The sequence below is a fragment of the Desulfovibrio sp. ZJ746 genome, assembly GCF_011039155.1.
In the GTDB taxonomy this organism is placed as follows: Bacteria; Desulfobacterota; Desulfovibrionia; order Desulfovibrionales; family Desulfovibrionaceae; genus Desulfovibrio.
The window spans coordinates 1-57671 of sequence record NZ_JAAKEK010000005.1 but is presented as its reverse complement, the minus strand read 5'-3'; the positions used below and the strand labels follow the sequence as shown (position 1 = coordinate 57671).

At 64.0% G+C, this 57671-nt stretch carries 47 protein-coding genes, 2 tRNA genes and 2 pseudogenes (1 of these 51 running past the window's edge); 32 read left to right on the top strand and 19 right to left on the bottom strand.

Translation table 11 applies throughout. The features are described 5' to 3' along the window. The 6 genes from G7Y54_RS08775 to glmU form a co-directional block, all read right to left on the bottom strand. Positions 1-720: the start of an AAA family ATPase gene (locus G7Y54_RS08775; protein ID WP_165078938.1), read on the bottom strand. The gene continues 3276 nt to the left of window position 1, outside the view; 720 of the gene's 3996 nt are visible here — the first part of the coding sequence; it begins with the start codon at positions 718-720; the stop codon falls past the left edge of the window. After that, entirely contained in the window at positions 720-1997 is a 1278-nt protein-coding gene (locus G7Y54_RS08770) for a DNA repair exonuclease (RefSeq protein ID WP_165078937.1), read from the bottom strand. Before G7Y54_RS08770 ends, G7Y54_RS08775 begins: the two co-directional genes overlap by 1 nt. A gap of 185 nt (positions 1998-2182) precedes the next feature. Further along, complete coding sequence (locus tag G7Y54_RS08765; protein WP_165078936.1) at positions 2183-2773, bottom strand: hypothetical protein; 591 nt, start codon at positions 2771-2773, stop codon at positions 2183-2185. 20 nt (positions 2774-2793) lie between these two features. Then, complete coding sequence (locus tag G7Y54_RS08760; RefSeq protein ID WP_241159432.1) at positions 2794-3216, bottom strand: PaaI family thioesterase; 423 nt, start codon at positions 3214-3216, stop codon at positions 2794-2796. Positions 3217-3306: 90 nt separating this feature from the next. Then, positions 3307-4236, bottom strand: coding sequence for a Tim44-like domain-containing protein (locus G7Y54_RS08755; RefSeq protein ID WP_165078935.1), 930 nt, complete (start codon positions 4234-4236; stop codon positions 3307-3309). Positions 4237-4382: 146 nt separating this feature from the next. Then, positions 4383-5750 (bottom strand): bifunctional UDP-N-acetylglucosamine diphosphorylase/glucosamine-1-phosphate N-acetyltransferase GlmU, encoded by a 1368-nt coding sequence (glmU, locus tag G7Y54_RS08750; protein WP_165078934.1) that lies wholly within the window; start codon positions 5748-5750, stop codon positions 4383-4385. Positions 5751-6061: 311 nt separating this feature from the next. On the opposite strand from glmU, the gene groES reads away from it, so the two are divergent. The 3 genes from groES (at position 6062) to G7Y54_RS08735 (ending at position 9063) form a co-directional block, all read left to right on the top strand. Further along, positions 6062-6349 (top strand): co-chaperone GroES, encoded by a 288-nt coding sequence (gene groES, locus G7Y54_RS08745; protein ID WP_165078933.1) that lies wholly within the window; start codon positions 6062-6064, stop codon positions 6347-6349. Positions 6350-6427: 78 nt separating this feature from the next. Continuing rightward, positions 6428-8074 (top strand): chaperonin GroEL, encoded by a 1647-nt coding sequence (gene groL / locus G7Y54_RS08740; protein WP_165078932.1) that lies wholly within the window; start codon positions 6428-6430, stop codon positions 8072-8074. 134 nt (positions 8075-8208) lie between these two features. Then, positions 8209-9063, top strand: a complete 855-nt coding sequence (locus G7Y54_RS08735) for an alpha/beta hydrolase family protein (RefSeq protein ID WP_165078931.1) — start codon at positions 8209-8211, stop codon at positions 9061-9063. An 87-nt stretch (positions 9064-9150) separates the two neighbouring features. Here the strand turns inward: G7Y54_RS08735 and G7Y54_RS08730 are convergent, their stop codons facing one another. Both G7Y54_RS08730 and G7Y54_RS08725 read right to left on the bottom strand, forming a co-directional pair. Continuing rightward, positions 9151-10038, bottom strand: a complete 888-nt coding sequence (locus tag G7Y54_RS08730) for a DnaJ domain-containing protein (protein ID WP_165078930.1) — start codon at positions 10036-10038, stop codon at positions 9151-9153. Positions 10039-10071: 33 nt separating this feature from the next. Beyond that, the gene (locus G7Y54_RS08725) at positions 10072-10524 is read right to left on the bottom strand and encodes a YkgJ family cysteine cluster protein (RefSeq protein ID WP_165078929.1); all 453 of its coding nucleotides are present in this window, start codon (positions 10522-10524) and stop codon (positions 10072-10074) included. Positions 10525-10734: 210 nt separating this feature from the next. On the opposite strand from G7Y54_RS08725, the gene G7Y54_RS08720 reads away from it, so the two are divergent. Then, positions 10735-11871 carry a tellurite resistance/C4-dicarboxylate transporter family protein gene (locus G7Y54_RS08720; protein ID WP_165078928.1) on the top strand — a complete coding sequence of 379 codons (1137 nt, stop codon included), beginning with the start codon at positions 10735-10737 and terminating at the stop codon, positions 11869-11871. Positions 11872-11875: 4 nt separating this feature from the next. Here G7Y54_RS08720 and G7Y54_RS08715 read toward each other — a convergent pair whose 3' ends face one another. Continuing rightward, on the bottom strand, positions 11876-14068 hold the full coding sequence (locus tag G7Y54_RS08715) for a glutamine synthetase III (RefSeq protein ID WP_165078927.1): 2193 nt from the start codon (positions 14066-14068) through the stop codon (positions 11876-11878). 18 nt (positions 14069-14086) lie between these two features. After that, positions 14087-14509 carry a peptidylprolyl isomerase gene (locus tag G7Y54_RS08710; RefSeq protein ID WP_165078926.1) on the bottom strand — a complete coding sequence of 141 codons (423 nt, stop codon included), beginning with the start codon at positions 14507-14509 and terminating at the stop codon, positions 14087-14089. Positions 14510-14716: 207 nt separating this feature from the next. On the opposite strand from G7Y54_RS08710, the gene G7Y54_RS08705 reads away from it, so the two are divergent. From G7Y54_RS08705 to G7Y54_RS08615, 19 genes and pseudogenes are all read left to right on the top strand, one after another. Then, the gene (locus tag G7Y54_RS08705; RefSeq protein WP_241159431.1) at positions 14717-17152 is read left to right on the top strand and encodes a tetratricopeptide repeat protein; all 2436 of its coding nucleotides are present in this window, start codon (positions 14717-14719) and stop codon (positions 17150-17152) included. A 196-nt stretch (positions 17153-17348) separates the two neighbouring features. After that, positions 17349-17819 carry a division/cell wall cluster transcriptional repressor MraZ gene (locus G7Y54_RS08700; RefSeq protein WP_165078925.1) on the top strand — a complete coding sequence of 157 codons (471 nt, stop codon included), beginning with the start codon at positions 17349-17351 and terminating at the stop codon, positions 17817-17819. 17 nt (positions 17820-17836) lie between these two features. Continuing rightward, positions 17837-18826 (top strand): 16S rRNA (cytosine(1402)-N(4))-methyltransferase RsmH, encoded by a 990-nt coding sequence (gene rsmH / locus G7Y54_RS08695; protein WP_241159430.1) that lies wholly within the window; start codon positions 17837-17839, stop codon positions 18824-18826. After that, the gene (locus G7Y54_RS08690; RefSeq protein ID WP_206214938.1) at positions 18823-19131 is read left to right on the top strand and encodes a hypothetical protein; all 309 of its coding nucleotides are present in this window, start codon (positions 18823-18825) and stop codon (positions 19129-19131) included. Before rsmH ends, G7Y54_RS08690 begins: the two co-directional genes overlap by 4 nt. 90 nt (positions 19132-19221) lie before the next feature. Next, positions 19222-21393, top strand: a complete 2172-nt coding sequence (locus G7Y54_RS08685) for a penicillin-binding protein (RefSeq protein ID WP_165078923.1) — start codon at positions 19222-19224, stop codon at positions 21391-21393. 2 nt (positions 21394-21395) lie between these two features. Beyond that, positions 21396-22856, top strand: a complete 1461-nt coding sequence (locus G7Y54_RS08680; protein ID WP_165079075.1) for a UDP-N-acetylmuramoyl-L-alanyl-D-glutamate--2,6-diaminopimelate ligase — start codon at positions 21396-21398, stop codon at positions 22854-22856. After that, positions 22853-24274 carry a UDP-N-acetylmuramoyl-tripeptide--D-alanyl-D-alanine ligase gene (gene murF / locus G7Y54_RS08675; protein WP_206214937.1) on the top strand — a complete coding sequence of 474 codons (1422 nt, stop codon included), beginning with the start codon at positions 22853-22855 and terminating at the stop codon, positions 24272-24274. The genes G7Y54_RS08680 and murF overlap by 4 nt, the downstream gene beginning before the upstream one ends. Beyond that, positions 24264-25340 carry a phospho-N-acetylmuramoyl-pentapeptide-transferase gene (gene mraY / locus G7Y54_RS08670; protein ID WP_165078922.1) on the top strand — a complete coding sequence of 359 codons (1077 nt, stop codon included), beginning with the start codon at positions 24264-24266 and terminating at the stop codon, positions 25338-25340. Before murF ends, mraY begins: the two co-directional genes overlap by 11 nt. A gap of 9 nt (positions 25341-25349) precedes the next feature. Continuing rightward, positions 25350-26669, top strand: coding sequence for a UDP-N-acetylmuramoyl-L-alanine--D-glutamate ligase (murD, locus tag G7Y54_RS08665; protein ID WP_165078921.1), 1320 nt, complete (start codon positions 25350-25352; stop codon positions 26667-26669). Next, a complete protein-coding gene (ftsW, locus tag G7Y54_RS08660; protein ID WP_165078920.1) occupies positions 26666-27859 on the top strand; it encodes a putative lipid II flippase FtsW in 1194 nt (397 codons plus the stop codon). Before murD ends, ftsW begins: the two co-directional genes overlap by 4 nt. After that, positions 27841-28917 carry an undecaprenyldiphospho-muramoylpentapeptide beta-N-acetylglucosaminyltransferase gene (gene murG, locus G7Y54_RS08655; protein ID WP_165078919.1) on the top strand — a complete coding sequence of 359 codons (1077 nt, stop codon included), beginning with the start codon at positions 27841-27843 and terminating at the stop codon, positions 28915-28917. Before ftsW ends, murG begins: the two co-directional genes overlap by 19 nt. 44 nt (positions 28918-28961) lie before the next feature. After that, positions 28962-30335, top strand: coding sequence for a UDP-N-acetylmuramate--L-alanine ligase (gene murC, locus G7Y54_RS08650; protein WP_165078918.1), 1374 nt, complete (start codon positions 28962-28964; stop codon positions 30333-30335). Further along, on the top strand, positions 30328-31230 hold the full coding sequence (gene murB, locus G7Y54_RS08645) for a UDP-N-acetylmuramate dehydrogenase (protein ID WP_165078917.1): 903 nt from the start codon (positions 30328-30330) through the stop codon (positions 31228-31230). Before murC ends, murB begins: the two co-directional genes overlap by 8 nt. Next, a complete protein-coding gene (locus tag G7Y54_RS08640; RefSeq protein WP_165078916.1) occupies positions 31215-32165 on the top strand; it encodes an FtsQ-type POTRA domain-containing protein in 951 nt (316 codons plus the stop codon). The genes murB and G7Y54_RS08640 overlap by 16 nt, the downstream gene beginning before the upstream one ends. Before the next feature lie 10 nt (positions 32166-32175). Beyond that, positions 32176-33414: a cell division protein FtsA gene (gene ftsA / locus G7Y54_RS08635; protein ID WP_165078915.1), complete on the top strand. Its 1239-nt coding sequence runs from the start codon at positions 32176-32178 to the stop codon at positions 33412-33414. Between the two features lie 63 nt (positions 33415-33477). Then, positions 33478-34803, top strand: coding sequence for a cell division protein FtsZ (gene ftsZ / locus G7Y54_RS08630; RefSeq protein WP_165078914.1), 1326 nt, complete (start codon positions 33478-33480; stop codon positions 34801-34803). Between the two features lie 150 nt (positions 34804-34953). After that, positions 34954-35157 carry a dual CXXC motif small (seleno)protein gene (locus G7Y54_RS08625; protein ID WP_165078913.1) on the top strand — a complete coding sequence of 68 codons (204 nt, stop codon included), beginning with the start codon at positions 34954-34956 and terminating at the stop codon, positions 35155-35157. 172 nt (positions 35158-35329) lie between these two features. Further along, positions 35330-35899, top strand: a pseudogene (locus G7Y54_RS08620) (flagellin); the annotation flags it as partial. Between the two features lie 435 nt (positions 35900-36334). Next, positions 36335-36637: pseudogene (locus G7Y54_RS08615) on the top strand (flagellin); the annotation flags it as partial. Between the two features lie 18 nt (positions 36638-36655). On the opposite strand, the gene fusA reads toward G7Y54_RS08615, so the two are convergent. From fusA to G7Y54_RS08585, 6 genes are all read right to left on the bottom strand, one after another. Continuing rightward, positions 36656-38776: an elongation factor G gene (fusA, locus tag G7Y54_RS08610; protein ID WP_165078912.1), complete on the bottom strand. Its 2121-nt coding sequence runs from the start codon at positions 38774-38776 to the stop codon at positions 36656-36658. 27 nt (positions 38777-38803) lie between these two features. Then, on the bottom strand, positions 38804-39685 hold the full coding sequence (locus G7Y54_RS08605) for a hypothetical protein (RefSeq protein ID WP_165078911.1): 882 nt from the start codon (positions 39683-39685) through the stop codon (positions 38804-38806). Then, positions 39685-41100, bottom strand: a complete 1416-nt coding sequence (gene argH / locus G7Y54_RS08600) for an argininosuccinate lyase (RefSeq protein WP_165078910.1) — start codon at positions 41098-41100, stop codon at positions 39685-39687. Before argH ends, G7Y54_RS08605 begins: the two co-directional genes overlap by 1 nt. 8 nt (positions 41101-41108) lie before the next feature. Further along, a complete protein-coding gene (locus G7Y54_RS08595) occupies positions 41109-42314 on the bottom strand; it encodes an argininosuccinate synthase (RefSeq protein ID WP_165078909.1) in 1206 nt (401 codons plus the stop codon). A gap of 343 nt (positions 42315-42657) precedes the next feature. Then, complete coding sequence (locus G7Y54_RS08590) at positions 42658-44106, bottom strand: hypothetical protein (protein WP_165078908.1); 1449 nt, start codon at positions 44104-44106, stop codon at positions 42658-42660. 117 nt (positions 44107-44223) lie between these two features. After that, positions 44224-44796 carry a hypothetical protein gene (locus G7Y54_RS08585; protein ID WP_165078907.1) on the bottom strand — a complete coding sequence of 191 codons (573 nt, stop codon included), beginning with the start codon at positions 44794-44796 and terminating at the stop codon, positions 44224-44226. Positions 44797-45284: 488 nt separating this feature from the next. Between G7Y54_RS08585 and G7Y54_RS08580 the strand changes: the two genes are divergently transcribed. The 4 genes from G7Y54_RS08580 (at position 45285) to G7Y54_RS08565 (ending at position 52017) form a co-directional block, all read left to right on the top strand. After that, positions 45285-47375 (top strand): class I SAM-dependent DNA methyltransferase, encoded by a 2091-nt coding sequence (locus tag G7Y54_RS08580; protein WP_165078906.1) that lies wholly within the window; start codon positions 45285-45287, stop codon positions 47373-47375. 11 nt (positions 47376-47386) lie between these two features. Further along, positions 47387-48691, top strand: a complete 1305-nt coding sequence (locus G7Y54_RS08575) for a restriction endonuclease subunit S (RefSeq protein ID WP_165078905.1) — start codon at positions 47387-47389, stop codon at positions 48689-48691. Then, positions 48688-51657, top strand: a complete 2970-nt coding sequence (locus G7Y54_RS08570; RefSeq protein ID WP_206214936.1) for a DEAD/DEAH box helicase family protein — start codon at positions 48688-48690, stop codon at positions 51655-51657. Before G7Y54_RS08575 ends, G7Y54_RS08570 begins: the two co-directional genes overlap by 4 nt. Positions 51658-51849: 192 nt before the next feature. Beyond that, the gene (locus tag G7Y54_RS08565; RefSeq protein WP_165078904.1) at positions 51850-52017 is read left to right on the top strand and encodes a hypothetical protein; all 168 of its coding nucleotides are present in this window, start codon (positions 51850-51852) and stop codon (positions 52015-52017) included. Between the two features lie 396 nt (positions 52018-52413). Here the strand turns inward: G7Y54_RS08565 and G7Y54_RS08560 are convergent. Beyond that, a tRNA-Ser gene (locus tag G7Y54_RS08560) sits at positions 52414-52508 on the bottom strand. 148 nt (positions 52509-52656) lie between these two features. On the opposite strand from G7Y54_RS08560, the gene G7Y54_RS08555 reads away from it, so the two are divergent. The 4 genes from G7Y54_RS08555 (at position 52657) to G7Y54_RS12650 (ending at position 54642) form a co-directional block, all read left to right on the top strand. Further along, complete coding sequence (locus tag G7Y54_RS08555) at positions 52657-53094, top strand: hypothetical protein (protein ID WP_206214935.1); 438 nt, start codon at positions 52657-52659, stop codon at positions 53092-53094. A gap of 14 nt (positions 53095-53108) precedes the next feature. Further along, positions 53109-53194, top strand: a tRNA-Leu gene (locus tag G7Y54_RS08550). Positions 53195-53516: 322 nt separating this feature from the next. Beyond that, entirely contained in the window at positions 53517-54026 is a 510-nt protein-coding gene (locus tag G7Y54_RS12655) for an integrase arm-type DNA-binding domain-containing protein (protein ID WP_241159429.1), read from the top strand. A gap of 91 nt (positions 54027-54117) precedes the next feature. Further along, entirely contained in the window at positions 54118-54642 is a 525-nt protein-coding gene (locus G7Y54_RS12650) for a site-specific integrase (protein WP_241159428.1), read from the top strand. Between the two features lie 553 nt (positions 54643-55195). Here G7Y54_RS12650 and G7Y54_RS08540 read toward each other — a convergent pair. Then, positions 55196-55408: a hypothetical protein gene (locus G7Y54_RS08540; RefSeq protein ID WP_165078903.1), complete on the bottom strand. Its 213-nt coding sequence runs from the start codon at positions 55406-55408 to the stop codon at positions 55196-55198. Between the two features lie 350 nt (positions 55409-55758). Next, entirely contained in the window at positions 55759-56058 is a 300-nt protein-coding gene (locus tag G7Y54_RS12645) for a hypothetical protein (protein WP_241159845.1), read from the bottom strand. Between the two features lie 398 nt (positions 56059-56456). On the opposite strand from G7Y54_RS12645, the gene G7Y54_RS08530 reads away from it, so the two are divergent. Further along, complete coding sequence (locus tag G7Y54_RS08530; RefSeq protein ID WP_165078901.1) at positions 56457-57482, top strand: DNA-primase RepB domain-containing protein; 1026 nt, start codon at positions 56457-56459, stop codon at positions 57480-57482. Positions 57483-57671 lie beyond the last annotated feature (189 nt).

Genomic DNA, 57671 nt, shown 5'->3' with positions numbered 1-57671 from the left:
TTCGAGGTCTGCCTTGCGGGCGCGCAGGGCGGCGAGCTCCGCCTTCTTCTTGGCGAAATCCTCGGCAAGGGCGTCAAAACCGGCGCATTCGGCGGTCACATCCTCGATGCGGGCGCGCAGCGCCTCCAGCTGGCCGAGGGCCGCGTTGAGCGCGGGCTTGCTGCCACCGCGCCGGAAGATCTCCTCCTCCTGCTTTTCCAGCAGCTTCAGCGCCTCGCCCGGAGCGCGCAGCCCGGGCCCGAAGCTCGCCCCATAGAGCGCATTGCGCACGCCCTCGCCGTCAAGGCTCTCGAAATTCTCGAGCTCGCCCAGGCTGAATCCAAACACCGAGCGGTAGACCTCGCGGTCCACCCCAAAGAGCAGTTGGCGGAGCACATCCGGGGAAAGCGGGGCGCCGTCGGGGAGGTTCAGGGTCACGGTGCCCCCCGAGGGCCCGGGGCGGCGGGTGAGGTGGATGGTCTCGGCGGCGCCGTCCGCCCCCGGGCAGCGCAAAGTCAGGCTCCCACCAGCGAGGCCTCCGCTAACGGGCGCGAAACTGCGCCGCGCTTCGCTGGCGCGGGGATTGGGATAGCCCGTGAGCATGGTGCGCAGAAATTCGAGGCAGGTGGACTTGCCCGCCTCGTTGCGCCCGAGAAAGATGCTAAGGCCCGGCGCAAGGCCCTCCACCTCCACGCCGGAGAGGGCGCCGAAGCCGTCGATGTGGAAGGATTCGATATACATCAGCGTTCCTCCAGCAGGTCGAGGCAAAGGCGTTCGGCCTCGTCGAGGAGCGCGCCGAGCTGTTCCTCGTCCGGGGGCGTGAGCGCCTTCCTGAGGCGGCTGTGCGCGAAGAGCGGTTCGAGGGCCGGGCCGGCCAGCGCATGCAGGGCCTCGGGGCTTTCGCGCATCTCGCGGGCGAGGCGCGCGGTCTCGCCCAAAAGGTCCTCGCGGCGCAGCAGCTCCTCGCGCTCGGCGAGCGAGCGCGTTTCCACCCTGAGGTCCTTGAGCCAGGTGCCCGGCGTGTCCCCGGCGAGATGCTGGAGGCGCTCCGCAAGGTCGTCCGCTGTGGCCGCCTTGCGCAGCAGGGCATCCAGAGGGGTGCGCCCGGCCAGCGTCACGCGGGCGATGACCGCCTCGCAGGTGGGGGGCGCGTCCTCGCCAAGGCGCGTCAGGGCGTCGGTGAGCCGGCGTTCCACCTCGTCGAGGTGATCCACGTTTTCAAGATCGAGCGCCAGCTTCTCCCACTGCACGGGGCCGAGCGCGCGGAATTCCGCCTGGCAGCGCCAGCCGCCCGCATGGGGCGCCGCCGTGACGATCAGGCAGCCGCGCGGCCCCGTCTCGTTGATGTGCAGGCCCTGCGTGTTGCCCGGATAGGCGATGAAGGGCTGCTCCGAAAGGATGCAGCGCTCATGCACATGCCCGAGGGCCCAGGCGTCGAGGCCCGTGGCCACGAGGTCTTCGAGCGTGCAGGGCGCGTAGCGCTCCGCCGCCTGCCCCTGCACGGCGCAGTGGAGCACGCCGAGCTGGAAGCAGTCCTGCCCGGCGTCGCGCCGGAAGAGGCGGGCGAGGTTGCGGCCCTCCTTGGGGCGGCCATGACTGACGCCATGGATCAGGGCGAGCGGCGCGCCATCGCGCAGGAGGGGATGGGTCTCGGGCTCGGCACCGAAGATCACCACATTGTCGGGCCACTCCACGGACATGAGCCTGGAGGAGAGCGGGTCATGGTTGCCGTGGGCGATGAAGACAGGGATGCCCAGGCGCGAGAGGCGCAGGCAGCCGTCGCGCAGGGCGAGCTGCGCCTTCACGCTGTGGTCTTCTTGGTTGTAGATGTCGCCGGAAAGGACGAGGAAGTCCGGCTTTTCCCGCTCGCAGCAACTGATGAGCCGCTCGAGGGCGATGAAGGTGGCCTCGTGAAGCAGCCGGGCGAGGCGCCCGCCCTGCGCCGTATTCTGGGCGAGGCCGCGGAAGGGCGTGTCAAGATGCAGATCTGCCGCGTGGATGTAGCGGATTTCGTCCATGCTGCGCCTCACTGCGCGAATGAAGAGACAGAAAAAGAAATTCTAGACTTTTTCTAGGCGGCTGGCAAGGCGCGGGGAGCGGCCCCCGGACGGCAAGGCCGGGACGCTGAAGCGGGAGGTGCGAGAGGCAAGGAAGGCGCGGAGGGAAGCGGAGCGAAGGCCAGAAAGGCACCGCGCCCGAAAAATCAGCGGCCGGCCTGGGCGCGCAGGCGCAGGCACTCCTCCGCGATGCGCCGAAGCTCGGCATCGTCGGGCTTTTCGGTGAGGCCCTTCTTCACATGGCCGAGCGCGCGCACATATTCCCCGGCGTCGAGCAGGGCACGGGCGACCATGCCATAGGCAGCAAATTCGTTCTTGTAGTGCTTGAAGGCCTCGATGAAGCATTCTTCCGCCTCATGGACCTTGTGCTCGGCGAGAAAGGCCTTGCCGTCGCTGATGCAGCGATCGAGCTGGAGCTTGCGCTGGAGGGTGGCTTCGTAGTCCTCCTCTTCCTCCTGCCCCATGACCTGCTTGTAAAACTTGTTGAAGAAGGCGAGCAGTTCGCGTTCTTTGCCGGGCTGGTAGGCAACGGGCTGGGAGTATTCCTTCTTGTAGGCGGGGTCGGCGCAAATGTCGGCGATGGCCGTGCGGTAATCGCCGCGCAGGTCCGTCGGGGCGGTCTGGCCGCCGAGCTCCAGCAGGGCCGTGGTGAGCAGGAAAACGGCGCGCGGATATTCGCGCCTTTGCACACAGGTCCGGACGCGGCCCAGGTCTTCGCGGATCTTGCGGGTGTTCATGGCAGGCTCGCTTGGTGGGCTCAGGCGGGGAGTGGCATGTCGGTCACGAAGCCGGTGGACACGGCGCGCGCAACGAGGGCCCCCTCGGCATCGAGAATGCGCACGTCATAGCTCACCACATGGTGCCCGGCCCGCACGAGGCGCGCCTCGCCCACGAGCGGGCCCACCCGGCCGGGATTCAGGAACTCGATGCTCGAGGTCAGGCTGACCACGCCCGTGGTGCGCCCGGCATTGGCTGCCGCGCCGAAGGCCACGTCGGCGAGGGCGAAGATGGCCCCGCCGTGGGCCACGCCCATGCCGTTCTTGTGGTGTTCCGAAATGGGCATGATGATCCGGGCAAATTCCGGCGTGGCCACCTCCACCTGCATTTGCAGATGGCGCACGAGCTTGTCGTGCCTGGCCACATAGTTGTCCATGTTCCGCAGCGTGTCGGCGGGCTCCATGCCATGCTCCTCGAGGGTTTTGCGCCAAAACCGCAGCCCGGGGGCCACGCTCAGGGGCTGCGGCAGATGTGCCGGAAAATCGCGGTGGGATCACTCCACCTGCTGGATGCCGTCGAGCTTCCAGGTGCCGCCCACGCCTTCGCGCAGGAAGTGCCAGACCTCGCGCGCGGAGGAGGGGGCGTCCTGATCGGGGCGTTCGCGCAGGAGCACGTCGAAGAACACCTGGGCGCGCTGGTCGTCGCCCTCGGCTTCGGCGCCGAGCAACTGGGCGTTCACCAGCATGATCTCGGTCTTGCCCGGGTTCGGGTCGGCCGCCATCTGCTCCCGCAGGGCTTCCATGACGGCCGGGGTGGCAAACTGGGCGATGTCGTCGAGGTCGCGGCGGTCCCAGGCCTGCTGCATGCGCGTATATGCCACCTTGGCGCCGCGCAGGAATTCTTCGGTATCAAAGCCCGCGGGCACGTCCACCGCCGGTTCCGCCGCCGGGGGCTGGCTGCCCTGGCCGGTGAGGTTGCGCAGGGCGTCCCACCCGGAGGCCTGGGTGTTGCTGCGCGCGAAGGGCTGGTTCGGGCTGTCGTTGGTGAGATCCTGGCGGCCGGCGCCGAAAATGCCGCCCGCCGGGGCCGGCTCCTGCGACTGGCGGTTGCGGAAGCGCGCAAAGAGCTTGAGGCCCACATAGATGAGCAGGCCGATGAGGAGGATATCGATGATGCCGCCACCGCCCCCGAGCCCGTTGCCCGAAAGCAGGGAGCCGAGCAGGGTGCCGGCGAGGAGACCGCCGAAGAGGCCGCCCATGCCGCCGAACATGCCGGGGCGCTGCGCTGTGGCCTGCGCGTTGCGGGCGTTGGCCGCCGGGGCCTGCTGGCGCATGGCCGGCCGCTGCGCGGGTGTGCTCATGTAGGGCCGGCTGCCGAACGAGCGGCCGCCGCCCATGCGGGCGGCCTCGGCGGAATCGGGCAGGGCGAGCGCGAAAGCGGCAAGGAGGATGACAAGGGCTGCGAAAAGGGCGCTGATCTTCATGGCAACTCCGGTTGCGGCTGGAGCCCGGCAGGGGCTGTTCTGCGTCACTTCAGGTATTTATAGGGATTTTGGAGAAAAAGGCAAGATATGGCCGGGAAGCGGCCCCCGAGTCTCCGCGTCCGCCCCCGAGTCTCCGCGCCGGCCCCTCAGCCGCGGCGCGGCAGGTTTTTCTGCCGGCCGCGCGCGATGCCCATCTCCCCGGCGGGCACATCCCTGGTGATGACCGAGCCCGCGCCCACGAGCGCGCCGTCGCCCACCTCCACGGGCGCCACGAGCGCCGTATTGCTGCCGATGAAGGCATGCGCGCCGATGACCGTGCGGTGCTTGTGCACGCCGTCATAATTGCAGGTGATGGTGCCCGCGCCGATATTGGCGGCCGCGCCGATTTCCGCGTCGCCGAGGTAGCTTAGGTGGTTGGCCTTGGCGCCGTGGCCGAGGCGGGCGTTTTTGAGCTCCACGAAGTTGCCCACATGGGAGCCGGGCTCGAGCACCGCGCCGGGCCGGAGGCGCGCGAAAGGTCCCACCACCGTGTTTTCGCCCGCTTCGGCGCGCTCGAGATGCGAGAAGGAGCGGATGCGCGCACCAGAGCGGACCACGCTGTCCCCAAGGATGCAGTGGGACTCGATGCGCGCGCCGGGCTCCACGCGCGAATGGCCATAAATCTCGCAGGGGCCCGTGAGCTCGGCGCCGGGCGCGACCTCGGCGAAAGGTCCCACGCGCACGAGCTCCGGCGCGTGCAGGGTGACGCCGCTTTCAAGCAGCTTCGCCACGATGCGGGCGCGCAACAGGTCTTCCATGCGGGCGAGCTCGGCCGGGGAATTGACGCCGAGCAGGCTTTCGTCCGCGCCGCAGTTGACGCCGCGCACGGAAAGGCCCTCCTCGATGCCCAGGGCCACGAGGTCGGTGATATAGTATTCCCCGCTCTTGTTCTTGTTGTTGATGCGCGGCAGGAGCCGCGCCACCGCCTCCACATCCAGAAGATACAGGCCGGCGTTGACCTCGCCCGTGTCCTCGCCGTGGAGGGCCGGGTCAAAATCCTTGGCTTCCACGATGGCGGCCACGTCGCCCCCGCTGCGCACCACGCGGCCATACGCCCCGGCGTCGTCCAGCGAGAGCGAGGCGAAGGCGATGGCCGCGCCCCCGGCCGCGGCGAGGAAGCGGGCCACGATGTCAGGGGTGAGCAGCGGCACATCGCCGTTCACCACGAGCACATGCGTCGCGCCGTGCTCCTGAAGGGTGGGGAGGGCCGTGGCGAGCGCGTGACCGGTGCCGAGCTGCTGCGCCTGCGTGATTGTCGCCAGGCCGGGAAAGGCGGTTTCCACCTCCGCCGCGCCATGGCCCACCACGGCCCAAATGCCGCCGGCGTCGTCCGGCTCCCCAAAAAGCGGGCGCAGGGCGGCGAGCACATAGGCGAGCATGGGTTCGGCCAGAAGCTCCTGGAGCACCTTGGGGCGCGGCGAGCGCATGCGGGTGCCTTTGCCGGCGGCGAGGATGAGGGCGGCGGGCTTTGCCATGGGGCCTCCTTTGCTGTTTTATCGCCGCATCCATAGCCCCAAGGGCGGCAAACGGCAAGCGCAGCAGGGCGGCCGCGCCATCCGTCGGGCATCCCCCGGGAGCGGCGCCACAAGGCGGCGGGGGGAGAAGAAAAATGAAAAATTTTTGCGCATACCCCTTTTCAAGCGCGAAGCATGACTTATCTCTTGCCCGTGCGGAGCTCACTCGTGGCTCCGTAGCGGCCCGCAACGCGCAATCAGCGGCGCGTCCGTGGCAACGGCCGCCGTTTCGCCCCCCATGGGCCATAACACCCTTTCCTGGAGGATATGCAATGAAGCTCAAACCCCTCAATGACCGTGTCCTGGTCAAGCGTCTTGAATCCGAGGAAAAGACCGCCGGCGGTCTGTACATTCCCGATACCGCCAAGGAAAAGCCCTCCAAGGGGCAGGTCGTGGCCGTGGGCCCGGGCAAGATGGATGAGAATGGCAAGCGCATCCCCATGGCCGTCAAGCCGGGCGACGAAGTGCTCTTCAACAAGTATGCGGGCACCGAAGTCAAGCTGGACAACGTGGATCATCTCGTCATGCGTGAGGAAGACATCCTCGCCATCATCGACTAAGCGGCCGGTCCGCCCGCACGGGGCGCCGGATATAGACTGTTTATCCCACCAGTTCGCATATAATCAGGAGGAGCATCTATGTCTGCCAAGGAAATCCTTTTTGATGTCAAAGCCCGTGAAAAACTCGCCCGCGGCGTGGACAAGCTCGCCAACGCCGTGAAAGTGACCTTGGGCCCCAAGGGCCGCAACGTCGTGCTGGAAAAGTCCTTCGGCGCGCCGGTCATCACCAAGGACGGCGTGACGGTCGCCAAGGAGATCGAGCTTGACGACAAGTTCGAGAACATGGGCGCCCAGCTCGTGAAGGAAGTGGCCTCCAAGACCTCCGACGCCGCCGGCGACGGCACCACCACCGCCACCATCCTCGCCCAGGCCATCTACCATGAGGGCATCAAGCTCGTGGCCGCCGGCCGCAATCCCATGGCCGTGAAGCGCGGCATCGACAAGGGCGTGGACGCCCTCATCGCCGAGCTCGCCAACCTGGCCAAGCCCACCCGCGACCAGAAGGAAATCGCCCAGATCGGCACCATCTCCGCCAATTCCGACGCCACCATCGGCAACATCATCGCCGAGGCCATGTCCAAGGTGGGCAAGGAAGGCGTCATCACGGTCGAAGAGGCCAAGGGCCTTGAGACCACCATGGATGTCGTGGAAGGCATGCGCTTCGACCGCGGCTACCTCTCGCCCTATTTCGTGACCAACGCGGAAAAGATGATCTGCGAGATGGACAATCCTTACATCCTGCTCACCGAGAAGAAGATCTCCAGCATGAAGGACATGCTGCCCGTGCTTGAGCAGGTCGCCAAGGTGAACCGCCCGCTGCTCATCATCGCCGAGGATGTGGAAGGCGAAGCCCTCGCCACGCTCGTGGTCAACAAGCTGCGCGGCGCCCTGCAGGTGGTGGCCGTCAAGGCCCCGGGCTTCGGCGACCGCCGCAAGGCCATGCTGCAGGACATCGCCGTGCTCACCGGCGGCACCGTTGCCTCCGACGACACGGGCACCAAGCTCGAGAGCATGACCCTGAACGAGCTCGGCACGGCCAAGCGCATCGTGGTGGACAAGGACAACACCACTATCGTCGACGGCGCCGGCAAGCCCGATGCCATCAAGGCCCGCGTGAAGCAGATCCGCGCCCAGATCGAGGAGACCACTTCCGATTACGACCGCGAGAAGCTCCAGGAGCGCCTGGCCAAGCTCGTGGGCGGCGTCGCCGTGGTCCATGTGGGCGCGGCCACCGAAGTGGAAATGAAGGAAAAGAAGGATCGCGTGGAGGACGCCCTCAACGCCACCCGCGCGGCCGTCGAGGAAGGCATCGTTCCTGGCGGCGGCACGGCCCTGATCCGCGTTTCCAAGGTGCTCAACGACATCAAGCCCGCCGATGACGACGAGCTCGCCGGCGTGAGCATCGTGCGCCGCGCCATCGAGGAGCCCCTGCGCCAGATCGCCCACAATGCCGGCTTTGAAGGCTCCATCGTGGTCGAGAAGGTGCGCGCCGGCAAGGACGGCTTCGGCTTCAACGCCGCCACCGGCGAATATGAAGACCTCATCAAGGCCGGCGTCATCGACCCGAAAAAGGTGACGCGCACGGCCCTGCAGAATGCCGCTTCCGTGGCCTCGCTGCTCCTCACCACGGAGTGCGCCATCGTCGAGAAGCCCGAGCCCAAGAAGGACATGCCCGGCATGCCCGGCGGCATGGGTGGCATGGGCGGCATGGACGGCATGTACTAGACCGAATGCCCGCGCCCCAAGGGGTGTGAAAGCTGAACAAAAAATGGCCCTCCGGCATTGCCGGGGGGCCTTTGTGTTGCGGCGCGACATGGGATATCCAGCGGGAATGCCGTCAGCAACGGAGGCTGGGAACAGTGGGAAAACTCCTCGAAAGACGCAAGGCCGTGAGCCATTTTGAAAAGCTGCCGGGGAGCGGCTCCATCGAGCATTGCACCATGAGCAGCGACATACTGGGAGAAAACAAGGAGTTTTCGGTCTACCTGCCTTCAGGATATGAGGAGGGCGCGGGGCGATATCCCGTGCTCTACCTCCTGCATCCGGCCGGGGGCACGCATGAGACGTGGATACGGCAGGGGCAGTTGCCGCAGGTGGCCGACAACGCCATCCGCTCCGGCATGGCGTTGCCCATGATCATCGTGCTGCCGGATGGCAGCGGTGTGGAAGAGTCCCACATGGGCAGGCGCCTGGGCTTTTTCTCCGTGCCCGGCTGGGACTACGAAGCCTTTTTCCGCACCGAGCTCATTCCGCTGCTGGACTCGGCCTACCGCACGCGCACGGAGAGATGCTCCCGCGCCATCGTGGGCGCCTCCATGGGCGGGGAGGCCGCCATCGCCTACGCGCAGAAACATCCCGGCCTCTTTGGGGCCGCCTGCGCGCTGAGCGGCCTGCTGGGCCACCCGGAGCAGAGCCGGATGGCGCACACCGACAAGGACTACGCCGCGTCGCTCCTTGCCAACGATCCCCTCGCCTTTGTGAAAAACGCAAGCCCCGAAGCCGTGGAACAATTGAAAACCGTCCGCTGGTACGCGGACTGCGGCGACAGCGACTTCTTTTATGAAGGCAATGTGGAGTTCTTCCTCGCCATGAAGAGCCGGGGCGTCCCGCTGGCCTACAGGATGCGCAGCGGCGCCCACAACTGGCATTACTGGGTCACGGGCCTCTCGCCCGTCCTCCAGTTTTTGTCCGTGGGCTTTGCCGCCGGGGCGTGAGGGCGTTTTTCGGGGGCGTGTGCCGGCAGGGCCGGGCCACGACGGCAAGCCCTGCCTCACCCGCGTCAGGAGGGGCGGCGTGCGCCGCTATTCGTTGTAGATGGTGAGGTAGAGATCGCCCTGCCACGGGCCCACGCGCTTGCCGAGGCCCTTGAGGCGCACGGGCTTGCCCGGCGTGAAATCCTGCGGCAGGGTCACTTCCACCGTGTGCAGCTCGTCCGAAAGGCCACGCCGTATCTGGAGGCGGATGCGCCGCCCCGGGGCAAGATGCGCGGCCGGCAGGCGCAGGGTCTGCTCCTCGTCGATCTGGCGCCGGAGCCAGTCCTTGACGACGCCGGTGACGCCCTTGTTGAGGTCGCGGTTCCAGTTGGGCGTGCCCCAGGCGATATTGCCTTGGTGCAGCTTGGTGTTCTGCCTGGGCGGGGCTTCCTTTCGCGGCGGCGGCTCACGCCGTGGCTGCCGCGCCCGGGCCTGCCTCGCCCCCTCGTCCGGCGAGGGCCTTGGGCCGGTCTGCTGGCGGTTGAGCTCGCTGTAGATGTCTTCAAATACGCGCCGCGCAAAGGGGTCGTTGAGCAGGTCGCGGAGCACGTCCTGCTCGGCATAGGCCTTTTGCGCCCGCTCGCCCTCGCGGTTGTGGGCCGCCTGTTCGGCTCCGCCCTTCGGCTCTTCTGAGCCGGCTTCGGCCCTGCCTTGGGCGCCGTCGCCCTCTGTGGCGCCGCCTGCCGCCTTTTTCTGCGCTTCCGCTGCGCGCCTCGCGTCCTCCTCAGGCTTGAGCAGGGCCGTGAGCGCCACATAGGCCTCGTTGAGCAGCTGGAACTGCCGCCCGGCCTCGGGATTGCCCGGGTTGAGGTCCGGGTGCAGCTCAAAGGCGCGGCGCCTGTAGGCGCGCTTGACAGCCTGAAGGTCAGCGCCTTTTTCCAGGCGCAGGACCTCGTAGCATTCCTTGAGAGAGAGCTGGCGGGACGGTCGGCGCATGGCGTTCAGGGTTGTGGCTCGTGCCGGAAAAGGTCAGGGAAGCACGAGGGCATTCGCCTCGCGGGCCGGGTCGCTGGCGAGGAGGCCGTGCTCCTTGAGATAGGCGCGCCCGGCGCGGGCGAAGTCGGCGTGGGCCGCTTCCGGGTCGATGCCGGGGCAAAATTCCTTGGCCATGGCGAGGCTCGCCGGGTCTTCGATATTGCCGCGAAAAAAGGGCCACGCGCGGCAGATGGAGGGCTTGCCCTCATGCACGGCGCAGCCTTTGCCCTCGATAAAGAAGATGCAGCGGCCGTCCTCGCCGTTGCGGATCTTGAGCTTGCCGCCGGAATGCTCGCCGTAGCGCTCCGCCACCGCTTCGGCGGCGAGCCCGAGAAAGGCCGCGAGCCGCGCAAGGTCGGCCGGGCTCACGACGATGCCGCCGCGCCCCTCGCAGCAGTGGCCGCACTGGCGGCAGTGGAAGAGGGAATCGGCGTCGGGCTCCGGCATGGCATACCTCACGGAAAGTGCGGGGCCGGACATGCGGCCGGCACGCCCGCGGTTCGGGCGAGTCTAGCCGCCTCTGGCAAAACATACAAGCCCGCAAAAGGCGCCTCCCCGAAATTGACCCTTTGCCCCGCGGTTTGTACCATTGCCGGAGGCTTCCAGCAGACCGGGTCAAAGTGTGCCCCGGCAGGCCCGCAGTTTTCCGGAGGCGGCATGAACAGCGTCGGCAGCCGGTTCTTCGCGCTGGTGAAAGGCATGGCGCCCGCCAACTTTGCCATGGTCATGTCCACGGGCATCCTTTCCCTGGCCCTCTTGCGGCTGGGCTGCCCTTCGGGCGCGCGCCTCCTCCACGGCGTCAACGCGTGCCTGTACGTGGCCCTGTGGGCCCTGCTCCTCCTCAGGCTCCTCCGCTCCCCGGGCGCCGTCGCCGCGGACTTCACGAGCCACCTCAGGGGCCCGGGCTTTCTCACCATCGTGGCGGCGACGGCCATTTTCGGCACGCAATCCGTCGTGCTCGCGCGCGACCCCGCGGCAGGCGCGCGGCTCTTCTGCCTCGGGGCTCTCTGCTGGGCCATCATCCTTTGGGGGGTGTTTTCCGCCATCTTCACGCGCGCGGCCAAGCCCCCGCTCGCCTGTGGCGTCAACGGCACATGGCTTCTGGCCACGGTGAGCACCGAGTCCCTCGTCATTCTCGGCGCGGCCCTCGGCGCCCCGCAAGGCTGGGACGCGGATAGCGTGTATTTTTGCCTCTGCGCGCTGTTCCTCGTCGGGGTCATCCTCTATATCTTTGTCATCGTGGGCATTTTTCTCCGCTTCTGCTTCACGGACATGACCGCCGGGGATTCCGAGCCCACCTACTGGATCAACGCCAGCGCCGCCGCCTCCACGGCCCTCGCCGGCACGGCGCTCATGGGGCGCGCGGGCGCGGCCCCGTTGCTGGCGCTGTTGCAGCCCTACATCTCGGGCATCACGCTGCTCGCGTGGGCCACCGCCTCGTGGTGGGTGCCCATGCTCGCGCTCCTGGGCCTCTGGCGCCACTGTGTCAAGGGCTATCCTTACGCGTACACCCCCACCTACTGGAGCATGGTCTTCCCGCTCGGCATGTATACGGTGTGCACCGCTGCGGTTTCCGACGCCTATGGCGTGCCGGCGCTCATGGCCGTGCCCAGGGGCTTCATTTTTCTGGCGCTCGGGGCCTGGTGCCTCACGCTGGCGGGGCTCATTCTTTCGCGCGGGCGCATCCTGCTCATGGGGCCGGCGCCGGCCCCGCAAGGGGTGTGCAGCGTGGAAAAGGCCCCGCCGCCCGCGCACGATGCGGACAACGGGGCCGTAAAGCCGGGGATGCGCTGACGCCCTATTTGCCGAACAAAATCTCCTGGTAGTTGGGCAGCGCCCAAAGGTCGTCGGCGACCATGGTCTCCAGCGCGTCCGCGTGTTCGCGCACTTCCAGCATGAGCGGAAGCACATCGTTGCAGTAGTGCTCCGCCGCGTCAAGGCCTTCGCCCCGTTCGCCGCAGGCGGCGAGCGCGGTCTCGAGCTTGGCCGTGGCGTCCTCAAGCCGGCGCAGGCTCGTGGTCACGTGCTCAAGGGTCGTGGTGCGGCAGTCCATGCCGAGGTCGCGCAAGCGGCCGGCCGTTGCCGCGAGCTCGCCCTGGTAGCGCATGCCCGCGGGGAAGATGATGGTCCGCGCCATGCGGATGACGAGGTTGGCCTCGGTGCGCACGGTCTTGCAGTACTGCTCGAGATAGATTTCCTGCCGGGCGCGCAGCTCGTCGCGCCGAAGCACCGCCGCCTTTTCATAGATCCTGACCACCTCCGGGTTCGTCAGCTCCGGCAGGGCCTCGGGCGTGGTGCGCAAATCGGGCAGCCCCCGGCGCCGGGCCTCCTGGTGCCAGACATCGGAATAGCCGTCGCCGTTGAAGATGACCGCGCTGTGCTCCTCCATTACATGGGTGATGAAGGACTCCACGGCGGCGTTGAAATCCGCGCCGGCGGCGGTCTCCCGCTCCAGCCAGTCGGCCGCGAAACCGAGGGAATCGGCCATCATCACGTTGAGCGCCGTGATGGAGCCCGCCGCGGACTGCCCGGAGCCCACCGCGCGGAACTCGAAGCGGTTGCCGGTGAAGGCCACCGGGCTCGTGCGGTTGCGGTCGCCCGGGTCGGTGGGGAGGGGGGGCAGGGTGTCCACGCCCACGTTCATGATGCGCCGCTGCCGGCCGTTGGCCGCGTCCTCGGCGCGCCCGGCGCGGAAGGCCTCGAAGACCTCGGTGAGCTGGTCGCCAAGGAAGATGGACATGATGGCCGGCGGCGCCTCGTGCGCGCCCAGACGGTGGTCATTGCTGGCGCTCGCCACCGTGGCCCGCAAAAGGCCCCCGAACTTGTGCACCGCGCGGATCATGGCCGCGCAGAACACGAGGAACTTGGCGTTGGCGTGCGGCGTTTCGCCGGGGTCAAAGAGGCTGCCGAGCTCGCTGTTGCCGAGCGAATAGTTGACATGCTTGCCCGAGCCGTTGACCCCGCTGAAGGGCTTTTCGTGGAGCAGGCACTTGAGCCCGTAGCGCTTGGCCACGTTGCGCAGGGTGGACATGATGATGTGGTTGTGGTCCACGGCGAGATTGCTCGGCTCATAGAGCGGAGCGATCTCGTACTGGCTGGGCGCCGCCTCGTTGTGGCGGGTGCGCACGGGCACGCCGAGCTTGTAGAGCTCGCGCTCCACCTCCATCATGCAGGAGAGCACGCGCTGCGGGATGACCCCGAAGTACTGGTCGCTGAATTCCTGGCCCTTGGCGGGCCTTGCGCCGAAGAGCGAGCGCCCGGCGATCTGGATGTCCGGCCGGGCGAAGTTGAAATTGTGGTCGATGAAGAAATATTCCTGCTCCAGCCCGGCATAGGAGAGGATGGGCAGGTCCGTCTCGATGCCGAAGAGCGCGAGGAGGCGCTGCGCCTCGCGGTTGACCGCCTGGTTGGAGCGCAAGAGCGGCGTCTTCTTGTCCAGCGCCACACCTGTCCACGAGAGGAACATGGTGGGGATGCACAAAAAGGTGCCGTTGGGGTTTTCCATGATATAGGCCGGGCTCGTCACGTCCCAGGCCGTGTAGCCGCGCGCCTCGAAAGTGGAGCGCAGGCCCCCCGAGGGGAAGGAGGAGGCGTCCGGCTCGCCGCGGATGAGCATGGAGCCGGAAAACTCGGCGATGACGCCCCCCGTGCCGTCGGGCATGAGGAAGCTGTCGTGCTTTTCGGCGGTCTGCCCGGTGAGCGGGTAGAAGATGTGCGTGAAGTGGGTGGCGCCCTTCTCGATGGCCCAGTCCTTCATGACCGCGGCCACGGTGTCCGCGATGGAGGGGTCCATGCGCTCGCCGAAGGCGATGGTTTTGTGCAGCGAGCGGTAGACCTCCTTGGGCAGGCGCTCGCGCATGACGCGGTCGTTGAACACGTTGCAGCCGAAGATGTCCGTGGGGCGCGTGTCCGCGAAGTTCAGCGGCGCCACGTCCGGCTTGTAGGTGGTGATGGCCTGGATGGCGCTGTGGCGCCCGGTATTGCTGCTCATGGGCTTTCCGTCTTTGCGCTATTTCTTGTCGAGGATCTCGATCTCGAAGGTGAGCTCCTTGCCGGCCAGCGGGTGATTGGCGTCAAGGGTGATTTCGTCCGGGCCCACCTCGGTGATGGTCACGTCCATCTGCCCCTGCTCGTTGGAGAGCTGGAGCGGGGTGCCCACCTCCAGCGGGATGTGCGGGGGCACCTGGGCGCGGGCCACGGTGAAGACGAGCTCCGGGTCGGCCTCGCCATAGGCCTCGGCCGGAGGGATGGTCACGGTGACGGTCTCGCCGGGCTCGTGGCCCGCCACGGCCGCCTCGAAACCGGGGATGAGCGAGCCTGCGCCGAGGGTGAACTCCAGCGGTTCGCGCTCCTTCGAGGAGTCGAAGACCGTGCCGTCGGAAAGGGTGCCTGTATAGTGGACGCGAATGGTGTCGCCGTTCTGGATGGGCATGTCTGCTCCTTGAGGGATGGATGCCTAGACTGCCCCGCGGCAGGGGCGGGGCCTGAATTTCCGGGCCTTTTGGCCGCCCCTGAGAAAAACATGCCCGCCGCCCCTTGTCAATGTTGGGGCTATGGGGCGAGGGCCGGAACGGCCGGGATCGAGACTTTTTCAAGATATTTTCTAGACAAGCGGCCGCCCCACGTCTAGACTCTGCTGATGCAAGAATCCCGGCCTTCGCTCATCCTTTCGCGCGCAGACCTCATGGAAATGGAGAGCCTGCTCTGTGCGGGCCTCGGCGCCTTTCTCTCCTTTGAGGGCCACGCCCTCTATTTTCCCACGCACGCCGGCCCGCGTGAGCCGGAGCTTTTAAGCCGCGAGCGCCGCCTGCTCCTGCCGCTCGTGTGGCGCGGCGAAAGCCTCGGGGTGCTCATGCTGCACGGCGTTCGGGCCCGCGAGGCGCGGCGCCTCCTGTCGCACTTGCCGGCCATCGCGGCCCTGTGCCTCGAAAACCTCGCCCGGGCCCGGGCCATGGAGCGCGACCCCGCAACCGACCTCATCACCGAGGGCGCCCTTCTGGCGCGCATGGAGGCCGAGGTGGAGCTCTTGCGCGCCGCCATGCGCGACCCTTCCCGCTCCGCGAGCGGGCCCGCGCCCCTGCACCGGCTCTGCCTCGGCATGGCCGTCCTGCGCTGGCGCGACGGAGAAGCCCTGACCCGCAGCTTCGGCTATGCTTTTTGTGAGGAGATGATGCGCGCCCAGGCCCGCGCCTGCCTTGCGGAACTGCCCTCGGACGCCCGGGCCGGGCGCATTGGCCCCTGCGAGATCGGCCTGCTCTTTCCCGCCATCGGGCGCGGCGCGTGCCACCGGCTCGCGCAGGAGGCGCTTTCGCGCATGGATGCCGTGCGCGTGCATGACCCGGTGACCGGCCTTCAGCTCAGGCCCAGGCTCTGCGCGGGGCACGCACTCTACCCGCAGGACATGCTGGGCCCGGAGCTTTCGCTCGCCATGTTCGACCAGGCGCGCAAGCTCAGGGACAGGGCGCGGCTCGCCGCCGACGCCGCCGAGCGGGCCCTGGCCGGGAATGACGCGGATACCGTGAATGCGCGGGACGCGGTGATGCCTTTTGCCCAAATCCTGCGCGAAGGGGGCGTGGTGCTCGGGCGACCCGCCCTCGACCGCCTCCGTGTGAGCCTCGGCAGGGAGGCCAAGGCGGTGGAGGGCCAGCGCTTCCATGTGCGGGCGCGCACGCCCGAGGGCCGCGCCGGCGCTTTCAAGGGCGACATCGTGCTTTTGCGGGTGGAAAACGGCGAAGCCCTGGCCGAAATCGTGCACCTGGAAGACCCGGCGGCCCCGCCCGAGGCGGGCGACCGCCTCCTGCTCGCTGCGGAGCCGGAAATGGCTGCACCCGGGGAGGACGCCACGCCGGGCGCCGCAACGGAGACCCCCGGGGCAGGCGTCGCCGCCGACGGCCCCATGAGCCACGGGGAATTTTTGCGCCGCTTCGCCATGGCCCGTGAAGCCGTGCGCATGTTTACCCTCGCCATTGTGCGCCTAGCGCCGGCAGGGGAAAACAGCGGCGCGGAAGGGGACGCGGCCGGGCCCCCCGCGATGGAGGCATGGCTTTGCGCGGCGCCGCGCCTGCTGGCCGAAACGGCCGGGCGCCTCAAGGCGCCGGCCCCGGCCTTCATGGGCCGTTACGGCAGCAACAGCCTCATCGTGTTTCACCCGGGCGCCAAGGGCGAGGCCTGCCTGCCGCTCTATGCGGCCATCTGCGAGGCCGCCGGCGAGGCCGGCCTTCAGGCGGCCGCCGGGCTCGCGGCGCATCCCTTTCTGGAATTTCGCAAGGACGAGAGCGAAGCCTGCGCCCTCAAGGCGCTGGAGTTCGCCCTGCTGCTGGAGACCGGGCCCCGCGTGGGCCTCTGCGATTCCGTGGCCCTCAACATCAGCGCGGACAGGCGCTACAGCCTGGGCGACGCTTTTGGCGCCATGGAGGAATACAAGCTGGCGCTCCTCGCCGACGGCGCCAACGCCATGGCGCGCAATTCCCTCGGCGTCTGCCTCGCGGCCGTGGGCCGGGGCGCGGAAGCCCGCCGCCAGTTCCAGGCGGCGCTCCGCCATGCGGCCGAGCCGGCGCTCGCGGCCAAGATTGCCTACAATCTCGGCGCCCTCTGCCAGAACCTTGGGGACTTCCGGGCCGCGGCGCGCCATTACCGGCGCAGTGCCGAGCTTGCGCCCGAATCCCGCTATGTGTGGCTCAGGCTCGGGCGCCTCCATGAGCAGCGCGGCCGGCGCGCCGAGGCCCAGCGCTGCTATGAGCGCGCCGCGGCGCTGGAGGACGCGCGCCCCGGCACCCCCCCCACGGCCCGGCGCCAGCTCGCCCGTCTTGCCGCCCGCCAGCGGCGGGGGGCCGAGGCCCGCGAACTGCTCCACGACGCCCTGCTGCGCAATCCTGGCGACGCGCAGGCCATGCTCCAGCTCGCCGAGCTCTATCTGGACGGCGGCGAGGACCCGGCCATGGCCGAAATGCTCGCGCGCCGGAGCGTGCGGTTGAATGCCCGGCCCGAGGCGTGGCTCGTGCTCGCGCGGGCCCTGCGCGCGCTGGACCGCGAGGCGGACGCCCGCCGCGCCGAAGGCCGCGCCCACTCCGCATAGGGCTTCACATTTTTCTGACTGCGTGCCCGTCATCCCGGAGGCAAGAAAATCCTTTCATAATCCATTGAAACCATACAGCTTCTGAGGCCGTCTGTCTGCGACTTTCGCGGCGGGCGGCCTCACTGCCTTGACAGGCGGACAGCTCTGGGGCATAAGTGGAAAAAAGTGGTGATTCTGGTTAAAAAAGTGGTAGATTATGGCGGCACTTTTCACGGGCAGCTATTACCGCAGCATGGACGCCAAGGGGCGCCTTGTGCTGCCGCCAAAATTTCTCGACGCGCTGGGCGCGGCCGGGCACGGGGGCGACGCCGCTGACCCGGCTGCCGGCACCTTCTGGCTGACCGCGTATTACGGCCACCTCACCGCGTACCTGCCCGCCAAGTGGAACACCATAGTGGAGCAGCTGGGCGCCCTGCGCATGCCGCCCCCCGCGCTCGCCAATTTCAAGACCAAGGTCATCGGCCTCGCGCACGAGATGGTGCCCGACGGCCAGGGCAGGGTGCGCATCCCGCAGCCGCTCCTGCGCGCCGCGGGCCTTGGGCGGGACGCCGTGCTCGTGGGCATGCTCGACAAGTTCGAGGTCTGGGCCCAGGACCGCTTTGACGATCTTCCTGACGTGGATGTGAGTGAAGAACTGGCGGCCCGCAATGTGGTTCTTGACCTGTGATGCGCGAAGCGGCCGTCATGGCGCCTGAGCTGCGGCCCCGGCATGTGCCGGTGCTTCTTGCGGAAACGCTGGACGCGCTGGCGCCCGTGGCGGGCGGCCGCTATCTGGACGGGACGGTGGGCCTTGGGGGGCACGCCGCGGCCATTCTCGAGAGGGCGCCGGAAAGCAGCCTCTGCGGGCTCGACCGCGACACCGAGGCGCTGGAACTGGCGCGCGGGCGGCTGGCCCCCTTCGGGGAGCGCGCGCATCTCTTCCACCGCCGGTACAGCGAATTTGCGGGCGCGCTCGAAGAGCTCGGCTGGAATTTTGTCAACGGGGCGCTGCTCGACATCGGGGTGTCGTCGCTCCAGTTGGACGAGGCGGAACGGGGCTTCAGCTTCCATGGCGACGGCCCGCTGGACATGCGCATGGACGCGGCCTCCGGGGAGCGTTCGGCCTGGCACTGGGTCAACCGCGAAAGTTTCGCGCGCCTCAAGGAGTGCATCGCCACTCTCGGCGAGGAGCCGCAGGCCGGCCGTATCGCCCGCGCCATCGTGGACGCGCGGCAAAAGGCGCCCATCGGCACCACGGGCGAGCTTGCGGCGCTGGTGGCGCAGGCCTATCCGGCGGCATGGCGTGCCAAGGCGCGCCGCCACCCGGCAACGCGCACGTTCCAGGCCCTGCGCATGGCCGTCAATGACGAGCTCGGCGAGCTGCGCCGTTTTTTGGATTCTATCCTCAAGTGGCTGCCCGTGGGCGGGCGCCTCGTGATCATCACCTTTCACTCGCTGGAGGACAGGATGGTCAAGCAGGCCATGCGGCACTGGGCCGAAGGCTGCCGTTGCTCCCGGCATGTGCCGGTGTGCCGCTGCGGCCATGCGCCCGAGGTGCGCCCGCTCAGCAAAAAGCCGCTCACAGCCTCGCCGGATGAGGTCGCGGCCAACCCGCGCGCAAGTTCTGCCAAGCTGCGCGCCGTGGAAAAGATCGCCGAGGCGCCGGCCGCCGAAGCCCGGCGGGGTTGGGCGTGAACAGCCGCAAGAAGGGCCAGGGCAAGCCGCAGGGGGGCCGCGGCTGGCTCGCCGTGCTGGCGCTGGAGCTGCTGGGGCTGCCCGTGATGGGGCTCGTGCTCGTTTGGAGCGGCATCGAGCGCACGGATACGACGTATTTCATCAATATCGCGCAGAACGAGGTGCGGGAGCGCCAGGCCCTGCGCGCCAAGCTGGAAGTGGAGCGGGAGCGCCTGCTCTCGCCCTATGAGCTGCGCCGCCGCGCGCAGGAATTCGACATGCGCGAGCCGGGCCCAGGCCAGGTTCGCCGCATGGACAAGTCTTAAGGATCGCGCCGCCGCGCCCTCAAGGGACACAGGGCACGGCAAGCCGCGGCGCCGCGCTTCGCAAGGAAGCTGGCCCGGGCGGAGGAAGGCATGCTCGGATTTTCGTCACGCAAGCGCAATCGCGCCACCTATGCACCGCGCCGGGATGCGCGCAAGGCCGCCAAATGGCAGGACGGCAAGGCCGCGCCCGCCAAGGCCCCGGCCTCGCGCCTCGCCAAATGGGCCGCCGGCGTGGACTGGAGCCGCTGGCGCATCAATGCGGTGGCGGTCATATTCTGCCTTATCTGGGTGGCGCTCTGGGGGCGCGCCTGGCACCTCCAGATGATCGAGGGCCCCAAGCTCGCGGACAAGGCCCGCCGGCAGCACATGGCCTCGGAGCTCGTGTCGGGCAAGCGCGGCCTCATCTATGACCGCAACGGCCAGGTGCTCGCGCGCAGCGTGGAGGCGCGCTCGGTCTATGCCAAGCCGCAGGAGATCGAGGATTTCGCGCGCACCGCGGCCACGCTCGCGCCCCTGCTCGGCGTGGACGCGCAGAAGCTCCATGACGACCTCTCGCGCACGCGCAGGCGTTTCGTCTGGCTCCGCCGCAAGGTGGACGACTCCACGGCCGCGGCCATCCGCAAGGCCGACCTCGCGGGCATCGGCCTGAGCAAGGAATATGACCGCGTCTACCCCTTCAAGCACATGGCCGGCCAGTTGCTCGGCTTCGTGGGCCTGGACGACAAGGGCCTCGAGGGCATCGAGCGCTCGCTGGAAGAGCGCCTCGGCTGCATCCCGGTGCGCCAGATCGTCCAGCGCGACGCCATGGGCCGGCGCTTCTACCTCAACGAGGAGGGCCAGAGCGAGCCCCGCGGCCAGGACGTGACCCTGACCCTCGACATGCAGATCCAGTTCATCGCCGAGGAGGCCGTGGCCCGCGCGGCGCGCGAGTTCGACGCCCGCTGGGCCGGGGCCCTCGTGGTGGATGTGGAGAGCGGCGACATCCTCGCCTGGGCGCAGTATCCCTTCTTCAATCCCAACACCTACCGCGAGTCCTCGCCGCAGGTCTACCGCAACCGCCTTGCAGCGGACGCGCTGGAGCCGGGCTCCACCTTCAAGCCCTTCGTCATGGCCGCGGCCCTGCAGGAGCGCAAGGTCACGCCCAACACGCTCATCGACTGCGAAGGCGGCAAGTGGGAGCGCAAGAACATCTCCATCCGCGACACCTCAACCCAGGGCATCCTGCCGGCGAGCAAGGTGCTCCGCTATTCCTCCAATATCGGCATGGCCAAGATCGGCCTCCAGCTCGGCGCCCAGCAGTCGTGGAAATACCTGCACGCCCTGGGTTTCGGCGAGCGCACCAGCGTGCCCGTGGCCGAGAGCCGGGGCATCCTGCGCCGCCCGAGGGACTGGGGCGAGGCCGATGTCATGTCCGCGGCCTTCGGGCAGAGCGTGTCGGTCACGGCGCTCCAGATGGCCCAGGCATACCTCACCCTGCTCAACCACGGCATCTACAAGCCCCTGCGCCTCGTGCGCGAGGAGGGCGGCGTGGAGGAGGCGCACGAGCGCGTCTTCAACGAAAAGACCGTGCGCGAAGTCATGGACATGATGCGCGACGTGGTGGAGGAGAACGACGGCACCGGCAAGCGGGCGCGCGTGCCCGGCGTGGAGGTGGCCGGCAAGACCGGCACGGCGCAGAAGGCCGACGCCCGCGCCGGCACCTACGGCGTCAAGCGCGTGGCCTCCTTTGTGGGCTTCTTGCCCGCCCGGGATCCGCGCTATCTCGTTGTGGTCTTCGTGGACGAACCCACGCGCAACCAGTACGGCGGCGTGGTGGCGGCCCCGGCCTTCAAGGAAATCGCCAGCCGCGTGCTGACCTATACCGGCGCGCTCACCGAGGTGCAGGTGGCCGAGGCCGCCCGCAAGGACACGGTGCGCCGGCGGGGCCTCAAGCTCGTGGGCATGGACGCCCCCTATCTGGAGCCCAAGGCGGTTGCCGCCGCTCCCGGGGCCGAAGCGCCGCCCGTCGCCGAGGCGCAGGCCCCGCGCCGCCCGCAGGACGGCATGCGCCTTCCGGGCCACCGGGCCCGCGCCGCGAGCCATGTGCCGGATGTCATGGGCAAGTCCGTGCGCAACGCCGTGGAGCTTTTCGCCCGCGCGGGCGTGGTGCCCGAGCTCAAGGGCACGGGCAGCCGCGTGGTGCGCCAGAGCCCGCCCGCGGGCACGGCATGGCCCGAGGAAGGCAAACGGGCCGACTATATCCTCTGGCTCTCGGAGCGCTGATGATGGAACGGGATTTTGAGGCCCTGCTTGCGGCCGTGCGTGCCGGCGAGCGCCCCGGCGTGCGTGAAGTCCGCGCGGATTCGCGCCAAGTGTGCCCCGGCGACATCTTTGTGGCGGTGCCCGGGGCGAGCGAGGACGGCAGCCGCTTTATCCCGGAGGCCGTTGCGGCCGGCGCGGGCATCGTCGTCTGCCGGCCGGAGGCGGCGCAAGGCGCGGGTTCGCCCTCCTGTCGCTTCATCGCCCACGAGGACCCGCGCGAGGCCCTGTGGCGGCTCGCGGCGGCACGCTGGCATACGGAGGAACTGCCCCTGCGCGTGGTCGGCATCACCGGCACCAACGGCAAGACGACCACCGCGGCCCTCTTGGAGCACCTCTTCACGGCAGCGGGCTACCGGGTGGGCGTGCTCGGTACCGTAACCTACCGCTGGCCGGGCCACAGCGAGGCCGCGCCCCTTACCACGCCCGACCCGCTCTCCCTGCATGCCATGCTCGCGCGCATGGCCGAAGCCGGCGTGGACATGGTGTTCATGGAGGTCTCGTCGCATGCGCTCGCGCAGCAGCGCGTCTCCGGGCTTCCTTTCGCCGGTGCGGCCTTTACCAATCTCACGCAGGACCATCTCGATTTCCATGAAAACATGGAAAGCTATTTCAAGGCCAAGGCGCGGCTCTTTCTCGAGCTCCCCCGGGCGGACAAGGCCATGGCCGTCAATGCCGACGACCCCTGGGGCCGGCGCCTGCTGGAGCTTTGTCCCACTGCGCTTTCCTACGGGCTCGGGCGCGGGGCGCCGGGGCGGCGGCATCTCTGGGGCGAACTGCTCTCCTCGGGCACCGGCGGCACGCATTTGCGCATGCACCTCGGCGGCGAGGAGTGGGAGCTGCGCTCGCCGCTCGTGGGCGCCTTCAACGCGGCCAACCTGCTCACCGCGCAGGCCATGGCGCTGGAGCTCGGGCTCGCGCCCGCGGCCATGGGCGCACTGGAAGATTTCAACGGAGTCTGCGGGCGCCTCGAGCGGGTGGATAACCCCCAGGGTCTGCATGTCTTTGTGGATTACGCCCACACGCCGGACGCGCTCGTCAATGTGCTCACTGCCCTGCGCGTGGCCGGTTTTGCGCGCATCGTGACGGTCTTCGGCTGCGGCGGCAACCGCGACAGGACGAAGCGCCCGCTCATGGGCGAGGCCGTGGCGCGCCATGCGGACGTGGCCGTGCTCACCTCGGACAACCCGCGCAACGAGGAGCCTGAAGCCATCCTTGAGGATGTGCTGCCCGGCCTTGCGGGCGCGCGCGAAGTGGTGGTCGAGGCCGACCGCCGCGCGGCCACGGCCAGGGCCCTCGCCATGCTCGGCCGGGAGGACGCCCTGCTCATCGCCGGCAAGGGCCACGAAGATTACCAGATCATCAAGGGCGTGAAGCACCATTACAGCGACCAGGAAGTGGTGCGGGAGCTTTTGCGGTGCGAATGACCGTTGGGGAAATGGCGCAGGCGCTCGGCCTGCCTGCGGAAGCCTGCGCCGGCCACGAGGGCCGCGTGCTCGCCCGCGCTGTCACGGACAGCCGGGAGGCCGCCCCGGGCGCGCTCTTCGTCTGCGTGCCGGGCGCGCGCGTGGACGGGCACGATTTTGCGGCATCCGCCGTGGAGCGCGGCGCCGGGGCCGTGCTCGCGTCCCGGCCTTTGCCGGAAGTGACGGCCCTGAGCGTGCCGGTGCTCGTGGTGCCGGACACCGTCAAGGCCCTGGGGCGCCTCGCCGCCCATTGGCGCGACAGGACGGCCGCAAAAGTCGTCTGTGTCACGGGCACGGCCGGCAAGACAACGCTCAAGGAAGCGCTCGCCGCCATCCTCGCCGTGCGCGGCAAGACCGCCAAGACGCCGCTCAACCACAATAACCAGATCGGCATGCCGTGCGCCGTGCTGGATACGGACGGCGACGAGGACTTCTGGGTCATGGAGGCCGGCATCAGCCATGAGGGCGACATGGACGAGCTCGCGGCCATCCTCAGGCCGGACCTCGCCGTCATCCTCAATGTGGGCCCGGGCCATACCGAAGGCCTTGGCGGCAAGGGCGTGGCATGGCACAAGGCGCGCCTGCTGGCCCACCTGGCGCCCGGGGGGACTGCCCTTGTGAGCGCGGATTATGCGGACCTCGTGGCCGAACCCAAAGCCTTGGGCGTGAGCCCGGTGTTTTTCAGCACGGTGCAGGGGCGGGCGCCCTATACGGCAGCCATGGAGGACGGCGCGGCGGGACGCTGCCGTCTTGAGTTGGCGGGCGAAAGTTTCAGCGTTGACACGCCCTTTCGCGGGGCCTTCGGCGCGGAGAACGCCATTGCCGCCGCAGCGGCCGCGCATTTGCTCGGCCTTTCCGAAGACGAGATCTGCCGGGGCTTTGCTGAGGCGCCCCTGCCCCCGCGGCGCTCGGCCCGCAAAGAGCTCGGGCCGTGGCGCGTCATCGACGACACCTATAACGCCAATCCCCTCTCCATGCGCCGCATGCTTGAGGCCGCGGCGGAGGAGGCTCTGGGCGCGGGGCTGCCGCTTGCGGCCGTGCTCGGCGAAATGGGCGAACTGGGTGCGGAATCGGCCAGGCACCATGCGGAGCTGGGGCGCCTGCTCGGGCGCCTTGGCGTGGATGCCGTCTACTGGAAGGGCGGTCACGGCGAGGACGTTCGCGCGGGGCTTGTGGCGGAAAATCCGCATACCGCGCCCCGCTGGACGCCCGTGACCGGCCCGGAGGACTTTGTGCGCGCGTGGGTGGGGGAAGAAAGGTTCCCGGACGGGGCCGTCGTGCTCTTCAAGGGCTCGCGCGCCAACCGGCTGGAAGAGCTGCTTGCGGCGCTGGAAAAGGCCCAGGCCGGCCAGGGCAGGGAGGAAAGGCGTGTTTTATAGCCTGTTCGCCCCACTTGCAGCGGAATGGACGGCGTTCAACGTCTTCCGCTACATCTCCTTCCGCTCCATGGCGGCGCTCATCACCGCGCTCGTCATTTCCATCCTCGTGGGGCCGCGCTTCATCGCGTGGCTCAGGCGCCTCAAGTGCGGCCAGTACATCCACGAGGATGTGGCCGCGCATGCCGCCAAGGCCGGCACGCCCACCATGGGCGGGCTGCTCATCCTGTTCAGCCTGGCCGTGAGCCTGCTCTTGTGGGGCGACCTCGCCAACCGCTATGTCTGGCAGACCTTCTTCGTGTTCGTGGGCTTCGGGGCGGTGGGCCTGTGGGACGACCTCTCCAAGCTCCGGCACCACCAGAACAAGGGGATTTCGGCCAAGGCCAAGTTCACCGCGCAGATCCTCGTGGCCTTTTGCGCCATCTGGATGCTCTGGGAGAATCCGGCCTTCGACAGCCGGCTCACCATCCCCTTTGTCAAAGATTGGGCGCCCGACCTCGGCTGGTTCTACCTGCCCTTCGGCATCTTCCTCATGGTGGCCGCGTCCAACGCCGTCAACCTCACGGACGGGCTGGACGGCCTCGCCATCGGGCCCGCCGTCATCGCGGCCCTGGTGTTCGCCATCTTTATCTATGTGACCGGCAACGCGCGCTTTTCCGCCTATCTGCTCATGCCCTACATCCCCGGCGTGGGCGAGGTCACGGTGTTCTGCGCCGCCTTCGCCGGCGCGGGCCTCGGTTTTCTCTGGTTCAACGCCTATCCGGCGCAGGTCTTCATGGGCGACGTGGGCTCGCTCTCCATCGGCGGCGTGCTCGGCTATCTGGCGCTGCTCTGCAAGCAGGAGCTCCTCCTCGCCGTGGTGGGCGCCATCTTTGTGGCCGAAACGCTCTCGGTCATCCTGCAGGTGGGCTATTTCCGCTGGACGGGCGGCAAGCGCATCTTCCGCATGGCGCCGCTGCATCACCATTTTGAACTCAAGGGCGTGCCGGAATCCAAGATCATCATCCGGTTCTGGATACTCTCCATCCTGCTTGGCATGCTGGCCCTGTCCGTCCTGAAACTGCGCTGAGGAGCGACAATGGCACTGGAGCACAGCCGCGGCCCGAGGCCGCAAGCGGGCGAACTCGCCGTGGTGGTGGGCGCGGGCCGGTCGGGCCTCGCCGCAGTACGGCTCTTGCGCAAACTGGGCGCAGAGGTGCGCCTGCTGGACAAAAAAATGGACGCGCTGAGCGAAGCGCAGCTTGCGGAGCTGCGCGCCGACGGCGTGGACGTGCAGCTCGGCGAGCACACGCCGGCCCAGTTCGCGGGCGCCGCGTGGGTCATCCCGAGCCCGGGCCTTCCCGTCGCGGCCATCGAGCCCTTGGTGGAGGCCACCGTGGCACCGGGCGCCCGGGCGCCGGAGATATTGGCAGAGATGGAACTCGCGTGGCGCTCACTGGATGACGAGCCCGTGCTCGCCGTCACCGGCACCAGCGGCAAGACGACCACGGCCTCGCTGGCGGCGGCCATGCTCCAGGCGCAGGGCTATTCGGTCTTTCTCGGCGGCAATATCGGCACGCCGCTTTCGGAATATGTGCTCGCCGGGCGCAAGGCCGACGTGCTGGTGCTCGAGGTCTCCAGCTTCCAGCTTCAGGGCTGCTCCACCTTTTGCCCGCGCGCGGCCATCCTGCTGAATATTTCGCCCAACCATCTCGATTACCACAAGGATATGGACGAATACGCCGAGGCCAAGTTCCGCCTGTTCCGTTGCCAGGACGAGGGCGACCTGGCCGTGCTCGGCGAAAGCGTGCGCGGGCTTTCAGCGGCATGGCCGGTGCGCGCTCGCAAGGTCTGGGTGGAGGAGGGGCCCTCGCGCTTTCCGCGCGGCGGCCTCATGGGCGCCCACAACGCGTTCAACGCCGAGGCCGCGTGGCAGGCCTGCCGGCTTTTCGGCGTGAGCGAGGCCAATGCGGCCCGCGCCGTGGCCGGCTTCCGCCCGCTGCCGCACAGGCTGGAGCGCGTGGCCGAGCGGGGCGGCGTGCTCTTTGTCAATGATTCAAAGTGCACCACCGTGGCCGCGCTGGAAGTGGCCTTGCGCGCCTTCGACCGGCCCGTGCGCCTGCTCTGCGGGGGCAAGTTCAAGGGCGGCGACCTCGCGTCCCTTGTGCCGCTTTTGCGAGAAAAGGTGGTGCAGGTTGGCCTGTTCGGCGCGAGCCGTGAGGAATTCGAGCGCGCCTGGGAGGGCGCGGTGCCCCTGAGCTGGCACGCGACGCTCGCCGAAGCCGTACGGGAGCTCGCCGGCGCCGCCAGGCCCGGGGATGCCGTTTTGCTCGCCCCGGCAACGTCGAGTTTTGACCTCTACAAAAACTATATGGCCCGCGGCGACGATTTTAAGCGCATCGTGGGGGAACTGGCATGAAGAATGTCTTTGTGAAGCCCCAGGCTTCCACCGCGCCGGCCAAGAGCCCCGTGGCCCGGGCGGTGAACCATGCCGGGGAGGGGAACGGGCCGGCCTCCTTTGACTGGTGGCTCTTCACCATCGCTCTCGCCATCCTCGCCGTGGGCCTCGTCATGGTGCTCTCGGCAAGCGGCATCGTGGCCGAACAGGCCAACGGCGACAAGTACCACTTCTTCAAGCGCCAGGTGCTGTTTGCGGCGCTGGGCGGCGTGGCGCTCTGGTGCGCGGCGCTTTTGCCGCGCGACTGGCTTTACCGGCTCCAGTATCCGGCGCTCTTTTTCGCGCTTTTGCTCGTGCTCATCACGCTTTCGCCGCTGGCGCCCTCCATCAACGGCGCCAAGCGCTGGATACGCCTGGGCCCCGTCTCCATCCAGCCCATGGAATTCGTGAAGATCGCGCTGGCGCTCTATCTCGCCTATTTCATGAGCGCCAAGCAGCAGCTCATCAAGACCTTCAGCCGGGGCGTCATCCCGCCCTTCGCCGTGACCGGGCTCTTCTGCTTCCTGCTCCTGCTTCAGCCCGATTTCGGGAGCGCCGTGGTGCTCGCGGGCATCCTGTTCTTCATGTGCGTGGCCGGGGGCACGCGTTTCATCTATATCTTCTTCTCCCTGGGGCTCGCCTGCGCGGGCGCCATGGCCCTCGCCATTGCCGAGCCGTACCGGCTCAGGCGCCTGCTGGCTTTTCTCGACCCCTTCCAGGACGCGCACAATACGGGGTACCAGCTCGTGCAGTCCCTGCTCGCCATCGGCTCGGGGAGCTTTTTCGGCGTGGGCGTGGGCGCCAGCCGGCAAAAGATGTTCTACCTGCCGGAAGCGCACAACGACTTCATCATGGCCGTGCTCGCCGAGGAAATGGGCTTCGTGGGCGTGACCATCGTCATGGGGCTCTTCGCGCTGCTGTTCTGGCGCTGTTACCGCATTATCATGGGCCAGCGCGAGCTGCGCGACCGCTTCACGGCCTTCGGCATCACCACCATCCTTGTCATGGGCGCGGTGATGAACCTCGCCGTGGTCATGGGCGTGGCGCCGCCCAAGGGAGTGCCCATGCCGCTCATGAGCTATGGGGGCAGCAACCTCATCGCCACCATGCTCTGCGTGGGCCTGTTGCTCAACTTTTCGCGCACGGCGGGCGCATGGACAAGATCCTCCTGACCACCGGCGGCACGGGCGGGCACATCTTTCCCGCGCTCGCCGTCGCCGAGGAGCTGCGCCGGCGCACGCCTGGCGCGCGGCTGCTCTTCGTGGGCTCCGAGTACGGCCCCGAGGCACGGCTCTGCGCCCGCGCGGGCATCGAGTTCGCCGGGCTTCCCGTGCGGGGCTTCCTCGGGCGGGGGCTGCGGGCCGTGGGCGCCGCGGCGCGCATGAGCGTGGCCGTGGGCAAGGCCCTTTCCCTCGTGCGCGGGTTCCGCCCCGATGCGGTGGCCGGCTTCGGGGGCTACGCGGCCTTCGCGCCCATGCTGGCGGCCAGGCTTTGTGGCGTGCCCGCAGTGCTCCACGAGCAGAACGCCGTGGCCGGCACGAGCAACAGGGTTCTCGCGCGGCTCGCGCGCAGGGTCTGCGTTTCCCTGCCCGGCACGCAGGGCTTTCCGGCGGAGAAATGCGTGCTCACCGGCAACCCGGTGCGCGCGGCCATCGCCGGCGTGGCGGATAGGCGCAAGGACGCGGCGACGCGCGGCACAAAAAGGCTGCTCGTGCTCGGGGGCTCGCAGGGCGCGCACAGCCTCAACCGGCTTTTGCCCGGGCTGCTTGCTGAGCTCAAGGCCGCTGGCGTGGAGATCCGTCACCAGTGCGGCGGGAAAGACCTTGACGCCACGCGGGCGGCCTATGCCGAAGCGGGCTATGCGCCCGATTGCGTGAGCGCCTTTATCGACGACATGGCCGAGGCGTATGCCTGGGCGGACCTCGCGCTCTGCAGGGCCGGCGCCAGCACCGTGGCCGAACTGTGCGCCGGCGGGGTGCCGTCCGTGCTCGTGCCCTTTCCCGCGGCCATCCACGACCACCAGACGCGCAATGCAGAAGTGGTGGCCCAGGCAGGCGCCGGGCGCCTCGTGCAGGAGCGGGACTTTCCGCAGACGGGCATGGCGGCGCTGCTTCTGGGCCTGCTCGCCGACCCTGCCGCGCTCGCGGCCATGGGCCGCGCGGCGCGCGGGCTTTCGCGCACCGATGCCGCCGCCGCCGTGGCGGACGCGCTCACGGCCGTGGCGCGCTGAAAGACGCCGGGACTTTTCAGGGACGCATTTTTGCTGGGGGGGACATGAAGAGCAAGATCCGGCATATCCACATGGTGGGCATCGGCGGCGCGGGCATGAGCGGCATCGCCGAAGTGCTGCTCAGCGAGGGCTACGGCATCTCCGGCTCGGACATGGCCGAATCCGCCGTGGTGCGCCACCTGCGCGCGCTCGGGGCCGCGGTGGCCGTGGGCCACGCCGCGGAGAACGTGGGTGACGTGGAAGTGCTCGTCAAGTCCACGGCCATCGCCGAGGACAATCCCGAGGTGGTGGAGGCCCGCCGGCGCAATATCGCGGTCATCCCCCGCGCGGAAATGCTCGCCGAGCTCATGCGCCTTCGGCAGGGCATCGCCATCGCCGGCACGCACGGCAAGACCACGACCACCTCGCTCACGGCCTCCATTTTCGATACCGCCGGCCTCGACCCCACGGTCATCATCGGCGGCCGCCTCAATGTCTACGGCGCCAACGCGCATCTCGGCAGGGGCGACTACCTCATCGCCGAGGCGGACGAGTCGGACGGCTCCTTCCTCTGCCTTTTGCCCATCCTCAATGTGGTCACCAATGTGGACGACGACCACATGGATCACTACCAGAGCCGCGAGGCCCTGGACGAGGCCTTCGTGCGCTTCATGAACAAGGTGCCGTTCTACGGCCTGAACATCGTCTGCGGTGACGACCCCGGGGTGCGCGCGCTCTTGCCGCGCGTCAAGCGGCCCGTGGCGACCTATGGCTTCGGCGAGGAAAACGACCTGCGCGCGGAGCCTGTGGAATGCGGCGCCAAAAGCCGTTTCGCCGTGTGGCATCGCGGACGCAGGCTCGGCGAGGCCACGGTGCCGCAGCCCGGGCGGCACAATATCCTCAACGCGCTGGGCGCCATCGGCGCGGCTCTCGCGGCGGACATCCCCTTCGATGTGTGCGCCGAGGGGCTCGCGGGCTTCCGCGGGGTGGGGCGGCGCTTCGAGTTCAAGGGCGAGCGCGAAGGTGTCACCGTGGTGGACGATTACGGCCATCACCCGGCCGAGATCGAGGCCACCCTGCGCACGGCGCACGAGGTCTTCCCGGGGCGACGCATCGTGGCGGCCTTCCAGCCGCACCGCTTCAGCCGCACGCAGGCGCATTTCGGCGAATTCTGCAAGGTCTTCGACCTCGCGGACGCCCTCCTGCTCACGGAGATCTACGCCGCCTCGGAAAAGCCCATCCCCGGCGTGTCCGGCCAGAGCCTCGCCGAGGGCATTGGCCAGGTTTGCGACACACCCCTGCGCTATTGCCGCACCCTGGACGACCTGCTCGACGCCCTCGGGGAGGAACTGAAGCATGGGGACGTGCTGCTCACCCTCGGCGCGGGATCCATCACCCGCCTGGGGCCCGCGTGGCTCAACGGGGCCGAACATGCGTGAGATTCCGGCGCCGCGGCTTGCGGAACGCACCACCCTGCGCCTCGGGGGCACCGCCATCGCCGAGCTCGTGCTGGAGACGCACGAGGACGCGATGGCGGTGCCCCAACATCTTGCGCGGCTCGGGGGCGAAGCGCTCTTCATCGGGCGCGGGAGCAATCTCCTCGCCGGGGACGGCGAGCTTCCGCTCGTGCTGGTGCGGCCGGCTTTCAGCGACGGGCCGGAGATCATCGGTCGGGAGGGGGAGAAAGTTCTTGTGCGGGCCGGGGCCGGCGTGCCGCTGCCGCGCCTGCTGCGCTTTTGCGCGGAGAACGGCCTTTCGGGCCTCGAAGGGCTCGCCGGCATCCCGGGGAGCGTGGGCGGCGCGGTGGCCATGAACGCTGGCTCCTTCGGCGTGGAGGCCTGCGCCCGCGTGGAGCGCCTCGTGCTCGCCTCGGGGGGGCGAATCATGGAGGCCGGCGCCTCCTCCCTCAGGGCCTCGTACCGCAACCTCGCCATCCTGGATGCGGACGGCGAAGAAATGCGCGATTTTCTTGTACTGGAAGCCATATTTGGCTTGACCCCCGCCACAAAGGATGGCATTGCTAAACGCATGCGTCTCAACTTTTTTGAGAAAAAGTCTAAACAGCCCGTAACGGCCTGGAGCGCGGGCTGCGCCTTCAAGAATCCCGCGCCCGGTATCGCCGCCGGCAAGCTTCTGGAAGAGGCGGGTTTTCGCGGGCGAAGGTTGGGGGGCATGGCTTTTTCGCCCATGCACGCGAATTTTTTGGTGCATGAGGGCGGGGGCAGCGCTCACGCGGCGCTGACGCTCCTTGCCGAGGCGCGGGAGGCGGTGCGCCGGCGCTTCGGCCACGAGCTTGTGCCGGAGGTCAGGATAGTCCCGTGCCGTCTGCGTTGAGGCGCGGCGGCCGCAAGTCCCGCAATGCCTATACGGCGCCGAAGGAGGCGCGCTTTGCGGGCCTTGGCCGGATGTTTTCCTTCCTGCGGCGCCCCGCCGGTAGCAGCGCGGACGGCTCTCAGAGAGGCGCCTCGCAGGCGCGCAGGATAGGGGGCATCACCTGGCGGACGCTGGTGGCGGGCATCCTCGTCCTGCTGGCGGCGGGGGTGACACTGGCCGGGATATGCGCGGTCTCGCTCTGGCTCTACGGCAAGGCGCTGACCAGTGATTTTTTCGCCACCAGGCATGTGGACGTGGCGGGCAATGTGCGGCTTTCGCGCGAGATGGTGCTCCAGTACGGGGGCATCGGCGAGGGGGACAACAGCCTGGCGGTGAGCATCGCCGAAGTGGAGCGCAACCTGCGCGACACCCCCTGGGTGGAGGAGGCTTCGGTCAAGCGCCTTTTGCCGGACAGGTTCGTCATCAAGCTCAAGGAGCGGATGCCCTCGTTCTGGGTGCACAAGGACGGCGTGCTGTATTACGCCAACGAGCGCGGCGGCATCATCGCCCCGGTGGAGAGCAGGAATTTTCTCTCCCTGCCGACCCTGCGCATCGAGCCCGGCGCCGAGGACGAAACGCCCTATCTGGCGCGGCTGCTCAAGGATGTGCAGGCGGGCGGCCTGCCCATAGAGGCGGGCGCCATCGCGCAGGTGACGCTGAGCCCGTCGCGCGGGGTGGAGCTCTATCTGGAAGACCGGGAAATGCGCCTTTCCATCGCCACGGACGACTGGGAGGGCAACCTTTCACGGCTCGGCATGGCCCTGGGGGACCTGGCGCGGCGGCACGAACTTGGCGGGGTGCGGGAAGCGCGCGCAGTGGATGGAAATGTCTGGGTGATCCGCAACCAGCCAGCGCGGCGGGGCGATATGCCGCAGGCTGGCGCCCCGGGCCAGTGAGGAGAGGAAGATGAACAAATCCGCGCTCATCGTCGGCCTTGACATCGGAACGACGAAAATCTGCGCCGTGGTGGGCGAGCTCACCGACACGGGCCAGGTGGACGTGGTGGGCATCGGCACCAGCGTCTCCACGGGCTTGCGCAAGGGCGTGGTGGTCAATATCGAGCAGACGGTGCAGTCCATCCGCAAGGCCGTGGAAGACGCGGAACTCATGGCCGGCTGCCAGATCCACTCCGTCTATGTGGGCATAGCCGGGAGCCACATCATGGGCATCAACAGCCATGGCATCATCGCCGTCAAGGGCGGCGAAGTGACGCAGCGCGACGTGGACCGCGCGCTCGACGCCGCCAGGGCCGTTGCCATCCCGCTCGACCGAGAGGTCATCCACATCCTGCCGCAGGAATATATCGTGGACAGCCAGCGCGGCATCGCCGACCCGCTTGGCATGGCGGGCGTGCGCCTCGAGGTGGACGTGCATATCGTGACCGGCGCGGTCTCCTCGGCGCAGAACATCGTGCGCTCCTGCCACCGAAGCCAGCTCGAGGTGGCCGACATCGCGCTGGAGTCACTGGCTTCGGCCAAGGCCGTGCTCACCGAGGAGGAGCGCGAGATCGGCGTGGCCCTCGTGGACCTTGGCGGCGGCACCACCGACATCGCCATCTTCGCCAACGACGCCATCAAGCATACGGCGGTGCTGGCGCTTGGCGGCCAGAACCTCTCCAACGACATCGCTTTCGGCCTGCGCACGCCCGTGGCCGCGGCGGAAAAGATCAAGGTCAAGTACGGCTGCGCCCTCACCGACCTGCTCGGCCCCGGCGACGAGCTCATCGAGGTGCCGAGCGTGGGCGGCCGCGAGCCGCAGCGCCTTTCGCGGCGCCTTTTGACCGAGATCTGCGAGCCGCGCATGGAGGAGATCCTTTACCTCGTGGACCAGTCGCTGGAGCGCTCAGGCTACAAGAAGCTCATCGGCGCGGGCGTGGTGCTTACCGGCGGCACCGCCCTCATGGACGGCTGCCAGGAGCTTGGCGAACAGATTTTCGGGCTGCCCACGCGCATCGGCTATCCGCGCAATGTGACGGGCCTCAAGGATGTGGTCAACAGCCCCAAGTTTTCCACGGCAGTGGGGCTTCTGCGCTACGGGGCGGAGCGCGAGCTCGCGGGCCAGAAAAAGTTCAGCGTGCGCAACGAGACCGGCATTTTCGACGGCGTTCTCGCGCGCATGAAAAAATGGTTTTCGGATATTTCCTAGGCGCCCCGCACCACGCGGGCGCCAGTGGCGGGCACCCGGGGACAGCAACCAAGGAGAGGCAAGATGACGCAGTCCATTGTTGACGATATCGACACCAGCATGTCGGGCAACGCGAAAATCAAGGTCATCGGCGTCGGCGGGGGCGGCGGCAACGCCGTGCGCCACATGATCGATTCCGGCCTGCGCGGTGTGCACTTCGTCTGCGCCAATACCGACCTTCAGGCCCTGAACAAGAACGACCGGGCCCTCAAGGTGCAGCTTGGCGAAAAGCTCACCAAGGGCCTCGGCGCCGGCGCCAACCCGGCCATCGGGCGCGAGGCCGCCGTGGAAAGCGTCAACGCCATCCGCGACGCCATCGGCGATGCCGACATGGTTTTCGTCACCGCCGGCATGGGCGGCGGCACGGGCACGGGCGCCGCCCCGGTGGTGGCCCAGGCCGCCAAGGAGCTCGGCGCGCTCACTGTGGGCGTCGTCACCACGCCCTTCAGCTGGGAGGGCGTCAAGCGCAAGCGCGCGGCCGAGGCCGGCCTTGAGGAATTTCGCAAGCATGTGGACTGCCTCATCACCATCCCCAATGACCGCCTGCGCACCGGCGCGCCCAAGATGAGCAAGGTGCCGTTCACCGAAATGCTCCAGCGCGCCAACGATGTGCTCTATTACGCGGTGAAGGGCATTTCCGACGTGATCGTGAGCGAGGGCCTTATCAACCTCGACTTCGCCGATGTGCGCACCACCATGAGCGAGGCCGGGCCCGCCCTCATGGGCACGGGCATGGCCTCGGGCGAGAACCGCGCCCGCGAGGCCGCGCAGCGCGCCATCAGCAGCCCGCTGCTCGACGACGTGTCGCTCGAGAGCGCCAAGGCCATCCTCTACAACATCACGGCGCCCATGGACATCACCGCCGAGGAGATCGAGGAGATCGGCACCCTCATCGCCGACGCCGCCCCGCAGGAGGCCAACATCATTTTCGGCGTGGTCTTTGACGACAATATCGGCGACGAGCTGCACCTCACGGTCATCGCCACGGGCATCGAGCCCGGGCAGCCCCAGGTCCAGCCCGAGCCCGTGCAGGAGGGCCAGGCCCGCGTGACCGACTTCCGCCAGCCCGGGCCCGACGCCATGGCCACGCCCGCGCGCCCGCGCCGCCCCCAGCAGGGGAGCCTCGTGCACCTCGAGGAAGCCGCGCACCAGGAGCGCAGCGTGCGCCCCGCCTCCCGCCGCGAGGCCGTGCAGCGCTGGCATGGGGGAAATGACGATCTTCCGGCCTATCTCAGGCGCGGCACCCCGGACCCGCAGCTGCGCCGCCCGCACCGCCCGGGCCATGACGACTTCATCTATGATGAAGACGATTTTGAGATCCCCACCTTCATCAGGAGCCAGCCCAACTAGGCGCCTGATGGATCACTGAAGCGCAACGCGGCCCGCGCGGCCGCCTGCCATACCTTTTCAGGGCTTGCCTCTTCGGCCCTGAAATGCCCGCCGGGAGCCCCATTGGGGGGCTCCCAGTGCGGCGCATCCCCGAACCCGGAGGCGCGCGCCATGTCCTATTTCGGCCCAAGGGAAGCGCAGACCACGGTGCCGTGTCCCTCGTGCGGGGCGCCGCTTGTTATCGAGCGTTCCTGCCGCGAGGCGCGCATGCGCTGCCCCGCGTGCGGCGGGCGCTTTCCGCTCAAGGACTTCATCGGCAATGCCGATGAGGCCATGGAGAACTTTCTCGAAAACGTCTATTGCGACCGCATCTGACGGGCGCGAGCCTTCCCTCCCCGCGTCCTGTGGCTTCTCCGGCGCCGGTCCCTCGCGGGCCGGCGCTTTTTTGTCCCCGGGCGGGCGCCGCTTCGCCGGCCTTTCGCCGCGCCTTCCGCCATGTTCAGCACGATTTTTGCATTGATTGCCCCGGGAGAACACCCGGGGAAAAATGTCGCTGGTCGTCAATCACAACCTCATGGCGGGCAATGTGGCCCGCACGCTCAATGCGCATTACGGTCGCCTTGCGCAATCCACGCAAAGGCTGTCTACGGGCATGCGCATCAACAGCGCGGCCGATGACGCTGCTGGCCTCGCCATCCGGGAATTGCAGCGCGCGGACATCGCCGCCATGATGCAGGGCTCGCGCAACGCCAACGACGCCATTTCCCTTATCCAGACGGCCGATGGAGCCCTGGGCGTCATCGATGAAAAGCTGGTGCGCCTGAAGGAGCTCGCCGAACAGGCCGCCACGGGTACCTATGATTCCACCCAGCGCCTGATGATCGAGTCCGAATACCAGCAGATGGCGTCAGAAATCACGCGCATCGCCAATGCCACGGACTTCAACGGCGTCAAGCTGCTGGACGGCTCCCTCTCAGGCGCGCATGACGGCTCCGGCCTCGAGGCAAAAGGCAGGCTCAAGATCCATTTCGGTTCGGGCAACGACAGCGCGGAAGATTATTATTACATCGAAATCGGCGGCTGCACCGCCGCGGCGCTCGGCGTGGGGAACCAGGCCGTGATGGAGCGGCCGCGGACGAAAACAGTCTTTCTTTCCCCAACCGGCGAAGAACTGACGCGGACGCAGGGCTATGTCACTCTCGACGGCAAGCCCTATACGCCGGCCATCCGGGATGAGTTCATCCATCCGGTGTACAGTGTGCCAACGGTTGATGGCGGCCGCGCCCTGGTCAGCGAGCACCCGGCTCCGGGCCAGTATGCGTACATAAACGGTGGCGGCCAGTATGAGGGCAACGGACCGTATCAGCCCTACCTCGTCAACTACAAGGGGAAGAGGGTGCCCACCTATGCTGACGCTGCCGATACGGTGCCCCTGGATCTTCTGGTGTTGGACGATGTTTTTAAGGATGCCCAGGGAAACGTGGTCGACCCGCGAAATGTCGTCCGGGAGGAGGTCCCCATCGGCGGCACGGAAACGGTCTATGGCGACGCCTACACCGTCTCCACGCAGGAGGCAGCGCAAAGGGCGCTTGCCGGCATCAACGAGGCCATCGTCTCCAAGGACAAGATCCGCGCGCACCTGGGCGCCATCCAGAACCGGCTCGAAAACACCATCACCAACCTGGCCACCCAGGCCGAAAATCTCCAGGCGGCCGAATCGCGCATTTCCGATGTGGACGTGGGCACGGAAATGACCGAATTCGTGCGCAACCAGATCCTCACCCAGGCCGCGGTCGCCATGCTCTCGCAGGCCAATTCCCTGCCGCAGATGGCTATGCAGCTCATTGGCGGCTAGGCCCGGGGCGGAGGCGCCTTAGGGCGCGTCAAAGCGGTCGAAGCTGAGCGTGAGGCCCGCGCGGCCCTGCGTGGCCGAGCGCAATGCCGTGGAAAAGCCGAAGAGCCGCCGCAGTGGGGCCGTGCCACGCAGGAGCTTGCGGCCGGCCTGGTCCTCCACGTCTTCCACCTTGCCCGACGCCGTGGTGAAGAGCCCGATGGCCGCGCCGAGAAATTCCTCGGGCACGGTGATCTCGGTCTTCATGATGGGCTCGAGCGTGAGGGGGCGCGCTTCGGTAAGCGCCTCGCGCAGGGCCTGGGCCGCGGCCATGCGGCAGCCGGGGAGGGTGGTGAGGCCTTCGGTGCGCGCAACGCCGGTCAGCACCACTTCCACGTCCACCACGGGCCAGCCCGTGGTCACGCCGCTTTGCAGGCCGTCGCGCACGCCTTCCAGCGCGGCCTCCAGATAGGCCTGCGGCAGCAGCTTGCGCGCCTCGCGCTCGTCCGCGGACAGAAAATCGCCCACGCGCACGAGGTTCCCGGCGTCCCGGGCCCTAGGCGCCACGCTTACGCTCACGTCGCCCTGCTGGCGCTCCTTGCCGAATTCACGGTCAAAGACCACGTGGGCGGCGCCTTCGCGGCTTACGGTCTCGCGCAGCACGGCCTGCGGCTGGCCGGCGCGCGGCCCGATGCCGTACTCACGCCGCATGCGCTCCAGAAGAACGTCAAGGTGGAGCTCGCCCATGCCCGAGACCATGCGCAGCCCGGAATCCTCGTCAAGGCTGACGGCGAGGGTCGGGTCTTCCTCGGCGTAGCGGGCAAGCGCCTCGTCAAGGGTCTTGCCTTCATCGGCGTTGCGCGGCTCGAGGGCCAGGGTGATGACGGGCGGCTGCACGGCGATGGCCTCCAGGCGCACGTCCCGGCCGCGGCCGCAGCAGGTGTCGCCCGTGCGGGCCGAGCGCAGGCCCACGAGGGCGGCGATGTCGCCCGTGCCCACGCTCTCGAGCTGTTCGCGCCTGTCCGCGTGCAGGCGGAAGATGCGGCCCACGCGCTCCGCCTGCTCGCGCGGGGCGCCGTCCGGCGAGAGGCCGAGCACGCGCGCGGTCTCCCCCTCGCGGACCGCCCCGGCATAGACGCGGGCGAAGGCCAGCTTGCGGCCGTTCTCCACCACTACCTTGAAGACCAGCGCGGCGAGGGGGGCGGCAGGGTCAGGCTCGATGGGCACTTCCCCGCCGTCCGGCGCCATGCCAAGGGGCGGCGGCACGTCCAGCGGCGAGGGCAGATAGTCGCGCACGCCGTCGAGCAGGGGCTGGACGCCGGTATTGCGCAGGGCCGAGCCGCAAAAGACCGGCACCACGGCGCGCGCCAGCGTGGCGCGCCGCAGGGCAGCGCGGATGTCGGCCTCCGTGGGGGCGCCCTCCAGCCAGAGTTCGAGAAACGCGTCGTCCGCCTCGGCGAGGCGTTCCAGCAACTGCTCGCGCCAGGGCGCGCCCAGCGCCTCCTCGTCGGCGGACCATGGCGCGCGCGTGACGGTGCTGCCCTGGTCTTCCGCGCTGAAGGTGAGAGTCTCCCGGCCGATGAGGTCGAGCACGCCCGCAAATGCGTCCCCCTGGCCGAGGGGCGCGGTCACGGCCACGGCATTGGCCTTGAGCCGGCCGCGCATGGCCTCGAGCACGGCGGCGAAATCCGCGCCGGGCCTGTCCATCTTGTTCACGAAGGCGATCTTGGGCACCCCGAACTGCTCGGACTGGCGCCACACCGTCTCCGACTGCGGCTCCACCCCGCCCACCGCGCAGAACACGCCCACCGCGCCGTCCAGCACGCGCAGGCTGCGCTCCACCTCGATGGTGAAGTCCACATGGCCCGGAGTGTCAATGATGTTGAGCGTGGCGCCCTGCCACTGGCAGGTGGTGCAGGCCGAGGCGATGGTGATGCCGCGCTCCTGCTCCTCGGGCATGTAGTCCATGGTGGCCGAGCCGTCATGCACCTCGCCCATGCGGTGTATCTTGCGGCTGTAAAAGAGCATGCGCTCGGTGAGGGTGGTCTTGCCCGCGTCGATGTGGGCGATGACGCCCAGGTTGCGTATGGCGCGGATGGCCTTCAGGGCCGGACTGTCAGGGGCGTGCGGAGAAGCGGGGCGCGTGGTGCCGCCTTTTGGCATGGGGCCTCCCTTGCGCCGTGGCGCGGTTCAGGATGCGGGGCTTTCGGCGGCGCTGGGCGCCCAGAACGCGAAAACCCGCCGGGAAACGGTGAAAAATTCCGGGCCGAGGCCGGGATACAGCCAGAAGCCCTCGCAGCCGGGGCAGAGCGTCAGCGGCGCCTCGGGCGACGGTGTGGCCGAAGCCGCGGCTGCGCGGTACACGACATCGGCCGTGCCGGCTGCCGCGAGCGCCGCGTCAAGGGCGGCCGGGCCCCCTTGGGCAAAGGCGAGGATTGCGCGGTCGATGCCCGCGTCCGCCTCGATGCGCAGGCGCGGGGGGCGGCATTCCTCAAAGCAGGGGATGTTGCGGGCGCGGACGGCCTGCGCCACCTCGTCCAGTTCGCCCGCATGGAGCAGCACCACGCGGCCCGGAGCCCGTGTCTCGCAGCGCCCCGCCAGCTCGTCCATGAGGGCGGCGAAGCGGTCGCGCTCAAGCTGGAACATATCCTCCACGCCGCTGAGCTCGAGGCTCACCACGGCGGGCGCCACAGGCTCGCCACCAAGGCAAACGGCGCCTACCTGCGCCACGCCTGCGAGCCGCGCGGCCACGCAGGCCGCCGTGAGCCTCGCCGCGGCCGCATAGGCCGGCGAAAACACGATGAGCGCCCACGGCGCGGGCTCCCACAGGGCGGCCCGCCGAAAGCCCAGGCGCCCGTTGCACGCGCTTTCCTCCCGGCGGCTCAGGCTTTCGCCGAAGTGGAAATGCGCGAGCGCGAGGCCGCTCTTGAGGGCGGCGCGAAAGCGGGGCGGCGTGGCCTCATAGGCTGCCCCGGCCACGCTGTCGTCCACGCGGGCGCCCTCCAGCCATTCGGGCCAGAAGGCGCCCGCGGCGGCGCCGCCCGCAGCGGCCTCGGGCGCGGGGCAGGGCATCAGCGGCCAGCCTCTCCGGGGGCGCCGCTAGCCTCGAGCCAGCGGCCCATGTCCGCAAGCTGGCGCGCCACCGAGCGCGGCCCCGTTCCCCCCGGCGTTTCGCGGCGGTTCACGGCGGCGGCGCACTGGAGCACTTCATACACATCATTGCCGATGCGCGGCGAAAGCGCCTCGAGCTCGGGCAGTGTCAGGTCCTCAAGGCTCTTGTTTTCGCGCTCGGCGGAGGCCACGGCCAGGCCGGTGACGTGGTGCGCCTCGCGGAAGGGCAGGCCCTTGGCCACGAGATAGTCGGCGAGCTCCGTTGCGTTGATGAAGCCGGCCTTGCAGGCCTCGCGCATGCGCCCGCCCCGGAACTCGAGCTCGCCCAGCATGGCGGCCATGATGGAGAGCGACGCCGACACCGTGGCGTCGGTATCGAGAAAGCCCTCCTTGTCCTCCTGCATGTCGCGGTTATAGGCGAGCGGCAGGCCCTTCATGACCGTGAGCAGCCCCATGAGCGCGCCGTACACGCGGCCGGTCTTGCCGCGCATGAGCTCGGCCACGTCCGGGTTTTTCTTTTGCGGCATGATGGACGAGCCCGTGGAGAAGGCGTCGGGCAGGCGCACGAAGCCGAAGGCCGGGTTCGCCCAGAGCACGATCTCCTCGCAGAGGCGGGAGAGGTGCATCATGATGGTGGCCGCGTCAAACAGCGCCTCGAGCACGAAGTCCCGGTCGGAGACCGCGTCCATGGAATTGGCGAGGATGCCGCCGAAGCCCACCTCCTCCGCCACGGCGGCCGGGTCGAGCGGATAGGTCGTCCCGGCGAGCGCCGCCGCGCCCAGCGGGGAGACGCGCACGCGCCTGAGGGTATCGTCCAGCCGCCCGGCGTCGCGCCGGAACATCCAGGCATAGGCGAGCAGGTGCTGCGCGAGGCTCACAGGCTGCGCCGGCTGGAGGTGCGTGCAGCCGGGCAGGATGTCGCCCCGGTGTTCGGCGGCGCGCCGCGTGAGCGCCCCACACAGGGCCACGAGACCCTTGCGCCAGTTCTCCAGCGCGTCGGCCACGAAGAGGCGGAAGGTGAGAGCCACCTGGTCGTTACGGCTGCGGCCTGTGTGCAGCTTCTTGCCCGCCTCGCCGATGAGCTCGGTGAGCCGCGCCTCGATGTTCATGTGCACGTCTTCCAGCTCGGGCTTCCACACAAAGGCGCCGGAGCTGATCTCCTCCGCCACCTTGTCCAGCCCCTCCGCGATGCTGCTGGCCTCCTCCCCGGTGAGCACGCCCTGGCGCCCGAGCATGCGGGCATGCGCCTTGGAGGCGCGGATGTCCTGCCGCCAGAGGGCGCGGTCATAGCGCTCGGAATCCGTATAGGCGGCCACGGCCTCGGCCGGCCCGGCGCTGAAGCGCCCGCCCCAGGTGCTGTTGGTGTGCGCTGCCATCCTTTCCCCTACTTGCCCGCGCGGTCGCGCACGGCGGCGAAAAGGCCGAGGCGCAGCCCGTTCAGGCGGATGAAGCCGGCCGCGTCCTTGTGGTCGTAGTTGCCGCCCTCGAAGGTGGCCAGATCCTCGGAGAAGAGCGAGGTGGGCGAGGTGCGGGCCAGCGGCCACACGCCGCCCTTGTAGAGCTTGGCGCGCACGGTGCCTGTGACATTTTCCTGCGACTTGTCAAAAAAGGCCTGCATGGCCTCGCGCTCGGGCGAGAACCAGTAGCCGTTGTAGACCGCGTGGGAATAGGGCACGGCCAGCATGTCGCGGATGGCGAGCATTTCGCGGTCCATGCAGATGCCCTCGAGGTCGCGGTGCAGCGCGAAGAGCAGGGTGCCGGCCGGGTTTTCATACACGCCGCGGCACTTCATGCCCACATAGCGGTTTTCCACCATGTCGTCGCGGCCGATGCCGTTGCGGCCGGCCATTTCGGCGAGCGTGCGGATGATCTCGTAGGGCGACAGGCGCTCGCCGTTGACCGAGACCGGGTTGCCCCGCTCGAAGCCCACTTCGATGATCTCGGGCGTGTCCGGCGCCTCCTCCACGGGCACGCAGCGCTCGTGGCAGGATTCGTGCGGCGCGTTGCCCGGGTCTTCCAATTCGCTGCCCTCGAAGCTCGTGTGCAGCATGTTGGCGTCCATGCTGTAGCGCTTGGCGCCCTTGGAAATGGGGATGCCGTGCTTTTCGGCGAAGGCGTTGAGCGCCGTGCGCGACATGAGATCCCACTCGCGCCAGGGCGCGATGACCCGGATCTCCGGCGCGAGGGCCTTGGCGGCGAACTCGAAGCGCACCTGGTCATTCCCCTTGCCGGTGGCGCCGTGGGCGATGGCGTCCGCGCCCTCGGCGCGGGCCACCTCGATGAGGGCCTTGGTGATGCAGGGCCGGGCGATGGAGGTGCCGAGCATGTAGCGGTTTTCATAGCGCGCCGCCGCCCGGTTCATGGGGAAGATGAAATCCCGCGCCAGCTCCTCGCGCAGGTCGAGCACATAGGCCTTGGAGGCGCCGGTGCGCAGGGCCTTTTCCTCCACGCCGGCGAGGTCTTCGGGCTGGCCGAGGTCTGCGGTGACGGTGATGACCTCGCAGCCGTAGGTGACGATGAGCCATTTGAGGATGACGGAGGTATCGAGCCCCCCGGAATAGGCAAGGACCACTTTCTTGATGTCAGGCATGTTGCACTCCCTTTGCGTTGGCCCCGCAGTATCCTTCAATTCTTTTCAGGGCGCAAGCCCGCAGACGGATGGGCGGGGGGAAGAGAGTGAAATCGGACAGTCACTTATATATCTATTTAATCTTTCGCAGTTCAGTAATAATTTCATTAGCTGAAGAATATAAATCTCCATAAGGGTTTGAACGAATATATTCGTCACAAATCGCTATAATTAAATCAAGAGCGTTTTTCCTATTAATACTGCCCTCTAATTCATTTTTTAAACCTGTCCTTGGATTGTTAAAATGATTTGAATAAATAACTTCATGAGCTAAATTGATTACCTCACGACCATATAAAATTTTTTATCGAGAATCATTTTCCATAAAATAGAGGAGAGATGATATTAAAGCAGTTGATAGTGCTCCTTTTATATATAATGGTGAATTTTCACGAGAATCATTATAAACCTTTTTCGTATATTGATAAGCCTCTCTAAGCTTGTCATATTCTTTTGGAAAAGGCCTATATATACTTTTTGCTCTTTGCAACCAATAATGTAAATCATTTGATAAAAGATGCTCAAGCCTTTCATATACACTATATATAAGATGACCGGCTCCACTTTTTCCACCGAAAATTTGATTTAATGTGTCAAAGAGGATTACTTCAATATATAGCCTAAATTTTGACTTATTGTCATGATATGTTTTTACAATATATTCAATACAGTAACGAATATCATCATTATCTAGTTCTTTTAATTTATTAAGTAATACTAGCTTACTATTATGTACTAATTTATGAGAAGAATGAGACATATATTCATTTACTTTAACAGGCTCAACCTCCAAAAAAGGTGTAAATCTATCAACAATGGATTTAATATCTTTTGGATATAATCCAAATGATAATAAACCACTATAATAAATTTTATCGCATGCGCACAATAAAATAAATATAACTTTTTCATCGAGTGTAAGATTATTTTTTATCACATCATCTATTGAAGTAGTTATTTTTTGGGTTTGATGAATATAGTTTAAATAATCAAGGTTTGTATCTCCCCATCGTCTATTGTTTAATCCATATTTATTGGCCTTTTTATTAAAATCATTGAGTTCATTGAATGAAGGATGATCATTTTTTTTATAAAATTTATTATAAATTCTGATGACTTCGACATCTAAATGTTCAACAATAAAATTATCGTTCGAGTTAGCGAAGAAGATTACTTTATTATTATTCTTTTTTATTTTATCTCGCGAATTAACAACTGTTAAATAAGCTTCTGAGGATAATGAATTGCTATCAAATAAAAATATTGTATTAGTTTCAGAAGATAATAATTCCCCTATTGTTCTTTCATCACACGTTTCATTTGAGGGGAAAATAATGTGCGAGAAACTTTTTAATTTTTTACAAATTGTAGCCATAATGGCGGTTTTTCCGCTGAATCTTCTTCCGAGCAAAAGGAAACAGGAATTATGATTGATTTTTTCAGCTAATTCTCTAAAAGCCTTCCTTTCAATAATAAGATCGCTAACTATAAATTTGTTATCATTATAATCAAAAATCGTATTTCTGCAAAATTTATCTATAGCATCTTTTTTATCAGTGATAATATCTATTTTCGGATTGATATATTTATATTTGGATACTTTATTTTTTGTCATTTCATTATTATATATCTTTATCCATTTTTCAAAGAAAACTCTGTAGTCATCAATTTTAATGATAGTATTTATACCATAATTTTCAAGTAATAATAGTTCTGCTGAGGAGACATCATAATCTTTTATAATAATGCGCATATTATCTAAAACTTTATCTGAAACCTCATCAAAAATTATTTCTAAATCTTTCTCATCTTTTAAACTACATCCAATATAAATAATATTTTTTTCAATGAAATCAGATTTAATAAATTCTTAAAAATCTTTATTTTCTGGATTCCTTAATACATTAATATATTGCTTATAACTAAATGCAATATTTTCTTTTGAATCGTAAATTACTTCATTATATGCATCACCATGAAGTTTGTATAGGAGTTTGACTTCTGTATTTGGCCTCTTAATTCTATTATAGGGATAAACAGCATTAAAGTTTGAATTTGATTCTATACCATCATCAATATTTATAGTATAAGCATATGGCCATTCAAAATTTATAATTTCTTTTCTTTCACCTTCCATTATAACACTGGTGAAATAATCTCTAAAAAAATCTTTTCTTGCTTCTTCAGGAACACACTTATAGAAAAAATCAGATGTACTATTAAAGTTTGCATCAGAAATATCTTTTTTTAAGTCAGGTCTATAGTTATAAATTAATTTTTTCATTATTTCAGTTGCCTCATCCCCATTAGGAACTGAATATTTCTTGGCACTGCTACCAAATGTTATACCTGAACCAAAAATGGGAATTAATAAATTATTATACATTATGCTTACAATTTTATTAATTCCTTCATCTTCGTGAAGTATTGATATTTTAGACATTTTCTTTCTCCTTTTTTAATATATGGATTATTACTCATCAATTTCTGGCGTTTTTCATATTCATTAATTGAAAATGAGAGTTCCCATTATGTTCAACCCATTGAAATATTATAAATTTATATATAAAATTTTTTATATTTTTTAATTTGTTATCCCTTTTCAAATTTGGAATCAAGCAGTTATCTGCGAGCATTTTTGATTGACACCATTTATTTTTATATAACCTACTTATTTTATTTATTAAAGAAAGTTTATTCTTCCGTTTTTATTTAGGCAGTAATGTAAAATTAAAGATATTTTGACTATTATTAATGATTGCTGAGAATAAAGATTGTTAAGATGTCACTCAGCTACTTATTAAACCAAGTATTAGACATGAGTACTCGGGTATGGTTGCCCCGGCGCCTTTTCCGCTCGACCTCGCGGCCTAAGTCTGGCATTCTTGGCGATGTTCGCGCCCCCGAGCCCCTGCCGCATCTGGAGGAAGCATGGCCCCCGACCCCAAAAAGCCCGACGTCATGTGGGACGACGCCCCCGTGGATGTCACCACCGAGGCCAACTTCATCTGGTCCATCGCCAACAAGCTGCGCGGCACCTACCAGAGCGACAAGTACAAGGATGTCATCATCCCCATGACCATCATCCGCCGCTTCGAGTGCGCGCTGGCGCCCACGAAGGAGGCGGTGCTCGCCAAACACAAGGAAAAGCCCGGCTGGCCGGCCAAGGCCATGTACCGCGTGTCCGGCTATCCGTTCTACAATACCAGCGGCTTCGACCTCGCCCGCCTCGTCAACGACCCCGACCACCTGGCCGCCAATTTCAAGGCCTATATCGAGGGCTTTTCCGCCAATATCCAGGACATCATCCGCAGCCTCGATTTCGCCCGCCAGATAGACAAGATGGACAAGAACAACCGGCTGCTCAGCGTGGTCAAGGCCTTCTCGGAGCTCGACCTCGACCCGCGCACAATCGACAACGTGAAGATGGGCTACATCTTCGAGGAGCTTATCCGCAAATTCTCTGAAAATGCGGAGGCCGGCGACCACTACACCGGCCGCGACATCATCCGGCTCATGGTCAACATCCTCCTCGCCGAGGGCTGCGACGACATATTTGAGGACGGCAAGGTCATCACCGTGCTCGATCAGGCCTGCGGCACCGGCGGCATGCTCTCCACGGCGTACAACTTCATCCGGCGCTACAACCCAACGGCGGACGTGCGCCTCTTCGGGCAGGAGATCAACCCCGAGTCCTACGCCGTGTGCCTCGCCGAGATGCTTATCAAGGGCCAGAACGCGGAGAACATCTGCTTTCAGGACACCATGCTCGCCGACCGTTTCGTTGACACGAAGATGCGCTTCGTGCTCGAGAACCCGCCCTTCGGCACGCCCTGGGGCGGCAAGGACGCGGCCGAGGGTGTGGAGCACGCCGTCATCGCCGAGCACGGCCGCCACGGCAGCCGCTGGGCCGCCGGGCTCCCCGGCTCGGGCGACATGCAGCTGCTCTTCGTGCAGTCGGCGGTGGACAAGCTGGACGACCGCCTCGGGCGCGCCGCCATCATCGAGAACGGCAGCCCGCTTTTCACCGGCGCCACGGCCTCGGGCGAGAGCCAGATCCGCCGCTGGCTTTTGGAGCAAGACCTCATCGAGGCCATCATCGCCCTGCCCACCGACCTTTTCTACAACACCGGCATCGCCACCTATATCTGGGTGATCTCCAAGAACAAGCGGCCGGCGCGCAGGGGCCGCGTGCAGCTCATCGACGCCACCTCCTTTTTCCACAAGCTGCGCAAGGCTCTCGGCAACAAGCGGAACGAGATTACGGCCGAAGACCGCGCGGCCATAACGAAACTGTACGCCGACTTCACGCCCGGCGAATTTTGCAAAATTTTTCCCAATGAGGAATTTCTCTACCGCGAATATACGGTGATGCAGCCCCTGCAACGCAACTACGCCATAACGGAGGAGCGCGTCGACGCCATGCTGGCCAACGGCGGCCTCGCGCCGCTCTGGGACGCCGCCAAGGTGGAGGAGCTGGAGAACGCGGAGGAGCTGACCGGCAAGGAGGCCAAGAAGCTCGCGGCATACAAGGAAAACAAGTCGCTCTTCGACGCCATCGTGGCCGCCCTGCGCAAGGCGGCGGGCGCCAATGTGTACAAAAGCCCGGGAGCCTTCCTGCCCGTGCTGAAAAAGGCGCTCGCCGGCCTTGACGTGGAGAAGAAGCTGCTGGACCGCATGGCCGACGGCCTCTCGGTCATGGACAAGCAGGCCGAGATCCAGAAGGACAAGCATGGCTGCGTCATCTACGACAAGGAGACGAAAGACACCGAGCTCGTGAAATACGAGGAGGACATCGACACCTACATGGCCCGCGAGGTGCTGCCCCACGTGCCGGACGCGAAAGCGTTTTTTGAGGAAAACCCGGGCGCGAAAAAGCCCGTCGTCAAGACCGGCGCGGAGATTCCCTTCACCCGCTATTTTTACAGGTACCAGCGGCCCGCGCCCAGCGAGGAGCTGAAGGCGAAGTTCATGGAACTGGAGCTTTCCGTCTCGGAGCGCGTGGCGCGGCTGTTTGAGTGAGGGGGGCGGAAATGGGGGAGATGAAGGAGAGCGGGGTGGAGTGGATTGGACAGGTGCCCTGTCATTGGAAAAACGATACTATCCGACACCTCATAATAGCAAGGGACGCTGGCGCATGGGGTGAAAATGCCCGGGAGGAAGAGGAAGGGACGATTTGCCTGCGAATAGCGGATTTTGATTATGAAAAAGGAATATTCAAGAATTGTGATATAAACACTTTGACAAAGAGGCTGTATCCTGAAGCACAAGTAAAGCGGCTCATGTTGGAAAAAGGAGACATATTAATAGAAAAATCAGGCGGGGGTGAAAAAACCCCGGTTGGCCGCGCGGTTATATTTGATAAAGAGTATCAGGCGCTGTTTGCCAATTTTATGGAACGGCTGAGATTTAATGGAAAAATTGTTATTTCCGAGTATGCGGAATTTTGGTTGAGGGCGTGGTATTCCTGCCGATGCTCTCCATTTTATATCAACCAAACTACAGGAATTCAAAATATTGATCTTGGCTTGATGCTGGCAAAAGAGAGGATGTATTATCCTCCTGTTGACCAGCAGAAAATTATTGTCAGTTTTCTTGACGCCAAGTGCGCCGAAATCGACGCCCTCACCGACGACATCCAGACGCAAATCAACACGCTGGAGCAGTACAAGCGCAGCGTTATCACCGAAGCGGTAACAAAGGGGCTGAACCCTGACGCGAAAATGCGGGACAGCGGAATTGAGTGGCTTGGCGAAATTCCATCTGCTTGGAAGCTTGCCAGGATTGGCAGTTTATATGCTTTGCGCATGGAAAAAGTAAGTGACCGTGAGTATCAGCCGCTTTCCGTGACAAAATTCGGCATAGTGCCGCAGCTTGACACAGCAGCAAAAACAAATGCTCATGATGATAGAAAGTTAGTGAGAACAGGGGATTTTGTAATCAACAGTCGCTCAGACAGGCGCGGTTCGTGTGGAATTTCTGAATATGATGGTTCGGTTTCCCTCATTAATACTGTACTCTATCCGATAGGAAAAATGAATCCAAAATATTACAATTGGCTATTTCACACCACAGGATTTGCGGAAGAATTTTATCGCTGGGGCCACGGTATCGTGGATGACCTGTGGACAACGGGCTGGCAGGATATGAAGAATATCATCATGGTGGAGCCTCCCTTGGAAGAACAGGCCGCGATTGCAGCATTTCTTGATAAGAAATGCGCTGAAATTGACACTACCATAGCCGGCAAGCAGGCCCAGCTCGAAACCCTGGCCGACTACAAAAAATCCCTCATCTTTGAATACGTCACCGGCAAGAAGGAGGTTCCGGCCTCGTGAACAGCATCCTCTCCGAAAAAGACTACCAGAAGTACCTTCTGGAGCGGCTGGAACAGGATAGCGGCTTTGTTGTGCGCAAGGCCTCCCACTATGACCCCAGGTTCGCCATGGACCGCGAGCTGCTTTTCCGCTTCCTCAGCGAGACGCAGCCGGACGCCATGGCCGCCCTGCGCAAGATATACAAGGATGCGCTGGAAGAGACCATCGTCGCCCACATCAACGCCGAGGCCACGAAAAAGCGCGGCAGCCTGCTCCATGTGCTCCGGGGCGGCATCGAGATCGCCAACCACAAGCTCGAGCTCATGTACACGAAGCCGGCCACCTCCTTCAACCCGGCCTTGAGCCGCAAGCACGGGCAGAACATCTTTTCCGTCATGGAGGAGGTCTGGGCCAGCGAGAAAGAGCGCGTGGACGTGGTGGTTTTCCTCAACGGCCTCGCCATCATGGCCTTTGAGCTCAAGTGCAACCATGCCGGCCAGTCCTTTGAGGACGCCATCTACCAGTTCCGCATGGAGCGAAACCCCGCAACGCGCCTTTTCCGCTTCAAGGCCGGCACCCTCGTCAACTTCGCCATGGACCTCTCCGAGGTGCACATGACCACGCGCCTCAACGGCGAGGCCACGGTCTTTTTGCCCTTCAACAGGGGCGACGGCGAAGGCGTCAACGCGGGCGCGGGCAATCCGGCCCAGCCGGACAAGTTCAGCGTCGCCTACATGTGGGAGGACATCCTCAAGAAGGACACCATCCTCGACCTCATCAGCCGCTTCATGCTCGTGGACGTGGAGGAGCGCGAGGACGGGGCCACGGGCAGGAAGGAGGTGGTGGAGAACCTCATCTTCCCGCGCTATCACCAGCTTGACGCCATCCGCAAGCTGCTCGCCGATGTGCGCGCCAACGGCACGGCCCTCAACTACCTCATCCAGCACAGCGCGGGCTCCGGCAAGACCAAGACCATCGCGTGGCTGGCCTACCGCCTGGCCGACCTGCACGACGCGGACGACAGGCCCGTTTTCGACAATGTGGTCATCATGACCGACCGCGTCATCGTTGACCGCCAGTTGCAGGAGGCCATCACCGCTCTCCGGCACAAGTCCGGCCAGATCAAGGTGCTGGACGACAGGTGCACCTCCGAAGACCTGCGCCTGGCGCTTGAGGGCAACACCAAGATCATCGCCACCACCATCCAGAAATTCCCCTACATCGTGGACAGGGTGAAAGACCTGAAGAGCAAGCGCTTCGCGGTCATCATCGACGAGGCCCACTCCTCCACCACGGGCAGGGAGATGGGCGCCGTGACCAAGACACTCGGCGCCGGGGACGAGGTGCCGGAAGACGTGGAGGACATGATCAGGAAGGAAATAGAGCGCAACGGCAAGCAGCCCAATGTCTCCATTTTCGCCTTCACGGCCACGCCCAAGGCCACCACGCTCCAGCTGTTCGGCCGCCTCAACGAGCACGGCCAGCGCGAGGCCTTTCACCTCTATTCCATGAAGCAGGCCATCGAGGAGGGCTTCATCCTTGACGTGCTCCGCAACTATACGGAATACGCCACCTTTTACCAGATCAACAAGGCCATTCAGGAGGATCCGCGCTACAAGACCAATGCGGCCAAGCGCCAGATAGCCCGCTTTGTGGAGCTGCACGACACCAACATCGCCCAGCGCGTGGAAGTCATCGTGGAGCATTTCCGCACTTCGGTCATGCGGGAGCTGGGCGGCAACGCCAAGGCCATGGTGGTGACGCCCTCGCGGCAGGCCGCGGTCAAGTATTTTCAGGCCGTGCGCGACTACCTCGGCCGCAAGGGCTATGACGACATGAAGGCGCTGGTGGCCTTTTCCGGCAAGGTGAAACTGCCGCACGACGACACGGAATACACCGAGGCCGGGCTCAACGGCTTCCCCGAGGCGCGGACGCGGGAGATGTTCGACCAGCCGGGCAACAAGCTGCTCCTGGTGGCCAACAAGTACCAGACAGGCTTTGACCAGGCCAAGCTCTGCGCCATGTATGTGCTGAAGAAGCTCAAGGGCGTCAACGCCGTGCAGACGCTCTCGCGCCTCAACCGCATCAAGCCGCCCTACGACAAGAAGACCTTTGTGCTGGACTTCGTGAACAGCTATGACGAGATGAAGGCCGCCTTCGCGCCCTATTTCACGGCCACACTGCTTGCCAGCTCGGTGACGCCGGAGTCCATCTATGACCTCGAGGCGCAGATCGACGCCTACGCCATCCTTGACCCCGGGGACGTGGAAACGGCCAACGCCATCCTGTATTCGGGGAAAGCCACGGCCAAGCAGAAGCAGCAGCTCACGTTCTTTCTGGAAAAGACCCGGAAACTGCTGGAGCACTATGACGAGGAAAAGCAGGAGGAGTGCATGCAGCTCCTGCGGAGCTTCGTGCGGCTGTATGAATTTTTGTTGCAGGCCTCCTGCTTCGAGGATGTGGAGCTGCACAAGAAGTATAACTTCATCAAGTACCTGCTGGCCTTTATCGATATCCGCCACTCCGGCCCGGGCTTTGACCTCACGGGCAAGATACGGGCATCAGGCTTCGTGCAGAAAAAGGTGCACGAGCATGCGGAGCCGCGTCTTGTGGCAAAGCCTGTCGTGAAACTGCCCACGGCCGAGCGCTTCGGCCTTACGGAAGACAAGGAGAAGCGCCTTTCGGAAATTATTGACGAAATCAACAGCCGCACCGGCAAGAACTATGACAACGATGTGGTGGTGAAGGCCATGCTCCAGATACGGGACATCCTCGTGAAGTCCGACAGGCTCAGGACCAGCGCGAAAACCAACACGCAAAAGGATTTTGAGTTTTCCTATTTCGACGACGTGGACGACGCCCTCATCGAGGGGCTGGCGCAGAACCAGGACTTTTACACGCTGCTGCTGGAAAACGACGAGATCAAGCGCGAGGTGCTGGGCATCTTCTCGGACGAGATCTACCGCAGCCTGCGCGAGGCCGTGTAGCGGGGGGGCGGGCGCATTCTCCCGGCTTCGCCCCTTGGATGGGGGAAACGCGTGCTGCGCGAACTGAGCGCGGCCGCCAGGAAGCGCGGGCGCACCCTGTCCATGCTTCCGGCCACGGGCGCACCTCTTACTTTGGGGGGCACGCATGGACACGGAGCCTGAGAATGGGTATCTGTGGGGCGTGAGGCGTGAATGGACAGAAAGAAAAAGGCCGTCACCAAGCCCATAGCAGGGACGCTTTCAAACATTGCCGTTATCGGTTTTGGCTTGGCGATTTATGAAAGCAGGCCACTTGCGCTGATTGCCGGCATCCTTGCCGTGGCTCTCGCGGTCGGGCTTATATGGAGGGCGGAAAGATGAATACAGGCACAGCAGTTATTCTGGTTATCCTCGCGCTGGGTGCGGTCGGGTTTTGGCTTACCCGAAAATCAGGCTAATCTCACCGCAGCCCTTTTTATCGCATGGATGCCCCCCAATGACTCAATTTCTCGTGTTTCTTGTAGTGGCGGGTATTGCGGGCATTGGCATCGTTGCGGCCTTCAAGGCGCGGTAGGAGATGACTGCCGCCTTTGCCTTTGCCTTCATCCCGCTGGTGGGCCTTTTCGGTAATCTTGCCGCCTCTCAGGGAACGCGCGACTGACACCACGGCCCATGCGGCACCGATAGCCGCTCATTTCAGGCGACCTTTCATGGAAAAAGAAAAGCCCGCTCTGCGCAAGGCATGGCGGGCTTTTCTCATATCCCTGAAAACTTGCGTGGCGGAGAGGGAGGGATTTGAACCCTCGATACAGGTTTAAGCCCGTATACTCGCTTAGCAGGCGAGCTCCTTCGGCCGACTCGGACACCTCTCCTGAAAACCGTTGTGAGAAAGTAGAGAAGTTGGCGCCCATTGTCAAGAGCCCGGTGCGAGGTCGGGCCGAAGCGCCCCGGGCCCGTGGGCGCCCCCCCCGCTTGCCTGTGGGCCAGTTCTGGCGTAAGTTCGCGGGCATTGAGGCGACCATGGACAAGAACCAGTGTGAAGTTTTCGCGCGTTTTACCTATGCCGACAGCCTGACCTACGAGGAGCTTCTGGAGGCGGAAGCGGTGCTCATGGTCCGGCTGGAGGGCCTTTTGCAGGACGCCGGGGGCGAGCATCTGGATTTCACGCCCCTGGGCGACATGCTGCGCTGCCAGTGCGCCTTTGAAGCCGTCGACCTTGAGACGTTCCGCGGCATCGCAGCCCGGGTCGCCGCCATCCTGCCCGTGGGCATCACCGGGCGCCTGCTCGCCCTGGACAAGAGCCTCGCGGGCATGCACCTTTTCTGGGTGCAGAAGGGCGTCTGGCAGGAGGCCGAATGGCCGGTGCCTGCCGCAGCCCCGGCGGACGCGGCCCGGCATGAGGTCGAGGTCATCGCCGCAGAGGCCCCCGCCGAGGACGTTACAGACGCGCCCGACTGATTTTCAACCCACACGCCCGGATGGTGGAACAGGCAGACACAAGAGACTTAAAATCTCTCGGCCATCGGCTGTGCGGGTTCGACCCCCGCTCCGGGCACCAAGGATGAGTCCATCCAAGTCCCGCAAGGTGTGAAAAAGCCTCGCGGGACTTGGCTTTTTGGTTGATAGTACGTCCAACAAGGTGTCGTGAAACCCAGGGACGCATCGCAAAAATGGCGGTATTTGCGACGGTATTTGCGGAAACTGAGGAAGCTCGACCAGAAGAATACCGTCACCCTGCAAACCCATGACAGCAGAGGATTTGCGCAATGCCATTGACCGACACCAGTCTCAGGAATTTGAAGTCTGACGGTTCCCGCAAACTCGCCGCCTCTGAGGGCCTCTACCTCTACCTTTCCGCGCCAGGTGCGTGACTCTGGCGGATGGATTACCGTTTTGGCGGCAAGCGAAAGACGCTCAGCTTCGGCGCGTATCCCGCTGTGTCCCTGAAAGAAGCCCGGAGGAAACGCGACAAGGCCAAGGAACTTCTCGCCAGCGAGATTGACCCCGGCGCGCAGAAGAAAGCCGCCAAGGAAGAGGCTGTTGAGGCCGCGAGGGAACAGGCGCTGACCTTCGCTGTTGTGGCGCAGGAATGGTTCGCCACGAAAAAGGACTCCTATGCTACCTCCACTATCAAGAAAAAGCTCTGGCTTATAAACGCGCTCAACGAAAGAATTGGCGATAAGCCCATCTCCAAGCTGGCTCCGGGCGACATTCTGGCTGCCATCAGACCTGTCGAGGCAGCTGGCCACTCGGTCACGACGCACAAGCTGGCCGGGACTGCCGGACAGATCTGCCCCTTTGCCAGGACATGCGGCTATATCGTTTTCAATCCGGCGGACGGTCTGAAGGAAGTCCTCAAGCCCATCAGGACAAAACACTACGCCCCATGACAGACCCGACCGCCGTGGGGTACCTCCTGCGCTGTATTGATGAATACCAAGGGGATGCGATTTTCAGCTATGCGCTCAAGATACTTCCTGTGTGGCGTTGCGGAGTGCCGAGCTGCGAGGCGGCAGGTGGTCAGAGATTGAGCTGGACAAGGCGCTCTGGACAGTTCCGGCAAGCAGGCAGAAAAATCCAAAAGATGGCGGCGGCATGAAGATGCGAATCGCCCATACCATTCCATTGCCCACGCAGGCGGTGAGGCTTTTTCGCGAACTGCATCTCCTCACTGGTTCCGGGGACTTATGTTTTCCGGGTCGGCATTCGGCAAGCAGGTGCATTTCCGATATGGCGCTTTTAAACGGCATTCGGCGCAGGGGTTTCGGCAAGGAAAAAATGACTATTCACGGCTTTCGCGCCATGTTTTCCACCATTCTCAACGAGAAGAAACTGGAACGGGGCTTTGACGGCGACATCATCGAGGCCCAGCTTGCCCGCAAGGAGCAAAACGCCGTCCGGGATGCCTACAACCATGCGTCTTATCTTGATAAGCGGCGTGAGATGCTTCAGAAATGGGCCGACTATCTTGACGAACTACGGAGCCAGAGTGTGAACAAAAACTGAGCTGTTTCTTATACTCAAATCCCCCACTTTCACGGGCAGGGCGCTGCGGCTATGGCCACAATGCCCTGCTTTTTTCTTTGAGCAAAAATGGGTGTATGTCATGGGGCGCCTGTCCCGATGCACAGTTTTTAAGTGATATAAACGTTAGGCTTTGAGATAGCGTTTTCAGCAAACAAAATTTCCTCTTTCCACTTTCGAGGAGCGTCAATGAGGGCAAGGAAAATTTTGGCTTTTCCCATGCCGTCCTTACGATTTTCGAGGGGCGAGATGGGGGCATTCAGTTACAGCTCTCCTATGGGTGTGTCCGGGATTATCGGGAACGTCCCATACCGAATCGGCTCGGGTTTCAGCTTGGGCTTAGTCTCAATCTCTTTTGTGGTAGTGCCCTCTTTTGCTGCCTCGTCAGCCTCGGTTTTCTGGGATGGGACGGTGTTGGTTCTCTTACTGCTGTGACTCTGTTTCTCAGACCCTACTTCCCTGTTTTTCACCTCCTCTATTCCGGGTTCCTGAGAGCGGGCGATAAATCATTCCGGGTGGATGATACCGGCCTTTTTCAAGGGGCGCATTGCTCTTTTGGAGTGTAGCCTTTCCTGAACGCCCGCTTGAGATCCTTTTCAAGAAATGCCGCCGCTTCCTCGCGGGAGCAGCGAGCATCCTTCACCGGCAGTTCTCTTAAAATTTTTTGGGCCGTCCTCAGTTGCTCCGGGCTGATTTTTCCGATTTTCCCCGCGGCTGTGCCTCCTTTCTCAAAGATTGAGGCGAGCATAAACAAAAAATTTCCCCCCTGCAAAAAAGCCACTGCACGTCAGGGGTTCTCCGTGGCAAGATGACACCAGTGCTCCCCACTGGTGTCATCTTGCAAAAGGGGCACGCCCCTCCTGACTCCCCAATGGCGCTCGGCGTTGCGCTTCTCGCACCCGAAAGGCGAAAAGGCATGAGAGGCAATGAGGCATCAAGGCGAGCAAGAAAGCTGTCAGTCACCCGGGCGAGACGAAGCCCTTGAGGGCTTGAAAAACAGGCCAGGTGTCCCATGATAGTCAAAAAATTAAGTACACAAAAAACACCAAGCCCAAGGAGTGGCAGATTGGTGACTCGGTGGACTATATCCGCAATCCCTCAGTGAGAAATAGCGGGGAAAAGATCGAACACGCCGGGTATCGCAATTTCATAACCGACACTCATACGGCGCAAAAGCTGGAAATGATCGCTCTGGCGAGGGAGACCGTCAGGAGCAAAATGCCGGTCAATCACTGGGTATTTTCCTGGCCCGAAGGCGAGCATAACACGCGCGCCCAAGTTGATGAATTTGTGGATATTTTTTTGGAAAAGATGGGCTTGAAAGACCATCAGGCCATCTACGGTCTGCATTGCGATACGCGAAATTATCACGTCCATATCGCCGTGAATCGTGTGCATCCCGAAACCTTGAAAGTAGTGCGCACAACAACGGCTTTGACATCAGGGAGGCCTATAAAATCAAGGCGTTCATCGAGAAGAAACAATGCTGGTCAGAGCTGGCGAACGCCCCATTTGTGTACACGGAAGAAGGCGAGTTGGCCGAAAGAAAAGTCCTTGGCCCCTGCGTAAAGCCCACCCCGAAAGCCCAGGATTTTGAGCGCGCGACCGGTGAGAAATCCGCACAGAGGATCACATAGGAGCGCGGCCATGACCTCATCAAAAACGCACAGTCATGAGCCGAATTACATGCCGGTCTGGAAAAGGCCGGATTACGTTTTGAAAAGAAAGGTTCCGGCGCAATCATTTGGGTCGGGGAGCAAGCGATCAAGGCATCCTCGATTGATCGCGCGTTCAGCATGGGAAAGCTATGCAAACGGCTGGGCGAATTTGTGGCCGGAGAGTACGAGGACGGAGCCACCAGTCCCGCGCCTGAGCCGCCCTATCCGGCCCAGCGGCCCGCATGGGAGATGTACCGGGGCGCAGTAAGGGCCGAGAGGGCAGCCAAGAAAGAGCTTGAGGAAAAAGCCAAGGGTGAGGTGAACCGCCTCAAGGGACAACAGGCCAGGCAACGCTGGGAAAAGCCGGCTAGGATTGCCAAATATGGAGTGCCGTTTTTAATTATCGGCCGCCACTGCCTGAAAATCGAACATGTCGAGCAGTGGAAAGAGCTGCGGGATAACCTGAGAGCAGCGTTCCCTCCAAGACGGACAAAACGCTTTTCTGACTGGCTGAAAACCCAAGACAGACCGATTAATCTGTTTTATGCCGTCATGTATGAGGATGCAGGCAAGGCCAGACCCCCCCCATATTCCCGGAAGCCGTATCATCCGCATCGTGCTCCAGGCTTTGAGAACCGAAAGCTAAAGCATGAGCGCAAGGACGGAACTTTCCCTAGCGTCAACCTGAGTTATGCCGTCAAGCAGGAGTGCCAAAAAGCCTTGATAGAAGCGCGAAAGATTGAGCAGGCATTGGCCATGGCCCAGCAGCACAGGGCACCGCAGGTAAATCTGCCGCCACTCATTCACGCACAAGAGACGAGTAACCCCCAGCTTGCGTATTTCAAGCATTGGGCAGACATCCGGGAGCATATCACCGTTGAGGATTTCTCCCGGATGGATGCTATGATTGCCCTCCGTCTCCGCTCCAACGGCTACAGACAAGATGAAGTGGAAGAAACTATCCGCGCCTGTGCACCCTCTATCCGTGAAAGAGGTCCGGGACGCAACTGGCGGCGTTATGCTGAGCGAGCGGTAGCCTATGCTTTTGGCTATGCTGGTGACAGGGGTATGGAACGAAATACGCGGTTATGGGATCGGTGGGAGCAGGTGGAGGGACTTGCGGACAGCTCTCCGCGACACGTAAAAGGGGCGCACTTGGCGTAAGCTATATCAGGAGTAAAGAAAGAAAAAGGAATTATAATTTATAGGTGATATGATCTGTAGTTGTTTAGACTTGATCTGACAGGTTTCTCCGTCTTGGTGGTTTTCCCTGTCCGATTAGTTCATCTGTCCGACCTTTTCCTCCCAGAGCCTTTTCCCGTCAAGCAGGGTTTGCATAGGCGTTCGGCCGCA

Bases quoted from the DNA above. Each gene is read 5' to 3' on its own strand.
- G7Y54_RS08770 (WP_165078937.1), bottom strand. From the start codon at position 1,997: ATGGACGAAATCCGCTACATCCACGCGGCAGATCTGCATCTTGACACG.
- G7Y54_RS08765 (WP_165078936.1), bottom strand. From the start codon at position 2,773: ATGAACACCCGCAAGATCCGCGAAGACCTGGGCCGCGTCCGGACCTGT.
- G7Y54_RS08760 (WP_241159432.1), bottom strand. From the start codon at position 3,216: ATGGAGCCCGCCGACACGCTGCGGAACATGGACAACTATGTGGCCAGG.
- G7Y54_RS08755 (WP_165078935.1), bottom strand. From the start codon at position 4,236: ATGAAGATCAGCGCCCTTTTCGCAGCCCTTGTCATCCTCCTTGCCGCT.
- glmU (WP_165078934.1), bottom strand. From the start codon at position 5,750: ATGGCAAAGCCCGCCGCCCTCATCCTCGCCGCCGGCAAAGGCACCCGC.
- groES (WP_165078933.1), top strand. From the start codon at position 6,062: ATGAAGCTCAAACCCCTCAATGACCGTGTCCTGGTCAAGCGTCTTGAA.
- groL (WP_165078932.1), top strand. From the start codon at position 6,428: ATGTCTGCCAAGGAAATCCTTTTTGATGTCAAAGCCCGTGAAAAACTC.
- G7Y54_RS08730 (WP_165078930.1), bottom strand. From the start codon at position 10,038: ATGCGCCGACCGTCCCGCCAGCTCTCTCTCAAGGAATGCTACGAGGTC.
- G7Y54_RS08725 (WP_165078929.1), bottom strand. From the start codon at position 10,524: ATGCCGGAGCCCGACGCCGATTCCCTCTTCCACTGCCGCCAGTGCGGC.
- G7Y54_RS08720 (WP_165078928.1), top strand. From the start codon at position 10,735: ATGAACAGCGTCGGCAGCCGGTTCTTCGCGCTGGTGAAAGGCATGGCG.
- G7Y54_RS08715 (WP_165078927.1), bottom strand. From the start codon at position 14,068: ATGAGCAGCAATACCGGGCGCCACAGCGCCATCCAGGCCATCACCACC.
- G7Y54_RS08710 (WP_165078926.1), bottom strand. From the start codon at position 14,509: ATGCCCATCCAGAACGGCGACACCATTCGCGTCCACTATACAGGCACC.
- G7Y54_RS08705 (WP_241159431.1), top strand. From the start codon at position 14,717: ATGCAAGAATCCCGGCCTTCGCTCATCCTTTCGCGCGCAGACCTCATG.
- G7Y54_RS08700 (WP_165078925.1), top strand. From the start codon at position 17,349: ATGGCGGCACTTTTCACGGGCAGCTATTACCGCAGCATGGACGCCAAG.
- rsmH (WP_241159430.1), top strand. From the start codon at position 17,837: ATGGCGCCTGAGCTGCGGCCCCGGCATGTGCCGGTGCTTCTTGCGGAA.
- G7Y54_RS08685 (WP_165078923.1), top strand. From the start codon at position 19,222: ATGCTCGGATTTTCGTCACGCAAGCGCAATCGCGCCACCTATGCACCG.
- G7Y54_RS08680 (WP_165079075.1), top strand. From the start codon at position 21,396: ATGGAACGGGATTTTGAGGCCCTGCTTGCGGCCGTGCGTGCCGGCGAG.
- murF (WP_206214937.1), top strand. From the start codon at position 22,853: ATGACCGTTGGGGAAATGGCGCAGGCGCTCGGCCTGCCTGCGGAAGCC.
- murD (WP_165078921.1), top strand. From the start codon at position 25,350: ATGGCACTGGAGCACAGCCGCGGCCCGAGGCCGCAAGCGGGCGAACTC.
- ftsW (WP_165078920.1), top strand. From the start codon at position 26,666: ATGAAGAATGTCTTTGTGAAGCCCCAGGCTTCCACCGCGCCGGCCAAG.
- murG (WP_165078919.1), top strand. From the start codon at position 27,841: ATGGACAAGATCCTCCTGACCACCGGCGGCACGGGCGGGCACATCTTT.
- murC (WP_165078918.1), top strand. From the start codon at position 28,962: ATGAAGAGCAAGATCCGGCATATCCACATGGTGGGCATCGGCGGCGCG.
- murB (WP_165078917.1), top strand. From the start codon at position 30,328: ATGCGTGAGATTCCGGCGCCGCGGCTTGCGGAACGCACCACCCTGCGC.
- ftsA (WP_165078915.1), top strand. From the start codon at position 32,176: ATGAACAAATCCGCGCTCATCGTCGGCCTTGACATCGGAACGACGAAA.
- ftsZ (WP_165078914.1), top strand. From the start codon at position 33,478: ATGACGCAGTCCATTGTTGACGATATCGACACCAGCATGTCGGGCAAC.
- G7Y54_RS08625 (WP_165078913.1), top strand. From the start codon at position 34,954: ATGTCCTATTTCGGCCCAAGGGAAGCGCAGACCACGGTGCCGTGTCCC.
- fusA (WP_165078912.1), bottom strand. From the start codon at position 38,776: ATGCCAAAAGGCGGCACCACGCGCCCCGCTTCTCCGCACGCCCCTGAC.
- G7Y54_RS08605 (WP_165078911.1), bottom strand. From the start codon at position 39,685: ATGCCCTGCCCCGCGCCCGAGGCCGCTGCGGGCGGCGCCGCCGCGGGC.
- argH (WP_165078910.1), bottom strand. From the start codon at position 41,100: ATGGCAGCGCACACCAACAGCACCTGGGGCGGGCGCTTCAGCGCCGGG.
- G7Y54_RS08595 (WP_165078909.1), bottom strand. From the start codon at position 42,314: ATGCCTGACATCAAGAAAGTGGTCCTTGCCTATTCCGGGGGGCTCGAT.
- G7Y54_RS08590 (WP_165078908.1), bottom strand. From the start codon at position 44,106: ATGCGCATTATTATAAAAGATTATGATGTCTCCTCAGCAGAACTATTA.
- G7Y54_RS08585 (WP_165078907.1), bottom strand. From the start codon at position 44,796: ATGTCTAAAATATCAATACTTCACGAAGATGAAGGAATTAATAAAATT.
- G7Y54_RS08580 (WP_165078906.1), top strand. From the start codon at position 45,285: ATGGCCCCCGACCCCAAAAAGCCCGACGTCATGTGGGACGACGCCCCC.
- G7Y54_RS08575 (WP_165078905.1), top strand. From the start codon at position 47,387: ATGGGGGAGATGAAGGAGAGCGGGGTGGAGTGGATTGGACAGGTGCCC.
- G7Y54_RS08565 (WP_165078904.1), top strand. From the start codon at position 51,850: ATGGACAGAAAGAAAAAGGCCGTCACCAAGCCCATAGCAGGGACGCTT.
- G7Y54_RS08555 (WP_206214935.1), top strand. From the start codon at position 52,657: ATGGACAAGAACCAGTGTGAAGTTTTCGCGCGTTTTACCTATGCCGAC.
- G7Y54_RS12655 (WP_241159429.1), top strand. From the start codon at position 53,517: ATGGATTACCGTTTTGGCGGCAAGCGAAAGACGCTCAGCTTCGGCGCG.
- G7Y54_RS08540 (WP_165078903.1), bottom strand. From the start codon at position 55,408: ATGCTCGCCTCAATCTTTGAGAAAGGAGGCACAGCCGCGGGGAAAATC.
- G7Y54_RS12645 (WP_241159845.1), bottom strand. From the start codon at position 56,058: ATGCACACGATTCACGGCGATATGGACGTGATAATTTCGCGTATCGCA.
- G7Y54_RS08530 (WP_165078901.1), top strand. From the start codon at position 56,457: ATGGGAAAGCTATGCAAACGGCTGGGCGAATTTGTGGCCGGAGAGTAC.